The 57,671-nt window shown below is 38.1% G+C and carries 39 protein-coding genes, 2 tRNA genes and 1 pseudogene (1 of these 42 running past the window's edge); 13 read left to right on the top strand and 29 right to left on the bottom strand.

The features are described from left to right. The 11 genes from B5X53_RS11035 to B5X53_RS10985 form a co-directional block, all read right to left on the bottom strand. Positions 1 to 296 carry the 5' portion of a family 43 glycosylhydrolase gene (locus tag B5X53_RS11035; RefSeq protein WP_198550794.1) on the bottom strand. The gene continues 1,075 nt to the left of window position 1, outside the view, so the window shows 296 of its 1,371 coding nt (coding positions 1-296); the start codon lies at positions 294 to 296; the stop codon falls past the left edge of the window. Then, positions 297 to 1,859: a glycoside hydrolase family 43 protein gene (locus tag B5X53_RS11030; RefSeq protein WP_079713291.1), complete on the bottom strand. Its 1,563-nt coding sequence runs from the start codon at positions 1,857 to 1,859 to the stop codon at positions 297 to 299. Between the two features lie 9 nt (positions 1,860 to 1,868). After that, a complete protein-coding gene (locus B5X53_RS11025; protein WP_079713290.1) occupies positions 1,869 to 3,191 on the bottom strand; it encodes a glucuronyl esterase domain-containing protein in 1,323 nt (440 codons plus the stop codon). Positions 3,192 to 3,223: 32 nt separating this feature from the next. After that, the gene (locus B5X53_RS11020) at positions 3,224 to 5,158 is read right to left on the bottom strand and encodes a glycoside hydrolase family 97 protein (RefSeq protein ID WP_079713289.1); all 1,935 of its coding nucleotides are present in this window, start codon (positions 5,156 to 5,158) and stop codon (positions 3,224 to 3,226) included. 23 nt (positions 5,159 to 5,181) lie between these two features. Next, positions 5,182 to 6,336 (bottom strand): endo-1,4-beta-xylanase, encoded by a 1,155-nt coding sequence (locus tag B5X53_RS11015; protein ID WP_079713288.1) that lies wholly within the window; start codon positions 6,334 to 6,336, stop codon positions 5,182 to 5,184. A gap of 238 nt (positions 6,337 to 6,574) precedes the next feature. After that, entirely contained in the window at positions 6,575 to 8,713 is a 2,139-nt protein-coding gene (locus B5X53_RS11010) for an endo-1,4-beta-xylanase (protein WP_079713287.1), read from the bottom strand. A 20-nt stretch (positions 8,714 to 8,733) separates the two neighbouring features. After that, positions 8,734 to 9,765, bottom strand: coding sequence for a DUF5627 domain-containing protein (locus B5X53_RS11005; RefSeq protein WP_079713286.1), 1,032 nt, complete (start codon positions 9,763 to 9,765; stop codon positions 8,734 to 8,736). A 25-nt stretch (positions 9,766 to 9,790) separates the two neighbouring features. Beyond that, the gene (locus B5X53_RS11000; RefSeq protein ID WP_079713285.1) at positions 9,791 to 11,524 is read right to left on the bottom strand and encodes a RagB/SusD family nutrient uptake outer membrane protein; all 1,734 of its coding nucleotides are present in this window, start codon (positions 11,522 to 11,524) and stop codon (positions 9,791 to 9,793) included. A gap of 20 nt (positions 11,525 to 11,544) precedes the next feature. Next, positions 11,545 to 14,562: a SusC/RagA family TonB-linked outer membrane protein gene (locus B5X53_RS10995; protein ID WP_079713284.1), complete on the bottom strand. Its 3,018-nt coding sequence runs from the start codon at positions 14,560 to 14,562 to the stop codon at positions 11,545 to 11,547. Between the two features lie 31 nt (positions 14,563 to 14,593). Further along, entirely contained in the window at positions 14,594 to 16,483 is a 1,890-nt protein-coding gene (locus B5X53_RS10990) for a RagB/SusD family nutrient uptake outer membrane protein (protein ID WP_079713283.1), read from the bottom strand. 11 nt (positions 16,484 to 16,494) lie between these two features. After that, positions 16,495 to 19,671: a SusC/RagA family TonB-linked outer membrane protein gene (locus tag B5X53_RS10985; RefSeq protein WP_079713282.1), complete on the bottom strand. Its 3,177-nt coding sequence runs from the start codon at positions 19,669 to 19,671 to the stop codon at positions 16,495 to 16,497. Positions 19,672 to 20,720: 1,049 nt separating this feature from the next. Between B5X53_RS10985 and B5X53_RS10980 the strand changes: the two genes are divergently transcribed. From B5X53_RS10980 to B5X53_RS10970, 3 genes are all read left to right on the top strand, one after another. Continuing rightward, a complete protein-coding gene (locus B5X53_RS10980) occupies positions 20,721 to 20,909 on the top strand; it encodes a hypothetical protein (protein ID WP_079713281.1) in 189 nt (62 codons plus the stop codon). 257 nt (positions 20,910 to 21,166) lie between these two features. Beyond that, positions 21,167 to 21,337, top strand: a complete 171-nt coding sequence (locus B5X53_RS19635; RefSeq protein WP_143533259.1) for a DUF4113 domain-containing protein — start codon at positions 21,167 to 21,169, stop codon at positions 21,335 to 21,337. 129 nt (positions 21,338 to 21,466) lie between these two features. After that, on the top strand, positions 21,467 to 21,892 hold the full coding sequence (locus B5X53_RS10970; protein WP_079713279.1) for a hypothetical protein: 426 nt from the start codon (positions 21,467 to 21,469) through the stop codon (positions 21,890 to 21,892). Positions 21,893 to 22,324: 432 nt separating this feature from the next. On the opposite strand, the gene B5X53_RS10960 is transcribed toward B5X53_RS10970, so the two are convergent. After that, on the bottom strand, positions 22,325 to 22,879 hold the full coding sequence (locus tag B5X53_RS10960) for a porin family protein (protein WP_079713277.1): 555 nt from the start codon (positions 22,877 to 22,879) through the stop codon (positions 22,325 to 22,327). Positions 22,880 to 22,967: 88 nt separating this feature from the next. After that, complete coding sequence (locus B5X53_RS10955; RefSeq protein WP_079713276.1) at positions 22,968 to 24,104, bottom strand: helix-turn-helix domain-containing protein; 1,137 nt, start codon at positions 24,102 to 24,104, stop codon at positions 22,968 to 22,970. Between the two features lie 234 nt (positions 24,105 to 24,338). On the opposite strand from B5X53_RS10955, the gene B5X53_RS10950 reads away from it, so the two are divergent. Continuing rightward, a complete protein-coding gene (locus B5X53_RS10950) occupies positions 24,339 to 24,641 on the top strand; it encodes a hypothetical protein (RefSeq protein WP_079713275.1) in 303 nt (100 codons plus the stop codon). A 48-nt stretch (positions 24,642 to 24,689) separates the two neighbouring features. On the opposite strand, the gene B5X53_RS10945 is transcribed toward B5X53_RS10950, so the two are convergent. The 10 genes and pseudogenes from B5X53_RS10945 to B5X53_RS10905 all read right to left on the bottom strand — a co-directional run bounded on the left by B5X53_RS10945 (position 24,690) and on the right by B5X53_RS10905 (position 37,137). After that, positions 24,690 to 25,184: a hypothetical protein gene (locus B5X53_RS10945; protein ID WP_079713274.1), complete on the bottom strand. Its 495-nt coding sequence runs from the start codon at positions 25,182 to 25,184 to the stop codon at positions 24,690 to 24,692. Between the two features lie 9 nt (positions 25,185 to 25,193). Continuing rightward, positions 25,194 to 25,331 (bottom strand): hypothetical protein, encoded by a 138-nt coding sequence (locus tag B5X53_RS19035; protein ID WP_157822140.1) that lies wholly within the window; start codon positions 25,329 to 25,331, stop codon positions 25,194 to 25,196. Positions 25,332 to 25,604: 273 nt separating this feature from the next. Further along, a tRNA-Leu gene (locus B5X53_RS10940) sits at positions 25,605 to 25,689 on the bottom strand. 18 nt (positions 25,690 to 25,707) lie between these two features. Then, positions 25,708 to 25,780, bottom strand: a tRNA-Gly gene (locus B5X53_RS10935). Positions 25,781 to 26,030: 250 nt separating this feature from the next. After that, positions 26,031 to 28,622: a DNA mismatch repair protein MutS gene (gene mutS, locus B5X53_RS10930; protein WP_079713273.1), complete on the bottom strand. Its 2,592-nt coding sequence runs from the start codon at positions 28,620 to 28,622 to the stop codon at positions 26,031 to 26,033. A gap of 123 nt (positions 28,623 to 28,745) precedes the next feature. Next, positions 28,746 to 29,993, bottom strand: a complete 1,248-nt coding sequence (locus B5X53_RS10925) for an ATP-binding cassette domain-containing protein (RefSeq protein WP_079713272.1) — start codon at positions 29,991 to 29,993, stop codon at positions 28,746 to 28,748. Between the two features lie 12 nt (positions 29,994 to 30,005). Beyond that, positions 30,006 to 31,838, bottom strand: coding sequence for an ABC transporter ATP-binding protein (locus tag B5X53_RS10920; protein WP_079713271.1), 1,833 nt, complete (start codon positions 31,836 to 31,838; stop codon positions 30,006 to 30,008). Between the two features lie 101 nt (positions 31,839 to 31,939). Beyond that, a pseudogene (locus B5X53_RS19200) lies at positions 31,940 to 32,194 on the bottom strand (DUF4377 domain-containing protein). A gap of 182 nt (positions 32,195 to 32,376) precedes the next feature. Further along, positions 32,377 to 33,789: an amidohydrolase family protein gene (locus B5X53_RS10910; protein WP_079713270.1), complete on the bottom strand. Its 1,413-nt coding sequence runs from the start codon at positions 33,787 to 33,789 to the stop codon at positions 32,377 to 32,379. Between the two features lie 90 nt (positions 33,790 to 33,879). Next, the gene (locus tag B5X53_RS10905) at positions 33,880 to 37,137 is read right to left on the bottom strand and encodes a S41 family peptidase (protein ID WP_079713269.1); all 3,258 of its coding nucleotides are present in this window, start codon (positions 37,135 to 37,137) and stop codon (positions 33,880 to 33,882) included. Positions 37,138 to 37,315: 178 nt separating this feature from the next. Here B5X53_RS10905 and B5X53_RS10900 point away from each other — a divergent pair, with 178 nt between their 5' ends. Further along, positions 37,316 to 37,882 (top strand): RNA methyltransferase, encoded by a 567-nt coding sequence (locus tag B5X53_RS10900; protein WP_079713268.1) that lies wholly within the window; start codon positions 37,316 to 37,318, stop codon positions 37,880 to 37,882. A 113-nt stretch (positions 37,883 to 37,995) separates the two neighbouring features. Here the strand turns inward: B5X53_RS10900 and folK are convergent, their stop codons facing one another. Continuing rightward, positions 37,996 to 39,126, bottom strand: a complete 1,131-nt coding sequence (gene folK / locus B5X53_RS10895) for a 2-amino-4-hydroxy-6-hydroxymethyldihydropteridine diphosphokinase (protein ID WP_079713267.1) — start codon at positions 39,124 to 39,126, stop codon at positions 37,996 to 37,998. A gap of 106 nt (positions 39,127 to 39,232) precedes the next feature. Between folK and B5X53_RS10890 the strand changes: the two genes are divergently transcribed. Next, positions 39,233 to 39,931 carry a queuosine precursor transporter gene (locus tag B5X53_RS10890; RefSeq protein ID WP_079713266.1) on the top strand — a complete coding sequence of 233 codons (699 nt, stop codon included), beginning with the start codon at positions 39,233 to 39,235 and terminating at the stop codon, positions 39,929 to 39,931. A 45-nt stretch (positions 39,932 to 39,976) separates the two neighbouring features. Continuing rightward, positions 39,977 to 42,670 (top strand): AsmA family protein, encoded by a 2,694-nt coding sequence (locus tag B5X53_RS10885; protein ID WP_079713395.1) that lies wholly within the window; start codon positions 39,977 to 39,979, stop codon positions 42,668 to 42,670. A gap of 142 nt (positions 42,671 to 42,812) precedes the next feature. Here the strand turns inward: B5X53_RS10885 and B5X53_RS10880 are convergent, their stop codons facing one another. Next, positions 42,813 to 43,607, bottom strand: coding sequence for a DUF2797 domain-containing protein (locus B5X53_RS10880; RefSeq protein WP_079713265.1), 795 nt, complete (start codon positions 43,605 to 43,607; stop codon positions 42,813 to 42,815). A gap of 109 nt (positions 43,608 to 43,716) precedes the next feature. On the opposite strand from B5X53_RS10880, the gene B5X53_RS10875 reads away from it, so the two are divergent. After that, positions 43,717 to 45,231 (top strand): GH3 auxin-responsive promoter family protein, encoded by a 1,515-nt coding sequence (locus tag B5X53_RS10875; protein WP_079713264.1) that lies wholly within the window; start codon positions 43,717 to 43,719, stop codon positions 45,229 to 45,231. A gap of 131 nt (positions 45,232 to 45,362) precedes the next feature. Here the strand turns inward: B5X53_RS10875 and B5X53_RS10870 are convergent, their stop codons facing one another. After that, positions 45,363 to 47,201, bottom strand: coding sequence for a T9SS type B sorting domain-containing protein (locus B5X53_RS10870; RefSeq protein WP_079713263.1), 1,839 nt, complete (start codon positions 47,199 to 47,201; stop codon positions 45,363 to 45,365). A gap of 131 nt (positions 47,202 to 47,332) precedes the next feature. Between B5X53_RS10870 and folE the strand changes: the two genes are divergently transcribed. The 5 genes from folE to B5X53_RS10845 are packed head-to-tail and all read left to right on the top strand — an operon-like array spanning position 47,333 to position 51,162. Next, positions 47,333 to 48,010, top strand: coding sequence for a GTP cyclohydrolase I FolE (folE, locus tag B5X53_RS10865; protein WP_079713262.1), 678 nt, complete (start codon positions 47,333 to 47,335; stop codon positions 48,008 to 48,010). A 36-nt stretch (positions 48,011 to 48,046) separates the two neighbouring features. Continuing rightward, the gene (gene cysS / locus B5X53_RS10860; RefSeq protein ID WP_079713261.1) at positions 48,047 to 49,531 is read left to right on the top strand and encodes a cysteine--tRNA ligase; all 1,485 of its coding nucleotides are present in this window, start codon (positions 48,047 to 48,049) and stop codon (positions 49,529 to 49,531) included. A 22-nt stretch (positions 49,532 to 49,553) separates the two neighbouring features. Continuing rightward, on the top strand, positions 49,554 to 49,799 hold the full coding sequence (gene yidD / locus B5X53_RS10855) for a membrane protein insertion efficiency factor YidD (protein WP_070053280.1): 246 nt from the start codon (positions 49,554 to 49,556) through the stop codon (positions 49,797 to 49,799). Between the two features lie 50 nt (positions 49,800 to 49,849). Beyond that, positions 49,850 to 50,671: a prolipoprotein diacylglyceryl transferase gene (gene lgt / locus B5X53_RS10850; RefSeq protein WP_079713260.1), complete on the top strand. Its 822-nt coding sequence runs from the start codon at positions 49,850 to 49,852 to the stop codon at positions 50,669 to 50,671. Next, positions 50,668 to 51,162: a DUF192 domain-containing protein gene (locus tag B5X53_RS10845; protein WP_079713259.1), complete on the top strand. Its 495-nt coding sequence runs from the start codon at positions 50,668 to 50,670 to the stop codon at positions 51,160 to 51,162. The genes lgt and B5X53_RS10845 overlap by 4 nt, the downstream gene beginning before the upstream one ends. A gap of 1,160 nt (positions 51,163 to 52,322) precedes the next feature. Here the strand turns inward: B5X53_RS10845 and secDF are convergent. The 3 genes from secDF to B5X53_RS10820 form a co-directional block, all read right to left on the bottom strand. Next, positions 52,323 to 55,331: a protein translocase subunit SecDF gene (gene secDF, locus B5X53_RS10830; RefSeq protein ID WP_079713256.1), complete on the bottom strand. Its 3,009-nt coding sequence runs from the start codon at positions 55,329 to 55,331 to the stop codon at positions 52,323 to 52,325. Between the two features lie 164 nt (positions 55,332 to 55,495). Further along, complete coding sequence (gene mdh, locus B5X53_RS10825; protein WP_079713255.1) at positions 55,496 to 56,422, bottom strand: malate dehydrogenase; 927 nt, start codon at positions 56,420 to 56,422, stop codon at positions 55,496 to 55,498. A 91-nt stretch (positions 56,423 to 56,513) separates the two neighbouring features. Continuing rightward, positions 56,514 to 57,506 carry a DUF6588 family protein gene (locus B5X53_RS10820; RefSeq protein ID WP_159447903.1) on the bottom strand — a complete coding sequence of 331 codons (993 nt, stop codon included), beginning with the start codon at positions 57,504 to 57,506 and terminating at the stop codon, positions 56,514 to 56,516. Positions 57,507 to 57,671: the final 165 nt, after the last annotated feature.

The following is a 57,671-nucleotide window of genomic DNA, read 5'->3' as shown; positions in this document are numbered from 1 at the left end:
ACATCTTTCTGATCCAGAATTTTTCCGTGGTCTGTCCAGTGGGTAAGATTTTCTGAAGAAAAAACGTGGTAATCGGCCATATTGAACCATTCAGCACGGCCTTTCTCTTTTGGTGGCACAATATCGTGGGAAGGGAATACATAAAGTTTTCCGTTAAACACCCGGGCTGTAGGATCTGCTGTGAACTGGTCCATAATCAGCGGGTTTTGAGCAAAGGCATTTACCGTGAGAAAAAGGAGGAACAGGTTTACAGGTATCGTTTTCGACATTTTATAATATGAATTCTTGTTTTTCATTTATTTATCTTTTTGATCGTCAATTTTGAAGTAATCGAAATCTACATAACCGCCAGCTTCTTTTGTGGCGAAATTGAACAACGCAAACCTGTAGCCCATAAAGTGTGGTAGCGTGTAAGACATTTTAAGCTCGTTGCCTATAGCTTTCCAGTTTTCACCATCAAGGCTGAAATAGAATTCTGCAGTATCTTTTCGGTCCTTAAAATCCCCAACGGCTTTAAGGTAAAGTTCCTCCTGATTTAAAGGAATGCTTTCCACCTCATCGGGTGCTTCGGAAGCTCCATTGACCATGATAATGTGCTTCTTATTATTTACCATTTTAGCCCCTACAAATCCGAAATTCTTTTGAAGCAATCCAAGTCCCGCATAATCCCCTTCCTTCATTCCTGAAAGATCAATTTTGGTAATTCCTGAACTCTCGGGACCAATGGTTCTTTGAGTAAGCGTATTCCGGGTATCTAAAAATGAAGTATCCACTCTGTCCGTAGTCAGTCTTAGATAGCCTTCACGGTCTTTTACTGACCAATAATTATTCTGCGGATTGTGATTCCACTGCCATACCAATGGCAGATCTCTGTCGCCTGAATTTCTACTAAAATCATCTGAAGCCACAATTCCAGGAATCCATCCTTCATTTGCGGGTAGGTCCAGAGTCTCAGGCACCTTGCCATTCTCGCCCAAGACCGGCCAGCCATTTTCCCATTTTACAGGAACCAAATAAGGAATACGCCCTACCGCGCCATAATCCCTAAATAAATACGCATACCAATCCCCTTCCGGCGTATCGATTAAACCGCCTTGTGCTACCCCTTTATCCTGAAAAGCAAGCTTTCCTTCGTAAGGCCCGGTGATTTTATCGGCCCGGTGAATAATGACTGTTCTCATACCATCCCGTGGCCAGGCAATATTGAAAAGATAATACTTGCCTTTAACTTTAAATAACTGAGATCCTTCCGCAGGTAAAATATAATTGGACCCGATCGGTTCTGTAGCATTCTCTATTAAAACACGCTCTGTACCTTCTTTTACTCCAGACAGATCGTCTTTAAGCTCAACTATTTTCAGTTTTCCTCCACCCCAAATGAGGTAAGTTTTCCCATCGTCATCAAAAAATAAAGTGTTGTCGTGAAGAGAAGGTGAAAAAGAAATTTCTTCCCAGGGTCCTTTTTCAATATCTTTTGTTTTAAAGATGTGAGTTTTTCCTGTAGTGCTTGCAAAGGTCGAAACAATAAAAGTATCGTTATGATAACGGAGACTGCTCGCCCAGGATCCGGCACCATAGGCATTTTTTCCATTTTCTAAATTCAACGCATCGACATCCCCCAGATTATCGTAAGCATAATTCACTATTTCCCAATTCACCAGATCTTTAGATTTCATAATTGGAACACCAGGACTCATATGCATCGTGGTGCTACTCATATAGTAGGTATCATCCACTCTAATAATAGAAGCATCCGGAACATCGGCGTGGATTATGGGATTTTGAGCTCGCTCTTGTGCAACGCCTGGATTTTCAAGAAACAGACATAAAAGTATAATGAAGAGATAACCTTTTTTCATTTGTATTTTTTATTTAAAATAGCGTTTGGCAAAATCAATAAAATAAGGCCAGTTAGGCACTACGGTATGACCATCTTCGTGTATCCTGAAAACGAGTTTACCTTCAGATAAAAATTCCTCTACTTCAGGAAATTCAGTTTTTGACAAGCCTTTTTCTCCATAAATTTCATAGGCCGGACTTGCGTGAACTCCGGCTAAGTACATTCCTTTGGCGTCAATCCAATTTCCTTCAACTTTAGGATCTCCGCTACTTATAAAAACAGGACGTGGAGCTGCGAGCCCAACCAAATGATGTGCGTCTACAGGAAGATCTTTTGTTTCTAAAGGGCCGCTGTATTTTATAAAATTGGGAGTAAACCAGTGGTATTGGGAACTGGAAACCAGATTCTCCACTTGTTCTCCAAAATTCCTTCTCAATATTTTTGTTCCGCCTGCCCCGGCCGAGCCTATAAAACCTACTGCAAAGCGATCATCGTAGGCCATAGTAACCATTGCCGCCTTTCCATAGCGGGAAAGGCCTTCTATAGCTACATTATTTGTATTAATTTTTGAATGAGACTCAAAATAATCCAGGGCACGACCGGCTCCCCAAGCCCAGGCTTTCAAAGCTCCCCAGTCGTCTAACTTTCTGGGAGCGCCTTTATTGACCAAGCCAATAATTCCTTCCCGGAGTCCGGCACCATTATCGGCTTGATAGCTGGTGGGAATAAGGCTGGCATAGCCCCAGTTTTCTGCCAGTAATCGTTCCTGCCAGGGATTTTTCTCTTCAGGAGGATTGAAGCTTGCCGGAAAATTCCAGTCGAATTTCAAAATTACCGGGGCAGGCTTATCGCTATTCTTCGGAAGCGTCAGGGTCATCTGAATTTCGACCTCGATCTCGGGATAAGCAGAATTATCTACCACTCCTAAAAGTTCTTCAACCTGAACAGGATATTCGCCTATAACTGAATTTTTTTTGGAAATTATTTTCCAGTTTACAGCAGGAATATTTTCTGGGAATCGCCCATAAACTTCAGCATTAAAATCTTCTAAAATTTCCAGCCTGCGCTTTTCCCATTCTGAAACAGAACTAACTTTCGACCCATCTTTAAAAACCATAAGATCAGGTAAGTTATAGGCCAAAACTTTAGATTCATCTGAATTTGCCGCATTAGGATCATTTGGATTGCCCGAAGGACCCGGCCGTAAAGAATCTATCCCTAATTTCTTCAACATTAATTGATGATCCTGTGCACTCAACCGGTAAATACTGTCCCGCTCCTGCTGAGAAAACTGCGCAACCGATTGATCAACAATGCCAAAATAAATAATAAGGATTAATAGCTGTTTCATTCTTTAAAATTTATCAGAAGGAGGTGCTTATCTTAATTGGTAATTATAAAGCCGCCCTGAGGTTGAATTGTTACTTCAAATTTTCCCTTTTTTTGTTTGATTTCTTTCTTTTCAGATTGCCCCTTTCCAAAGTCATTTATAATACTGAATTTATTTCCTTCCAGTTCCGGAAGGGAAAAGCTCACCTTCTTAGCTTTTTTTGAGGCATTGATTCCGGCGATATACCACTGCTCCTTGTGTCGTCTTGCTATTATACTGTACTCTCCCGGATAGCCATCAATAAAAATAGTTTCATCCCAGGTAGTGGGGACGTTTTTCATAAAATCTACGGCAAATTCAGGGGCATCTTCGAGGTTATTCGGTGTTAATGCAAAGAATTGCACCGGCGTCTGAAATAAGACTGCGGTTGCCAGTTGAAAGGCATCAGAGGTTTTTCTAACATTTCCGCCGTCATTGTTTCTATTATATCTCTCGTTGAGAACGGTGCCTCCAAAATCCATACTTCCCACAGTATTTCTTATAAAAGGATGAATTGCAGCACTTCTGGCTTCTTGGTCGTTTGCATACTGACTAAACATTAGGTTTTCTGAAGCAAGAACCGCTTCAGTACTTATAAAATTAGGGTACATAATTTCCCAGCCTCTGGGTAAAGTAGCACCGTGAAAGATCATCATCAATCCGTGGTCATTGGCATCAGACATAATATCCTCGTAAAGCAGAATGGTCTCCTGCTTATCACCACCCATAAAATCAACCTTTAGGCCTTTTACACCATTCTTCTGCAACCACTTCATTTCCTGTTTGCGGGTAATTGCCCTATGCATTTTATGCCTTGGCGTCATAGGCGCGTCATTGGCTACGCCATTGGAATTATACCATAAAAAAACATCAACGTTTTTACTTTTGGCGTATTCAATTAACTCCTCCATCCTGTCGTACCCGATTTTCTGGTCCCAAAGCGCATCAATCAGGATGTATTCATATCCCATTTCCGCAGCAAAATCTATGTAGGTTATCTGGTCGTCATAATTCATACTTGCATCCTGCCACATAATCCAACTCCATACTCCACGCCCGAATTCATAATCCTGGGTCGCTTCATAAAGGGGCTCTTGCACATCAAAAGGAATGGTGGTTTCTACAATGGGTTTTAAATTTTCTCCAACGGTAATGGTTCTCCAGGGAGTACTAAAAGGAAGAGAAATGGCCGCACCTGTGCTTCCAAAATCGTTATTTTCGGTACTATCGGGAAAAGCGATCGTGTATTCCCCTTCAGCATTGGGGTCGCTGAGATGAGCACCCACATAAGTTCCATCCACTCCTGTTTCGGAGATCAGGATCCAACGATCTTCAGTTTTGAATAAACCTGGAAATGTATAGCCCATATTATGAGCTGAAGCTGCGGTAATATCCTGATCTAAATAATAACCCTCCTCATAACTGGGCTTGGTACGTTGAAAACCTACCATAGATTTGGACTGAGGCGTTAAGAAGCTTTTTGCGGTTTCCGGAAAATTGAATCCGGTAAATTCTTTCGTCACCACGTGGGCAATAGTGTCGCTGTATTTATGGAGATGGTATCTAAAAGCAATATCATTATTGCTTACCCTGAAAATTACATCCATTTTTCGCCCTTTTTGAGTGGTAAAAGTGGCGGTTAGCTCCTGTGCACTGTAATTTATTTCAGAATCTTTAAGTTTTGGGGATTCGTAATTCTTTTCTACAGAATTAGTCTTACTTCCTGCAAAGTTCAAAGCTTTGGAATAGTCTGAAATATTAGTTTTGAGTCCCAACCGGGATCTTTCCAGCACCACTTCGTTATTATAGAACACCGAATATGTAGGTTGTCCCGATTCCAGGTACACTTCCAGTTTTAAAGCCTCATCGGGACTTTTGACAGTTGATTCCTGTGCTACAACAAATGGAAAAATGCCCATCAGCCAGAAAAGTAAAAGAATGTTTTTCATTTCTAAATTCAAATTTTGTAGGGTTAATTTGCTGCAGCCAATTCTATAAGTTCTTTGACGACAGGTTTTGCATTATTTTCACGATCAAATAACAGCGGATAATCGGTTCTGCCTCTTACCGGCCAATTGTTCTTCCAGGAATTACCATCATTAACTCCCCAAAGCGCAACTCTTGATATCTTATCCTGATGTTTTAAGAAAAGTTCAAAATATTCTACATATCTCCTGGTGAATTGTTGCTCAACATTGGCTGGCAAACCATCAGGAAAGGGATTCATTTTATCTTCATATTCATAGGTATCTGAAAGTTCTGCCCCGGCATCGCCCCAGGGTGAAGGTAAAACACTCAGATCCAGTTCTGTGATCATTACCTTTCCCAGCTTTCCGAAATCTTCTATGCTTTTTTCAAATTCACTGATACTAGGGTTATTGAGCCCTATATGGCCCTGCATTCCTATCCCGTTGACAGTAATACCTTCATATTGGAGCTTCTCTACCATTCTAACTACCCCGGCACGTTTTCCAGGAATTGCCATAGAATAATCATTATAATAAAGCTCCGCGTCGGGGTCGGCTTCGTGGGCAAATTCAAAAGCCAGTTTTATGAAATCTTCTCCCAGAATCTCGAAAAATTTACTTTTTCGGTAACTCCCATCGTCTTCAATAGCCTCATTTACCACATCCCAGGAATGAATTCTGCCTTTATAACGGCCTACTACAGCGTGGATATGATCTTTCATTCTTTGAGTTAGTACTTCTTTGGAAACCGTATTTCCATCCTCATCTTTAAAAAACCAGTCGGGTGCCTGAGAATGCCATATTAAGGTATGCCCGTGAATGTGCATATTATTTTCTTCGCCGATCTTCACAAATTCGTCGGCAAGCTCAAAATTGAATTCCCCTTCATTGGGCTGAATTCTTGCACTTTTCATTATGTTCTCGGCAACAATGGAATTGAAATTTTCTGTGGCGACCTTAATTTCTTCAGGCTGCCTTCCCATAATTTGCCAGGCATTTAAAGTAGTTCCTATATGAAATTTACCTTCAAAAGCATCTTTTAAGCTGGTTTTAGATAGTTCGCTCTTATCAACTGCACTTTTATTAGAATTACAGCTGTAAACTGTAAAAAACACACTTAATAATAATATAAAAATAGAGAAATTCTTTCTTTTAAGCATAGCAGTCAATTTTATTATTCCAGGAAGAAGGTTTAAATAATTTACAATTTTGTTATAAAAAAGTTCTCCTAACGTTCAAAAAAGGCTAATTCATACCGGGAAAGCGTTGCTAATCCAACCGGTATCCAGACTTTTTGAGTTAGGAGAACTACTTCAGTAAAAATCACACATGATTAAATTTAAACGGATAGCAACGTAATTATTTAATCCTTATATTCATTTATTCTTTATCGCTGGCTTACAATTCTTCCAAAGCTTCGGCAAAACTTTTATAAGCCGGTTTTCTATTTAAATTTTCATCCCATAAACCTTGAAATTCCCCCGGTAACCAGGTTGCATCATCAGCACTATCAGATATTCCCCAAACGGTAATCCCGTATCTTTGCGCCTGAGGCACAAATTCTTTGTACGCTTCAACTACATAACTATACATATCGGCCTGCTGTTGTAAAACTTCATCCGTAGGCTCAGAGACATTTGTTCTTACGTCCAGTTCAGAAACCTTAATGAGTTTACCGGTTTCGGCAAGAAGCTGAAACATTTCAGCAATATTATTCCTATCGGAATCTACACTTATATGCATTTGAGTCCCGATACCATCTACAGTCGCACCCTGGCTATCTATGTATTCTACATATTCAATAAGTCCCCTGGTCTTGTCCAGGTTATATTCAAGGTTATAGTCATTTATAAATAAGAGATCTTCGGGGTCTCCGTACTGCCTGGCCAGTTTAAATGCTTTAACCGCATAGTCTTTACCTAGGTAATCCTGCCAGTAGAATTCGTCACTGGTAATATCAGAATCTGTCTCTCCACTTTTTAATTCGTATGGATTTCCATCATCCATAGGCTCGTTAACAACATCCCAGGCATCTACATAAGAAGCAGTACCTAACATTGCTGAAATCCAACGTTCTAATTCTTCCTCTATAATTGCCTGTTTTACTGCGGGCTCTCTTTCCAGAATGGTAGTAGAGCCACCGCCACCAGAAGCACTGGCGAGACTTACATTATCTATATAAACCGTGCCTGCAAATTCCCCATAACTAAATATAAGTCGGCCACGATCATCGGCAGTAGCGGTTGTAGCCATTTCTATACGTTGCCACTCCTGGGTTACACTAACCTGTCCAAAACCGTCTGAACTATAATCGGGGCTCTGTAACTCTGGTCGAATAATTCCTTCGGCATCACCTTTTACCCAAAAACTAAGGGTATAAACTTCACCATTATCTAAAGTTTCTGGAAATTCATAAACGGTTTGCACTTCCCAAAAACCACTAGTTACAGAAGGGTTAGTTACATAAAATGCTTTACCCTCGTTACCAAATCCAAGTCCATCTTCGGTAACTCCTCTTTCAGAATTATTTCCCCAGCCTCCCCAGCCGGTTCCACTTTCAAAATCACCATTTTCAATAAGATTACTTACTATTGGATCTCCCTCAGTATCATAAACATATAAATTATTAATATCTATATAATAAGTTACTCCGGGTTGATAACCTAAATCAAGATTTAAGCTGAACGAGTCTCCCGCGAAATCACTTACCCGAAATCTCACCTCTTTCCAGGAAAAATCGGTTTGAAATGTTTCTACAGCAGCACCCTCGCTATAATAATCAATAAGGGGCATATTATTATTTAAACCTTCAAATGAAACACGGCCTTCTCCAGGTGAATCTGATTTTATATAAAAGATAACTTCATATTCGTGACCTTCTACTACCGAAATTTCCGGGGTAGAAAACTGTAGGTCTCCGGGTTCGGCTGCAGTAGACGGTGCCGTCAGTTTTATTGCGTGGCTACCATCTCCCATGCCTTCATTTTCAGCAATTGTTATAGCGTTTTCAGGATAGAAGGAGAAACCAGAAAATGTACTATCAATTAATCCGGTTTTGTCCAGATCATTAGGAAAAGAAGGAGATTCAATTACAAGGGGTTCTAGCAACCCATTTAAGTAAGAGGCGTTTTGATTAGCGTGCCATGTAAGAGTATGGCCGTATATAGAAGTTCCTGCTTGATCTGCAGCGGCTATAAGTTCATTTACCTGGGCAAAGTTCATAGAACCATTGTTTTGAACAATTGCTCCATGCTTCATACCGTAACCTACAGTAAGCTCATCAAAATTTTTATTAATAAGCCTGTACATTACTCCCTTATTGATATAATCTGAAATAGAAACAGCTCCACCTAAAGTGAAATTAGCATTTGAAGTACTATCTATATAACTTTTAAGAGATGCATATGAATTAATTTCTTCCTGAGCCTCCAGGCCTTCAGGTTTTTCTACTTCAAATGCTAATGGATCTGGATCGGCACAAGAAAATACCAAAGCCAATAATCCACTATATACAAGAAAACGATTTAAATATTTCATAATCGATTTATTTTTTAATTTTATTCAAATACGGGAGAAAATGTTTCCATACGTACCCCACGATCTCTAAGTACAAGCGTATCTGTTGTACTCACATTAATTTCTTCAAGATTAACCTCGTAATCCAGGTAAAGGGCATCACGCTCTTTTCCGCCCCAACTGTTTTGTTCGCCATCTTTTACAAACTGGCCGCTACCGCTGGCAGTATATTCATTAGATGCAGCCCTTACTGTACAGTTACCGGAATCATCAAAGCTTAAAATTAAGGTGCAGTTTACAGCATAACCTTCGCTATTCTGAAAAACCAAATCTAACTCCACCTCATCTAAAGAGCGAGTTGTAAGTGTTACCACCTGATCGTCTACTACATATTCTTCTTCTCTTATTACGGTATCGTCAAGATTCTCGTTACCGGCAGTTCCTTCAATTACATCTACTCCACGACGTAAATAATTCCCGTGCCATGGATTCACATATTTTACTGCATAAAGAATGAAATCTTTAGGCAGAACATCCCAATCTTCTGCTATCGCTTTACGAGGATCTGGTGCAAGGGGTATTCCTCTAAGAATGGAATCTGCACTTACCACATTGGTCATTTGAAGCGGAATTACATAGTTTCTTCCAATAGCAAGACTATCGGCAAAAAATGCATCGCTTAGCTGAAACTCAACTCCACCGGTAAGTTCACCCTCCGGAATCCTGATTTCATTAGATTCAAGCGTATAATAATTCTCTGGCATTGCCTGAACAGGTTGGCCGCTGTCATCAAATACAAGACCTTCAGTTAAAGAATTATCTACCTCAAAATCTATAAAAACATCCTGATCATTATCGTAAGTTCCACCGGTTGTGGCCATTATTTTGGCTTTACCTTCATTATCCAGTGAGGTGTCAAAAATATCTTCTCCAAGTGTAATTGTTCTTACCGGGTATTGGTAAGCAAAATATACAGTTTGGTATTCATAGTCATCAAATTCCCATTTATCATTCTCGCACGACGTTAAGCCCGAAAGGATAATTAAAGCGATTAAATATATTTTATTTTTCATTTTCTGTTCTTTATAATTAAACTAACTACCAGCCCTGGTTTTGAATAATTGCATCATATTTTAAAACCTCGCTAAAAGGAATTGGACCATAACGCATATATTCTTCATACACCCTGTTTTCAACCGTAATCGTTTCATGATTTCCGTCCAGAATACTAACTCCTCTTGCCGGAACGGTAAAATCATCACCCCAGCGACGTATATCCCAAAACCGGAAACCTTCAAAACTCAGTTCCAACCTGCGTTCATTTCGTATTAATTCGCGCATTGAATTTTGGTCTGAGCCAATTGATTCTAAATATGCATCGGGCTGAGTTATACCAGCGCGTTCCCGTAGTCCTGCAATAATATCATAAGCTGAAAATCCAAAAGTTCCCGTTCCTTCTGGGCCCCAGGCTTCGTTAGCAGCTTCGGCATAAATAAGGTATAATTCAGTATACCTCATTCTAGCGGTATAATGCTGTTGGGTATTGCTGGTAACAGGATCTAAATTCACATCCTGTCTCAGTAATTTCTTTAAATAGTAACCTGTCCTGGTAGAAGTTTCTACGGCATTTAAGGCATCATTGGTACTACCATCGGCTGCGGTTACAATATTTGAATTATTTGGTCCCGCAGTACTTTGATTAACCACTACATAATGGTCTAATCTTGGATCCCGGTTTTCATAAGGATTATCAGGATCAAACCCACTAGCCGGATCGGTAATTGGAAAACCATTAGCCATTGGAAATGAATTTACCAGATTTTGAGTTGGATTTAGCTCTCCATCTCCAAACAGCGTTGGCGGAAAATGTTGTTGCTCTAAATCACTGGTTTCTACTACATCGGTTCTCCAAATAATTTCGGGCGGATTATCACCACCTCCAATTCCACTTATTTGAGAATCATTTTTATACCAGGTATGTCCATCTGATGCAATACCACTTGCTCCGCCATTTTCTGCCAATACCTCACCGGCATAATTGGCTACATCAGCCCAGGTAGTAGTATTTCCATCGGCATAGGCAGGACTCGCAGCAAGTAAGGCCGCTTGGGCTCTAACGGTTTTAGCAATTCTACCTGTCATTCTTTGTTTGGCATATTCTCCAAAAACCCTGTTATAATCTCCTAAATCTGAATAACCCTCCGGCAAATCAGAAAGTGTTTCATAATCTAAAGGAAGTAAAGCTTCAGCCTGTTCAACATCAGCATATAATTGTTGCATACACTCTTCAAAAGTTGCTCTTGGCTGATTAAAATCTGAAGCCGTACCTTCAGGCTCCAATAATATTGGAACTCCTAAAAGCTCTCCATTAGCCCATCCCGCATGTTGGCGCAAGAGATAATACATATATAATGCTCTAAGACCGTACGCTTCACCTTTAAGCCTGTCGTTAAACATAGAGCTTATTTCTTCGTCTTCTGACCAGGTAACTTTATCGGTCTCGGCAAGGAATATATTGATATACTGAATAGCCGCCCGTGCATTTTGCCACTGGTCAAAAGGATTATTTTGTGCCGTCCATTGGCCGGTAGCAATTTCGCGGTATGCATTGTTATTTACGTTACTAACGGCATCATCTGTTGCTACCTCACTAAAAGAATAACCATTATTTGGCAACCTGGTGTAAGCGTTAAGTAAAATCCCCTGAGCATATTCGGCCTCGGCATACATATCTTCCAGACCTCTATTATTCTCTATGGCAGGTTCTATAAGATCGTCACAACTTGTAATTGCAAAGACCATAAATAAAAGAAGTAGTAATTTACTTTTCATTTCCTTTTATATTTAAATTTTTAAAATATTGCTTTTACGCCCAGGTTATAAAATCTATTCTGGGGCGTACTTCCTACACTTAACTCTAAAATCTCACGTTCTGGGGATACGGTTAATAAATTTGCCCCATTTACATACACCCCTAATTCCTGTACAAACGATTGAGCAAATAATTCTTTAGGAAAATTATAAGATATTTGAACTTTTGCCAGGTCAAACCGATCTGTACTGTAAAGCCAGAAATCTGAAGATCTAAAGTTATTATTACTATTGGTTGTAGTTAATCTAGGATAGGTTGCAGTTTCACTAGTTTCAGGCGTCCAACGATCACGAGCTATAATTGAATATTTATCTTCCCCATCCATCCAGAAATAAGAACTGTTTTTCATTGCGTGGGCTCCAAATCTTCCAACTCCAAGAGCGAAAAAGGTGAAATCTCTCCATTCAGCTGTGAAATTCACTCCTAAAGTTAGTGGGGAGCCAGACCAGCCAGCTTTACCAAGGTAAACCTCATCCTGGTTATCTATTACACCATCACCATTCTGGTCTATATATTTAATATCTCCCGGGGCCACCTGTCCAAAACTTTGTGAAGGCGCATTCTCAATTTCTTCAGCACTTGCAAAAAGTCCGTCGCTTTCAAGTCCCCAAATAGCATCTATAGGATTTCCTTCCCTGGTTTGATATTGATCTTCATACATTTCAGCCCGCTTCGTTGCTTTGGTATCATAATAAGTACCAACTACTCCAAGTGTAGTTTTCAATTCTCCAAATTGCTGATTCCAATCTGCTCTAAAATCAAAACCAACACGTTGATCTTCATTATAGTTCACATAAGGAATAAAAGAAGAATTTGGCCATTCGGTTTCGAAATAATTAGGATATAATACAGAAGCCTGTACTACACCGCCTGTGATTCTATTAGCAAAAACAGATCCCTGAACCTGGAAAAGATTATCAAATAATGAAGCTTCTACTCCTAAATTTATTTCTTCTCTTTTAGAAAAGGTTAAATCATCGTTCTGACCTCTCCTTGAATCTGTAGAGCGACTTAAAGCCCCATCTCTCCAATTAAACCAGGCGCCATCGGTTTGAGTATATATACTTTCATAAAGATAATACTCCTGAATATCTATATCGGTATGTAAAATACCTGCGGAAGCTGTAAGTTTTAACTCATCAAAAACCGTTGAATTCTGAAGAAAATTCTCTTCGCTTAAACGCCATCCTAATGTGAAGGTTGGAGAAAAAGCCTGGCGGTTTCCTTCCGGTAATTTTGCTGAATGTACCATCGCTCCACTAAAATTCACAAAATATTTATCTAAATAATCATAACCCAGGTATAAGCCTAAATTGGCATTACTGGTTCGGTGATATTCTTCTGAAATAGATTGCTGAAATCCATTGGCGATAAGCATCGCTGAAACGTTATGATCTTCCTCTATTTTGGTGTCATAATTAAATTGTCCTGAAAAGGAAATTGTTTGTCTATACCAGCTATCGCTAATATTTTGCACCCCAGACCTTGCATCCTGCCCGTACTGAGTTAAACCTGCAATTAAATCTTCCCCATCATAATTTGTCCAACTAGGCTCATATACTGCATACTCATTATTATAAGATTGGTTGTAAGAAGTAGAATAATCTACTCCAAAGTTTGAATGAAAAGATAATCCTTCTACAAGATTTCCTAAATCTGCTCCAATACCTGTATTAAACTGAAATTGTCTACTGGTAAAATTATTATTTCCACCAGCGTAAATTGCTGCAAAAGGATTGGTTTGGTCAAGCTGGGTACCACCTAAAAGATATTGTCCATCTATAAGGTTACTACTATTGTTTACAAATTGCAGAGAATTCTCGTCGCTTTCCTCTATCATACTTGTTGGAATTAACGGCGAAAATCGGTTTGGTCTCAAATTGGCAGCACCTGACCAGTAATCTGTATTCACACCCCAACCGTTATAATAAACAGCTGATGCATTTACCGTAGCATATAAAGTTTCGGTTATATCAATATCTACGTTACCGCGAATATTAAATCTCTGAGTTCTGTTATTTTCAGCTTCACCGAAATTTAGTAGTGAGCCTGCTGAATAAAATCCCAGGTTGGTGTAATATTGAGCGGTTTCATTTCCACCGGAAATTTGCGCAGTAGCATCGTACCTGTTGTAAGTTTCCTGCAAATAATCGGATGAATAATAGTTTACATCAGGGTACCTGTATGGATTATCACCGGCAGCATGATGATAGATAGTTTCATCATCAAAACGCTGACTTAAACCATCGTTTGCCCTTGCTTCATTATAAAGGGTCATATATTCTGCAGAACCAAGATATTTTGGATAGCTTTTTGGAACAATCATTCCTGCATTTACCCTTACATCTATTTCCTGCTTCTGTATTTTTCCTCTTTTAGTAGTAATTTGAACAACACCTTTAGCGGCACGGCTTCCATAGAGCGCCACTGCTGAAACTCCTTTCAAGAAACTAATTTGGTCAATTTCTGTAGGCATTATACTTCCTGCCTCTCTTGGCACTCCATCAATAAGCACTAAATACTCGTCCATTCCCCAAATGTTTCCGTGGAAACCGTTGGCAAATCCTTCCATATTCTCCAGCGTACCTGTATTATAATTCTTCTCCATTAATTCATCCAGGTCCACAAAAGAAACTCCACTTATTAGATTTCTCTTTTCCACTTTACGAAATGCAACATTTACATCTTCATAACCTTCTGCAGGCTCCAGGCTTATATTATCTAAAAATGGGGTAACAATTACGGATGTAGGTTTATATTCCAAAGCTTCTACAGCTAAACTGGAATACAAGCCTGTTGAGAGCGAAAAACTCCCAATAGAATCTGTAACCACGGTGTTACCAGCCTCTGTCGTTACGGTAGCACCCACTAACGGCTTTCCTTCTTTACCTCTAACGATGGCTTCAACATCAATATCTTCAGATGTTTGTGCGACCCCTATAAAAGGCATCAAGGCAATTAGTGCACAAAAAACTACTTTAAATTTTATAATATTCATTCTCTATATGTTTAAATTGAACACAATGTGGTTACCAGCCAGGATTCTGACTAAATTCCAAATACATATTAACGTCCACATTTTTTAAAGGGAGCCAGTAATGTTTACTACTAAAGTTTCTTTCCAGAATAACTTCTTCCCTTAAATTTAGAACCCGGTTTTGTGATGGATCATCGGTATTAAGTTCTCCCGCCCTATCAAATTCTACAGATTTCTTTAAAGTATATGGGCTCTCGGTTAACAACAACCAACGTCTTAGATCATTAAACCTGTGCCTTTCAAAAGCCAACTCTACTGCACGCTCCCTCCGCACTTCACTCATAAAAGTGTCCAGGGATCCTAAAAATTCATCTGCAACGTGACCAACACCGGCTCTGTCCCTTACAAAATTAATAGCGTCTACCGCTGTTTTACTATAGCCGGAAACCTGGCCTGTAGCCGACCCATAAGCCTGGGCAGCAGCTTCAGCATACATTAGATATACATCTGAAAGTCGCATCCACGGTAAATGGATATTTAGGTTGTTCCCATACCCATAACCTTCATCATATTTATTCGCAGTCATTGGGATAAACTTGTAAAGCATATATCCTGTTCTACTACCAGTTCTTATATTTCTATAACTTCCGCCGGTAAATAGATTGGCGTAACGGTTAAACTCTTCATCAGCTGGCATAGAACCCTGCACGGTGCGAACTCCGTCATAAACGATATCATTATAAAATCTGGGATCACGGTCTTTCCACGGATATTCTGGATCGTATCCAGATTCTGGATCAGGCTGTGTAATATCATCGATTGGCAATCCGTTGGCCATCCCGTAGAAATCTACATAATTAGCCGTAGGAAGGAATTTTACATCCCCATCGGTTAAAATTGGCGAAGGTTGATATTGTTTTGCTGTACCATAGGTAGACCCATGCGCTCCAAAATAGGGGCCTCTAAAAATTGCCTCGGTACTACCCGGAATCTGCCAGTTTTGACCTGTTGTATAAAAGTTTAAATGATAATCTGAAAATGGTACTAAGGAATAATCTGCTTCGCCAGATTCGGTAAGATTAAGTAATTCTGCAAAAGCTTCCGCAGCTTTTTGGGCATAAGAAGTATTGTATACAGCATTCCCAGTAGACTCCTGATTCATTAAGGGGCTAGCCGCCCATAAATAATTCTTACCTAAATAACCAAGCGCCATTATTTTATTGATACGCAATTGGTTTTTTCCCAATGTTGCGCTTCCGGCATCAGTTTCGTCCCAATCTGTAGGTAATAAATCGGCAGCGGCACGAAAATCCTGTGCGGCCAGATCTGCAGCTTCGTGATAACTTAAACGTGGTAATTGAAGTTGTTCATCACTTGGTAAAACTTCATTAATATAAGGTAAGCCTCCAAAATATTGAATAAATTGAAAGTGAAACCATCCTCTAAAGAATAATAATTGTCCTCTTATTAAGTCCTTTTCTTCTTGGGTGGCATCGGTGAGCCTGTCCATATTAGCAAGGCCTAAATTGGCTTTTCTAATTCCATACCAACCTAATTGCCAAAGAGATTTGGTCATCCTGTCATCATCTGTACTGGTATTATTTCTATCCATCCAGCCGGCTTGCCAGCCATCAAATTCTGCCTGCCAACCCCAGAAGTTTCCATTTTCAATTTTATTTATAAAGTGAAAATCCCTGGCTGTAGATTCAATTTCATCATCTCCCCAATTCCAGGAATTGGTCCAGTATGCATTGGTAAAATCTGGGATACAATGATATAATTCTTCAGTAAATCCTTGAAAGTTGGTGAAATTTTTAAAAGCTTCATCTTCAGAAACTATAGATTCATCTTCCCTGTCTAAGTAGTCTTCACAAGATGATATGAAAACTAAAGCAACGATTGCCAGACTAAACTTTATAATGTTTTTTATATAATTTTTCATAACAAACTATTTTAAAAAGTAATATTTAACCCTAAGTTGTATCTACTTACGGTTGGATAAGCTCCCTGGGATGCCCACCCCGTTCCGGCAAAATTCGATTCCCTGTCATCTGGCATATCAGACCATAAGAAGAGGTTGTTTCCATTTAAGAAAACCCTTAGGTTTTTTACTCCCAATCTATCTACTAGACTAGAGCCGGCATCGAAAGTATAAGCTATTTCGGCATTTTTTAGTCTTAAGTAAGAACCATCAAACATATACCTGTTGGCAGCATTATATTCACTTGGCGTAGTAAGCCATCTTGGCACCGGTGAATCTGCATTAAAGTTATCTTTAGACCAGTAACTTCCTTCTTCATAAACCACGTGATTCTGGCTCGCTAAACTTCCCAAAACCACCTGGCGTGTTACGTTGTTTACTCCGTAAAACTGTACGTAGCTACTAAAGCCTTTCCAGTCAAATCCAAAAGTAGCGTTATAGGTATTTTGAGGATTTCCGGTAAAGCCAAATGGAATATTATCGTAAGCATCTATTACTCCATCTCCATTAAAATCTATAATATGATAGTTACCCGGTAGTTTCTGGTTATCGTTAGCATTGTGAATGGTACTCGCGTAAAGATCGTCCCAGGTATTATAATAACCAGGAGTAACGTGTGAATATGCCTGCCCAATTTGTAAACCTGCGTTTTGTTGATAGGCTGGTAACAAGGATGGATCATCGGCATCTATAACTTCATTTTTTGAATGAGTCATATTGAAATTTGACCATAATCTCAAGCCATTTTCAAACCTGTAGCTTAAATCAATATCAAATTCATAACCTTCATTTCTCACGTGGCCCAGGTTAGCCACGGGCGCTTCGGTACCAAAATAAGAAGGTATCGCTCTATCCCCTCCATTAATTAAAATATCGGTTCTTTCATCTATAAAATAGTCGAAGCTACCTTCAATAAAACCGTCAAAGAATCCAAAATCGACTCCTATATTCGTCTTCTTAACCTTCTCCCAGGAAACATCCGGATTTCCTACAGATTCTTCTGAATACCAGGTATACGGACTTTGCTCGGCCGCCTCTCCGGTAACCCCCATTCTTGACTGGCCCTCATAGCCCCACTGCGTCATATAGAGAAATCTTCCGGCTACATTATCGTCTCCAATCTCACCGTAATTAGCTCTTAGTTTAAGCATATCTAAGAATGAAGCAGAATCAAGGAAATTTTCCCGTGATAAAATCCATCCTATACCTCCTGAGGAAAAGAAAGCAAATCGGTTTTCAGGACTAAATTTTTCAGAACCGTTATAAGCACCATTATATTCAAAAGTGTACTTATTATCTAAGGTATAAGTAGTTCTAAAAACCCAATCTTCCCTATATCGTGGTATCTGACTTCCGGTTGCATTTTCATTTCTATTCATAAGTCCCATTACAGAAACATCGTGACGGCCGTCAAAATTCTTGGCATAGCGAAGTTGTAACTGGTAGAATAGTTTTCTATGAGATGACCAATTCTGAACAGCTCCTGGGCTTGTAGACCATTTTACACCTTCCTGAAAATCAAAACGGCTATTAGGATCGTACGCCTGCTGGTAAAGCTCAGTGCCTGTTTCAGGGTCTATCCATTTTTCCTGTGTATCATTGTATAAGTCGTTAATTCCACGGTCAGCTTCAACAAAAGTGTTATCTAATGCGATGGTACCGTTAAAATTAAGACCATCCAAAATCATATCAAGATCCTGATCTAAGGTGAAATTTGTAGTTAAGCGAGTAGTAGTCATATACTGAATTCCGCTTATTCCCAGAACTCTCACCGAATTGGTAGCTGCACCTTCATTTGGCGCATAATATCCCCAGGCTCCATCTGAATATCTAGGAAGAAATACATCTGGTGCAGTACTATAAGCTGCCACCCACATGCTATATTCATCTCCTGTAGCTCCCCACGGACTTTTCTTCACACCGTGCGAGCCGGCCAGGTTCACCTGGAATAAAGTTGAAGGAGTAATTTGAAAATCAAGATTACCTCTTACGTTTAACCTGTTAAATCCATAACCGGGCTCATAGCCCCTGTTATTATCATATTGCTTCATTAAATCTCCCTCCCTAAGGAAATCTGCTGTAGTGAAATACTTTACAAAATCGGTACCCCCACTTACATTTACGTTTGCGTTATATGACATCGTGTAATCTCGAAAAAGCGTGTTTGCCCAATCTACATTTGGATATCGCTCTCTTTCTGCCTGGTTTGCCGGATTTCTATATTTGTCAATAATATCTAATGGCATATAATCATTCCACGCGCTTGGGTTTAAACCAAGTTCATTTTCAATTGCATCATTACGAACTCTTAAAGCATCATAAGCATCGTATTTACCAGGCAATTTAGATGGCCTTTTCATTGTAGTGTTTACTCTTGCCCTTATTACGGCTTCACCTTTTTCACCTCTTTTGGTAGTTACAAGAATAACCCCGTTAGCACCCCTAACACCGTAAACCGCGGTTGCAGAAGCATCTTTTAAAACTGAAATGGATTCTACCGAGCTAATTGCTACACTAGACATTGGTCGCTCTACTCCGTCTACCAAAATAAGCGGGGAAGAGTCGTTCCAGGTACTTTGCCCACGAATTAGAATCCTGGGATCCTCTTCTCCAGGCATACCCGTACTGGCACTGGTAATAACCCCGGGTACATTTCCTGTTAAGGCTGCACCAATATTTGTTACCCCACCTGCTCTTTCCAGAACATCACCGCTAACTTCTGCGATGGAGGCCACAACAGTCTCTCTTTTTTGTTCTCCGTAACCAACAATTACAACTTCTTCTAATGCATCCTGGTCGGGATCCATGATCACATTAATTTCCGATTGATCATTAACTTTTCTTTCAATGGTTTTATAACCTATAAAGCTGAAAACCAAAGTAGCATCAGCTGGAGCCTCTATGGTATAATTCCCCTCCATATCGGTAACCGCACCACGATTAGGAACTTCCTTAACGAGGATATTCACCCCCGGTATTCCAAGGTTATCTTCAGATGAACTAACCGTACCCCTAATTGTTTGTTGTTCACTTCCATTTTTTGGTTTATTATCATTAGCATAAACCGAAGAAAAAAACAGAAGTTGAATCAATAGCCCAAAAACCATTGATCTAGTTAGGTAAGGAAGATTTAGTAAATTTATTTTCATATTAAAAATGTTTTAAACTCTATTAAAATGATCTAAAATCATTCTAACTGGCTTGCTATTCATATTCGATAACGTTTTAGTATTTAGGAATAAAAAAGTGATACTCCCGGGCCCATTCCTGTAGAATAAAACCTCATTTCGAAAATGGTTACTTTGAAGCATCGTTTCCGCTAGATAATAATTTGTCATTCTTATTATAAATTCGTTTAAAGGGTTATTATTTTTTTAAAATGAACAAATACTGCTTTTTAATATTTAAGATAGTTTTAAGAAGTATTGTTTTGTATTGTTAACCTGGAATTAAAAATCAGCTTGTTTTAAGGTTTTGATAATTTCAAAAAGTCTTAAATGTGAATTATTCCTTAAAAAATCTGAATCAAATATATCTGTTAATTCAGCTTATCAATAATTGTGGTGTTACAATTACTTTACGTTATGTTACATGGAGGTAAAAGAATGGTAAAATCAATGTGAATTGGGTTAAAATAGGACATATTTCCAACTGAATTATCGACCATAAAGCCTATAAAACCTACAACTCCCGTGAATCAGGAATTTTGATAAAAGATTTCAAGCTTTGAAATGTTAATTTTACACTTAAATAGGTGTTTAAACCTTAAATGGATATTGTTAGCATAATAATTTGTTTAAAATCTATGCTTTTACTTTTCATTTTAAACGGAATATTTCTATTTCCTAACTAGAAAATCATCTGTTCCATCGAAGATATCTGCTTTGTCAAATGAAAATTCTAAGAAGTTGTGGTAAATCTGAAGAAAACATCCAGTACAGAAATTATAATTTGCATTCAGATACCTACCACACCCCCCACCAAGGCTCTGGTTAAAATAGCCAATAAGGTCGTAAAAAACTTTGCTGATCGGACCGGTAGTGTGTACGCTATTGATGCGGAAGAAAAAAAATAACTACGGTGGACTAAATTGGGGATGTAAGGGGAGTTGGCCGCCAACACGCAAAACGATTACCTGATATTAACGTAAAGAACGCATGAGACTTTTTCAGTTGTCCAATGACTATACCCTGAAAAAATGAGCGTGGTAGGCTTAAGACTAAAGCGGGCCCTGTCTGGTGAGAGTGCACTGGGTTTCGAGGAGGTGAAGAATAAAAAGAATATAGCGGTTACACGAAGCTTCGAGAAAATGTATAGTGAGTTATATGATCTTAGGGAAAGGATAGCTACTTATGCAGCAAAAGCCGCGACCAAACTTCGTAAGTAGAATTCAAACTGCAGCCTGTTTTTTGCATTTCTATTAACCAATCCGTTTAAGACCGATTTTAAACAGTATCGAGCAAATATAATGGTGAAACTTTCATCACCAACAAATTTACTATAGTGTTAACCAAGGCTGCATTATACGGTTCGAAACAGATTTTTAAACCCGGCTGCCAATACAAAATTATTATAGGAATTACCTCCGCCTCTGAATGGCAGCTTTCCCTGTTTTCTGAGAAGAATACCAGGCATCATAAATTTATGAAAACAATAGATCGCCTAAACAGAATCGAAAACGGAAAAATAAAATTTACGGGAATGGATCCTGGCCAAACCTGGAAAATGAAGCAAGAACGCCTTCACATCGTTATACCAATAGGATTGATAAGATTATTCGGGTTAAGTGTTCTTAAAAGAAAGCATCGGTTTTAATCAAAAAGTTCCTAAATTTTCTAGCAAATTCTAAGGGTTTTTCCTTATCTCCTTAAACGATATTTTTTTAGATATTTGAATATCCCCCTTGTACTACTTATTTTTTAATCTGCTTCAATTTTTTGAAGTATGAAATTATTCAGGATTATTCTTTTATTATTTTTTATCCATTTATTCTTAGGTTGCGATCCCTCCATTATTAACCCGGATAGTTACGGTAAAAAATGGAAAAATACTTTTTTATGGTTCAATCCTGATAATCTCGAGACTATTTACGTTTCAAAAAATGGTGATCCGGATTCCGCTGTTGAATCAAAAAACAATACTGATTATACGCTTTCCTGGTCCACCACTGGAGATACTTATGATCTAAGCTTTTCTTCTAAAAACCACCCGATACATTTCGCTTTTTTTGATGGTTATCCAGTTGAATCAATTAATGAAGAAATACCCTGGTTAAAAGATGATGGAAAATTTCATCTATCTAGTGAAAGACTTCTTCCACCTGCGAATGGTCTATACCGAATAATGCTATCTGAAGATCTAACTAAATAAATATATCCATGCATCATTACGGAAATAGTCGAGTTCAAACTCTAAGGTCATTAGGTATCCTTATTCTTTGCCTGGTAAGCATTATTCTTTATCTGTATATCAAATTCTATTGAAAGAAATGTCAAATTGAATACTTTGTGATTGTCTGTACCTATTCTGTACCTACTGTGAAAAGGAAAGACTCCACATTTCTGTGGAGCCTTGTCTTTGCTAGTAGGGGGAAGTATTAAATTATCTAATCAGTGCATCGGATATTTTATAAAGCTGCAACAAGAATTTGACTTCTTTTTTAAGTTGAAATTTCACAAACTTATATTACATTTCCGTAATTCTGATCTCTACCAAATTAAAAAACAGGTAATAGGTAAATTAGTACACATTAAACTACTAAAACTGACTAATATTTTTCCTAGCGTATTAAATTATAAAGTATTAGAAAAAGAAATAACCAACAGATAATTGAAATACTCCGTTTTTATTCTTACTAGAAGAATTATCTAAATTATTAATATCAGTTAATCCCAGATTATATCTTGCACCAAAATTAAGCCCGTTGTCAAATTTATAGCCTAGACCAAAATTAACACCAAAATCAAAACTATTAAACGAATCTTTTACATCTGTCTCCTCATTTTTAGCAGATAATAAAAAACCTATTTGCGGTCCGGCTTCAACACTCAATCCTTTTGTTATATAATATTTCCCCATTAAAGGAAGGTTTAGATAACTTAGGGCAATTGTGTTTTCATTGAAACTATATCCCTGACCAGAATACATTAATTCAGGTTGAAAAGAAAATTTATCAGAAACTGGAATTTCTGATAATACACCGAAATTAAGTGATGTTACGACATCAATACCTTCCGTATTATCTCCGCTGACAGATGCAAAGTTTAAACCTCCTTTAGCACCAAATTCAATTTCCTGGGCTTTAACATTTGTGAATCCTAAAACTGTAACAACAGCTAGTAATAAAATTTTTTTCATAAAATGTGATTTGAATTATTTAAATGCAAAATTCACTTAAGAAAAATTAGAAAAGGTTTCAAAAGCTTAAAAATGTATAAATTGGCACTTATTTTCTGGTGCTCTTATATTCATTTGGTGTCTGACCAGTAACTTTTTTAAAGGCTTTATAAAAAGTAGTTTTTGAAGTAAACCCAGATTCTAATCCCATTGCTAAGAAATTATAGTTTTCATATTCAGAATTTGAAATCATTTCCTTGACAGCTTCAACTCGATACTGATTGATGTAATAGGCGAAATTGTCTCCAGTTATCGTGTTTATAATTTGTGAAACATACCCAGCACTTATGCCTAGTTTTTGAGCAACTTTTTCTCTGTTTAATGTAGTATCAGTATAAATGTGATGATCTTTGCAAAGTATTTCCAGTTTTTGAAAATAGAGATTATCTGCCGTGATAGATTCCCTATATTCTGCTGGTTCACTATTTCCTTCAAATTGTGGATTGGTATACGAAAGAGCTAAATCTTTATTCAGAAAATTATAGATAGCATCTTTGTTTTTGGCTAGTTTGTATTTGTAAATACCTATATAGGCTGTCCAATGGACTATGAGGGTGGCAGATATAGCCAGGACGTTCATAATAGAAGATATGTCATATTGAAGAAATAAGCCAGCTAGGCAGGTAGTAAGCCAAGCAAATAACAATGTAGAAACAATTGTCAATAAAGTTATTATCCATTTTTTTTCATGTGAATTTTCTAAATATCTTATCATAAAATAAGAGTGAAGCGACAGGAATGGGATGAATATAACGGCTAAAGTAAGATGGATCAAACCAAGTATGTCGATTAGATCAAGGCCTAACTGAGGAATAGTATAAATTCCTGCAACACGATCAAGATCGTATGTAATATTAAGGATAGCAGAATAGGCAAATGGAATAAAATACAAATATCTTTTTTGTTTACTTTTCACAGTATCATCAGTCCGGTTTATAATAAACAGGAACAGGAAAGCAGGTATCAGAAATACCCACTCGACATGCTCAATAAAGCGCAGAAAAGGATAGGAAGTAGAAGCTTCTTCGATCTCAAAAACATGGTTCAATAAAATAATTGAAAGTGTAAATATCAAGCATGCCAGATATTTATTTGAATTACTATTGAATAAAGAAGACTTTAAAATTATTAAGCCTAAGACTATTCCTTGAAAAATCGCAATATTTAAAATTGTTGTATAAATCAATTTTTAATATAAAAGTTGTTTTTGAAATTTGTGCTAAAATATCACTTTTTAAAATATGGCTTATTTCACTGGAATTTACGTAACGAATTTATATTTACACTGATGACTTCCTGAATGGATTAAGAAATGATTAACTAAAATAATGCCATTAATGGCCAACAATCTAAATATGCCAAGTGCACTCGCGAAGGTTATGCAGCGAGGCAAAAGGGAACTGAAGAAGCTTTAGAAAAAGTGATTAACACTCTTAAATCTTCAGGGTTAAAAGTTATTGAAACCGGTAAGAAAAAAGGCTACATCAATATACCTAATGTTCCATCATTTGAAGGTAAAGTTTTTGAATGGGGATACGCTAATGACCATTCGGCTTATAATTACACCACTTATGAGCTTAGGAGTGATTCCAAAAGAAGCGTTGGTTCTAATGGATCCAATGAAAAAAATAGCACGGGTATTTTAGTTGCCGGTGGTGTACTGGTTGCTCTACCTTTTTTACTTCCAATGATTAAAAGCGGAGCTGTTTCCAAAGTAGCTTAAATCAAATAATAAGATAGCCGTTGCAAAACAGTTGCAACGGCTATCTTATTAACGAATGTAATATTCGCTAAATTTTCTTTCAAGCAATTTTGGATCTATTTTATTTTTCCTGTTTATTATAAAATAGGTACTATTATAATCGTCTCTTTCGTGAATAAAAGCTTTTGGAGAAAAATACCTTTCTGAAAGGGTTTTATAAATTTTATAGCGACGAGTGTGCTGGGGTTCTTCGCCTTTAGAACTCTCTCCAATAAAACCAAAAGAAGCTAATGCATCTTCTTTTAATATAATTGCAGCGAGATTTATACAAGTGCTAAAAATCCTAAAACCGTCGCCATCTTCAAGCTGTATTTTATAACGGTCTTTTAAATTTTTGTGAATTCTACAATAAAATTTTGCAAAATAGACATGATTTTTATACTCCTCTACTTCAATAAAATAAACCCGGTCCAGCCGGGTTTTAAATCTATAAATATGCCTTTTTTCCAAAAGACCATCTTCAATATATTCTCTGTAAAAAAAAACTAATTGGTAAGGCTTCAAACAACTATTTTAGGTAAAAAGATAATCATAGGCCTTACTTCTGGAATTTTCAATTTCCTTTGCCGAAACCCGTTTTAACTTTAGGGGTCTAGCCTTTCCTTTATCGTTGGAAGAAGGCTTTTTGTCAAATTGCACCTTCGTTTTCATTGTTATTAATTTAGCGTTAGATAGTACAAATATAGTAAATTGTATGATTTAAATTGCACACAACTCTATATAAAACCACATAACTCACCATTGATTATCATATAAAGAGCCCTTGCATTTGCCGTTGCAACGGCTCCTTTATCGCATAGCTGTACAATGCTAAATATTATGTCAGAATGGAATATAGCTCAAAATAACGGAGAAACTACGGAGAAAACAACCTCTTTTAAAAAAGTAAAGCCTTGAAAATCAAATGACTAACAAGGCTTTAAGTACTCGGGACGGGACTTGAACCCGTACGGACACATTGTCCATTGGATTTTAAGTCCAACGTGTCTACCAATTCCACCACCCGAGCGTGGTAATATTATGTATGAGCGAAAAACGGGATTCGAACCCGCGACCTCCACCTTGGCAAGGTGGCGCTCTACCAACTGAGCTATTTTCGCGTGTTTAAAAGAACTTCCACAACTTAACGTGGCTGCAATAGCGTATTGCGGATGCAAATTTAATATAAATCTTATAATGTCAAAGGCTTTTTCTAAAAAATAAAGAAAATCTGGAATAAAAATTATTTACCTTTAAACCCAGGCCAAATTATGAGATTATAACTAACTGTTTACCAAATAGAAATAACTAAAAAACAACAGATTTCTTCGTCTGAGTATCGTCTTTCTCGCAATGACAAGGAAAGAACAACTACGCCTTTGCTTTAGCTTTTTCCTTTCCCACCAAGGTTCTTTTAATCTCGTTAAGTTTCATCAAGGCTTCTACAGGGGTCAGGGTATCTATATCTATATGTAACAATTCCTCTTTTAACTCCTGTAAAATCGGGTCGTCCAGATTAAAGAAACTAAGCTGCATTTCTTCTTCGGCCGATTTCTTTAAAACCTCGCCCGAATCTTGCATTTTATGCGATTTTTCAAGTTTTTTCAGAATCTTATTTGCACGATGCAAAACCTGTTGTGGCATTCCAGCCATTTTGGCTACGTGGATTCCAAAACTGTGCTCGCTTCCACCGGGAACCAACTTCCGAAGAAATAATACGTTATCTTTCAATTCTTTTACCGAAACATTAAAATTCTTAATCCGCTCAAACGTATCGCACATCTCGTTAAGTTCGTGATAATGGGTAGCGAAAAGTGTTTTAGGTTTAGCGGGATGTTCATGCAAATATTCACTTATGGCCCAGGCAATGGAAATTCCATCGTAAGTGCTGGTTCCCCTTCCAATTTCATCTAAAAGCACCAAACTCCTATCGGAGATATTATTCAGGATGCTTGCGGTTTCGTTCATTTCTACCATAAAAGTCGACTCGCCCATAGAAATATTATCGCTCGCACCAACCCGGGTAAAAATCTTGTCAACCAAACCAATATTTGCGGCTTTTGCAGGCACAAAACTTCCCATTTGAGCCATTAAAACAATAAGCGCGGTTTGCCTTAAAATAGCCGACTTACCACTCATATTTGGCCCGGTAATCATAATGACCTGTTGGCTCTCCCTATCTAGTGTAACATTATTGGTCACATAAGATTCCCCTATTGGTAATTGTTTCTCAATAACCGGGTGGCGGCCTTCTGTTATATTAAGATTGTGGTGTTCTTCAATTTCAGGTTGGCAATAATTTTCGGCTTTGGCTTGTTCTGCAAAGGAACATAAACAATCTAACTGCGCGATAAGTTGCGCATTCTGTTGTACCGGCTGAATATAATCATTCATCCAGATCACCAGCTTCCCAAATAGCTGCTGCTCCAGGTGTAAGATCTTCTCTTCGGCACCTAAAATTTTCGCTTCATATTCCTTTAATTCTTCCGTAATATACCGCTCGGCGTTTACCAAAGTCTGTTTTCTAATCCAGCTTTCAGGCACCTTATCTTTATGCGTATTACGTACTTCAATATAATAGCCGTACACATTATTACTGCCAATTTTCAAGGAAGAAATCCCAGTATTATGGGTCTCCCGTTTCAGCATATTATCGAGGTAATCTTTCCCGGAAAAAGCTATTTTTCTGAGATCATCAAGTTCTTCCGAAAAACCTTCGGCTATACAATTTCCTTTTAAAATATTTACCGGCGCATCTTGGTGCAGACTTTCGGTGATTTTACCTCGCAAAACTTCACAAGAATGTAAATTATCACCAATTACCTTAATGGCTTCATTTTTACTTTTCAGCGCGAGTTCTTTAATAGGAATAATAGCTTGCAGTGAATGATTTAATTGAATAACCTCCCGCGGAGTCACTTTTCCAGTAGCAACTTTAGAAATAAGCCGTTCCAGGTCGCTTATTTTTTTGATGTTCTGCTGAATTTCAGCTAAAACTGAAGAGTTCTTTAATAGAAATCCAACAACTTCGTGGCGCTTCTTAACTTTATCGGAGTTTTTTAAAGGCAACGCCAGCCAGCGTTTTAAAAGTCTTCCACCCATTGGCGAGATGGTTTTGTCTATCACATTCAGTAAAGTTACTGCATTGGCTGAGTTAGAATGATATAATTCCAGGTTCCTAATGGTAAAGCGGTCCATCCAAACATATTCCTCTTCCGCAATTCTATTTATCGCGGTAATATGTTGCAATTTACGATGTTGGGTTTCAGCCAGGTAATGCAAAATCGCACCCGAAGCGATAATTCCTTCTTCCAAATCCTCCACCCCAAAGCCCTTTAGAGATTTGGTTTGAAAATGTTCGTTTAAGGTTTCGTAAGCAAAATCCTGTTTAAAAACCCAGTCTTCCTGGAAAAAAGTATGAAAATCTTCTCCGAAAATTTGAGTGAAATCTTTCTTATTTTTCTTCGGAATCAAGACCTCACTCGGACTAAAATTCTGAAGCAACTTATCTATATACTCTGAATTACCCAGGGCGGTAAGAAATTCGCCGGTAGAAACATCTAAAAACGAAATCCCAAAGGTTTTCTTTCCGAAATGGATAGCGCACAAAAAATTATTCGATTTACTCTGAAGCACCTCATCGCTTAGCGCAACACCGGGAGTTACCAGTTCGGTCACGCCACGCTTTACGATGGTTTTGGTCATTTTAGGGTCTTCCAGCTGATCGCAAATGGCAACCCGCTCCCCTGCTTTTACCAATTTTGGCAAATAAGTATTTAAGGAATGATGTGGAAACCCAGCCAGTTCGGTGCGCTCGCTCCCATTATTTCTATTGGTGCAAATAATGTTTAGAATTCTGGCAGTTTTCACCGCATCTTCTCCAAAAGTTTCATAAAAATCTCCCACGCGAAACAAGAGCAAAGCATCTGGATACTTTACCTTAATGGCATTGTATTGCTTCATTAACGGAGTAACCTTTGGGGATTTTTTGGCTGCCAAAATTTTAATTTTTATTTCCCGCTAAAGTACAGAATCCAATATTTTAAAGGAAAATTATCTCTGGAAGTTATTCAATTTTTTCCACAATTATTCTAAGAGAATTTCCCCTTTCGATCCATTTTTTGAAGGAATTAAGCGGTAAATTGCTTCTGGTTGCAGGCCTTTTTCTTTTCTATGGGAAACAAAAACCACCGCAGTATCGCTTTCTTTGGCGAAAAGATTAATAAGCGAAGTAATTTTCAGTGCGCTTTTATCATCCAGCGAGGTGGTTGGTTCGTCTAAAATAAGCAAAGGTGGATGCTTGATCATTGCCCTGCCAATCAGGATCATTCTTTTTTGAAACTCCGGTAATTCTGTAAAAATTTTATTTGATTTATCTTCTAAATTCAGGGTTTTTAGCCATTCTTTGGCTAACCTGATATCCTTATCACCGGATTTCTGATACAAACCTACACTATCCATCAAACCTGAAATTAACATTTCCAACACCGTATTTCTTCGGTTGAAAAGTTCTGTAAGCGCTGGCGAAAAATAACCGATTTTCTTTTTAATCTCCCAAACGCTTTCGCCGCTGCCTTTTTTATTGGCGAATAAGTATAAATCTACGCCGTAAGCTTTGGGATTATCGCCGTAAACCATAGACAGCAAAGTGGTTTTCCCCGAACCATTGGGCCCGGTTAATTGCCAGAAATCACCTTTTTTAATTTTCCAGCTGATTTTGTTTAAAATCGGTTGATCTTCGTAAGAAACCGAAATGTTTTTCATTTCCACTAAAACTTCCGGAATTCCTTTAAAATTCCGAGGGGCCGGCGGAATAGTTTTTATTGCTGAAATACTGGTTATTGTATGATTTTTCAGAAATTCTGAAACTTCAATAGTTTTTACAATTTTTTCGTTTTCGACATTCAAAATTAAATCTACAAAAGGCATTAAATCCTCTTTTCGATTAAAGATTTGAATGATCACAGTAGTTTCTGAAATATTTCGCAAAGTAGTTTTTAAATCAGCTACCGAAGCTTTATCAAGACTATCATAAGGATTGTCCAAAACCAGAAAATCAGGTTTTTGCTTAAGCAAATACTCCAAAAAAGCTTTTCTTTTTTCTCCACTTGAAAAAGTTCGTAAGGCACGATTTTCATTCGGAATTAAGACTGAATCTCCGTGTTTATAATCTTCTTCTATCAATTGATTTAAAACCGTTTCAGAAAAAAGTAAGCCTTTCTTTCCGCTGAATTCTTTTAATTCCGAGCAATTTTCTCCTTTTAAAAGGTTTTGTATCCATTTTCCTTTTACTGAAAGGTCATTACCAAAAATTGCGTAGTGTTTTAAATTCATACTGAAGATTTCTTATTGATAACCCTGCGCCTGCAAATTGAACAATTCTGCATAAAGCTTATCATTTTTCATCAATTCCTGGTGGGTTCCAATTTCCAGGACAGCGCCATCTTTTAAAACCATAATCCTACCGGCTATTCTTACCGTACTGAAACGGTGCGAAATAATTACCGCAGTTTTTCCTTCGGTTAACTTAATAAACCGGTCGAAAGCTTCGGTTTCGGCCCGGGCATCCAAAGCAGATGTGGGTTCATCTAAAATTAGAACTTCGGCATCTTTCATATATGCTCGGGCAATCGCGATCTTTTGCCATTGCCCGCCTGAAAGGTCTTTTCCCTGTTTAAAACGTTTTCCCAATTGCTGATCGTAACCACGTGGCATTTCAGAAATAACTTCATTTGCCAGACTTTTTTGTGCAGCGCTGTCAATTCGATTTTGATTCTTGATTTCTTCAATTTCACCCATTGCAATATTTTCCCGAAGCGTTAATTCAAACTTTACAAAATCCTGAAATATCACTCCAAAATATTGCTGATATTGCGTTTGAATGTATTCTTTCACCGGGATATCATCGAGTAGAATCTCACCTTCCGTAGGTTCATAAAATCGTAGCAATAATTTAATAAGTGTGGTTTTCCCAGCCCCATTTTCTCCCACAAAAGCCAGTTTTTCTCCTGCTTTTAATTCAAAATTGATATTTCGCACCACCCAGGTTTCAGATTTAGGATATTTAAAACCTACGTTTTTAAATTCAAATCCTTTTCTGATTTTCTTTGGAAGCGGTAGTTTTTCATCCGAAGTTTCATCGGAATATTTAAGGTCCAGAAATTCAAAATAATCCTGAAGATAAAGCGCACTTTCGGTAATTGCGGTAAATCTGGTAAAAAAGCCTTGCAATTTAGACCGAAGTCTGTTAAAAGAACCGGATAGGAAAGTAAGGTCGCCGAGTGTAAAAATTCCGGCCACGGTTCTGAAAACGATTAATAGATAAGCAGCGTAATAAGCTCCTGTACCAATCACGTTAAATACTGAACCCCAACCGGCACGCTGTTTTGCCAGTTTTTTACTCATCAAATAATAAGTGTCGGAAAGGATTTTAAAACGGTTCGCCAGGTAATCTGAAAGTCCGAAAAGCTTTACCTCTTTTGCGGTCACATCACTGGCACCGACGTAGCGCAAATAATCCAGTTCCCGGCGTTCTTGCGTCCAGCTTCTGGCCAGGGAATAACTGGTTCCGCTGAATTTAATTTCATTAATAATTGTTGGAACTACCGAAACGACAAGCAAAATAATCAGCCAGGGTTCAAACGCCACCACTCCGGCCAAAAGGGTGAAAATAACAATCAGATCTTCGGCCTGGGTGAGAATGTTAGACATAAGACCAACCCTACCCGTGGTTTGCTGCCGAGCGCGTTCCAGCTTGTCGTAAAATTCGGAATCTTCTAATTGATCCAAATTTAATTCTGAAGTTTTCTTAATAATTCGCACCGAAGTATCTATGCTATATTGATCGCCCAATAAACCATCAGTTAAACTAATCGCTCGGCTCATTAAATCTGATAAAATTGCCAGGCCAAATTCGGCTGCAACCAATAACCATAACCTGTCCAGGTCTTTTTCTTCGGTATCAATTTGTAAAACTACCTCATCAATAATCAATTTTCCTACGATTAGGATAATTACCGGTAAAACAGCGTTAACGGTCCTTGCCAATACATTTGCGTAAAACAGCAAAGGATTTACTTTCCTGATTTCCTTAAAAAAACGAGGTACAAATTTTAGGGAAGCAAAACTCCCTCGTAAAGTAACTTTATTGGCTTCTAATGACTTTTTGGATCTTGGCAAGAATATTTTTTCTTTGCAAGTTAGCTAAGATTTGAAAAAGATTGTAATAATAAAAAAGAAGAAACCCTGACTAGCAAAGTAAAAATTTAAAGGACTTCAATCTAAGCCTTCTCCTTAGACATTACTCTTTCCAACCGATAAGAAATTGAAGAACCATCCATAGGCGGATTTTTTATTTTCTTCTTTTTTACTTTTAAATGATAAATCTAGCCCGGTTCATAATCAAAACCTTCTATACTGTCTTTGTAAAAGAAAAGGCTACACTCATCTGTACCTATCTGTTCTCCTTCCTGCACCAGCAAGCAGTTCCCTTCACTTTCTCCCAAACATTCTTCGGTATAGCGATTCACCACCATATCTATCACTCTTATATGTCTTCACTAAAGCTAATACTAAGCAAAAACACCATTTCTATAAGTCCATTCTGCATCATAACAATTCATTTCTACCCTTTTAAAGTTAAGTGGTTCTATAATTTACGAACTGGGGATTTCTCTTATTATATTCCAATTTAAGATGGGGAAGAAATACAAACTGACTAATCCAAAGCCTTAGTCCTTTTAATCTCCTGGAGCATATCCCTTAAATCTTCGCGATTAAAAACTTTTCCGCTTTTTACTACCGTAGTGATTGTGTTTAGGTGCTGTAAGTTCTCAAAAGGATTCTTTTCAAGCAGTAAGAGATCTGCAATTTTTCCTTCTTCAACACTACCATATTTATCCTCAAGATCAAGAAACTTGGGCCCATTAATCATAGAACTTTTTAATACCTGTGCATTACTTAATCCGGCTTCAGCTAAAGCATTTAATTCGCCGTGTAAAGATTCGCCCGGATAAACATACGAATTGAACGCCCCACAATCTGAACCTGCTAAAATTTTTACTCCGGAATTTTGCATAGGCTCTATCATCCTATTACTTATTTCTTCCATCTTCTCACGCATTTCACTTCCCGAAGCTTTTGCTCGCTTCGCCCCTTCTATTCTACCCTGATAGGTTTTTTGAATTCCCGGGCCAATATAATTTAGCAAAGAATCCTGCTGATGATCTACTTCCAAAATTTCAGCAAGGGTTTTGCCAATATAAAGTGTGGGTGTTACGAATACATTTTCTTTACTCATTTTTGCGAAAACCTTATCTCCTAATCCCGCGTCATAAGTATCAATTAGCGGTTCTATCATTCCATAGCCAAGGTTGAGTTTTGTAAGACTATCGGCCACAGGGGAACCGGCTTTTAATGGATAATACATATGTTCGGCACCATCAAGTCCAAGCGATACCGCTTTCATAAAATCGGCACTCATCGGCATATGACCGGTAGTCTTTAATCCGCGTTTTTCAGCTGCTTCTATAATTCCGTAATAATTTTCTGCGGAAAGATTTCCGTCATACATTTTCACATAATCTACATCCAGTTTTTCAAGGGAATCAAGCGCAGTCACAATATCACTTGAATCTGAAACTTTTATTGATCCGGGCCAGGCGGGTTGATCACCATCCAATTTGGGACCGGAACTAAAAATTGTAGGACCATCTAATTCTTCTTTAGCAATTTGATCTTTCCACTTTAGCACACTGGGAGTTATATCACCGCCGGCATCTCTTACGGTAGTAATACCGTAAGCTAAAAACAACGGCAATAAATCTTTATTCTCTTGGATCAAAGTATCGCCTCCCCTAAAATGAACATGATTATCCCAAAGTCCCGGCATTACAAATTTCCCTTCGGCATCAAAAAACCAGTCGGCAACAATCTGCTCTTTTTCGATATTTTTTCGCACATCCACAATTTCTCCTTCAGAAATAAATATGGCCTGGTTTTCAATTATACTTTCGCTTTCTACATCCACAATTCTGGCATTGTAAATTACCAGGTCGTAATTTTTAATGTCTTTGCTTTGACAGGAGGAAAGGCTGATCATCACTAAAAGAAAGCAGAAAAATTTATTCATATTAATCAGATTTTAACGACCATTGTTAAGACTAATTTGTCGTTTAAATTATAGGTGAAAAATTATAAAACAGCTTTAATGTAAGATCTCTTAATTACCTTTTTTTGGATATACTGGAGAAGCAACTTCTCCCGGTGGATTTTCCTCCAGTTGTTTTAAAACGATCTCAATGGCTTTTTCCAATTGCGGATCCTTGCCCTCAATCACTTCTTCCGGCCATTGTTCTACCTCAACATCGGGCGCTACTCCTTCATTTTCCACCTTAAAGCCTTCTTCAGTATAAAAAGCTACGTTTGGTGCGGTAACAGAACCTCCGTCTAAAAATTCCGGATAACCCAGGACTCCTACCAGGCCGCCCCAGGTAGTTTTTCCCACGATAGTACCAAGATCGAATTTTCTAAACATCCATGGAAGGTAATCGCCACCTGAACCAGCGGTTTCATCTGTGATCATCACTTTTGGTCCCTGGATGGAAGCGCTTGGAGATTTAAGATCTTTTCCATAGCGGAACCTCCAGTGTGCCTGCTCTGGTTTTTTAAGTATATCTATCACATAATCGGCCAACTGGCCTCCTCCATTGAAGCGTTCATCAACAATGATAGCCTGTTTATTTGCTTGCGGAAAGAAATAACGTTTAAAATATTCATGTCCCGCAGTGGCGGTATTAGGCACATAAACATAAGCTACCTTACCATCGGTCGCTTCATGTACTTTTTCAATATTTCCTTCAACCCAATCCCGATTTCTCAGAGCCCCTTCATTTTCTATCGGGGTTACTTTCACTTTTCGCGAGTTCTTCATATTGGAATTAGGACCCACGGTAAGCATCACTATTTTGCCTGCAGTGTTTTCAAAGAATTTATAAATATTATCCTCAGCCTTTAATTCTTTTCCATTTACCTCCAGGATATAATCGCCCTCCTGCACATCAACACCCGGCTCGGTAAGCGGAGATCTCAGATTAGGGTTCCAGTTAAGTCCGCCATATATCTTTTTAAACCGGTACCTGTTATTTTCAATACTATAATCAGCTCCAAGAAGTCCACCTTTTACAGATTCTTTAGAATGGAGTCTATCCCCTCTACTTGAAAACCGGTGATGTCCCACACCAAGCTCGCTAAACATCCATTCCATCACCCGGTAGAGATCGCCTCGGGAAGTTACATCTCCTATAAAAGGTTTATATTTTTCTTTCATTTCATCCCAATCCACTCCGTGCATTCCAGGGTCGTAAAAATAATCTCTGTTAACCCTCCAGGCTTCATTAAATATATTTGGCCATTCTGCGATAGGATCAATTTTCACCTGGATGTCTTCGGTATTAAGAGGGTGCTTTTCCTCGATCTTTTCTATTTCAGCTATTCCCCATTTATCTTCCGCCTTATAAAGTATCATCTTAGCATTTGCCGAAATCTCATAAGCCGTGGCCGGCATTATTTCCTTATTCTCCCTTTCCTTAAGATCATACATATTGAGAGTTCCCTTGTCTTGTTCGTGGGGAGGAAAGGAAAGATAATACAGGTTTCCTTCTTTTGGTGAGCTTAAAGAGGCATATTTCCCGGCAGGCACCGGCACATCAACAATTCTGCTTTCTATCCCAGAAAAATCAATTTTAAGATCAGGCGCTTTGATTTCCTTGTCTTCTTCTTCAGCTTTTTTCTTTTTCTCCTCTTCCTTCTCTGCCTGCTCTATCTTCTCCACATCGTTTTCTCTTGCAAATGGAGATTCAACATCTTTTTGTAAAGTAACCAGGTAAATAGAACTGGTCATTTCCATATCCTGGTTAGATTGGTCAAACCAGTTCACAACGGGACCCGCATCTGTAGAAGCAAGCATGTACAGGTATTTACCGCTAGGATCAAACACGGGGCTGGAAACGCTGGAAAATCCATCTGAAATAGGATAGGACTCGTTTTCAGAAAGCGAATATACATAGGCCTGTTCAAAACTTGTTTCCGTTACTACCGTGTAACTTATCCAACTGGAATCGTGAGACCAACTGCCAAACAGGTCCCGGAAAACCCCGGGCATGTAGCGTTTGTCTTGAGCAACTTTTGTAACCCGGCCAGAATCTGTATTGAGTACATAAAGATTACGGCCGTTATCTACAAAACTAATTTTCTTACTATCCGGAGACCACTTTGGATAGGCATAAAAACCGGTACCATCCAGTTCAAATTTCTGCGGTTGCTTTTCGTCACTTTGATCGTGGACGTGAAGCGCATATTCTCCACTTTCATCACTAAAATAGGCTATGAATTTCCCATTTGGGGACCACACAGGATCTTGTTCATGAATACCCGGTGTTGCGGTCACATTCACAACATCCCCTTTATCACCTGGTAAAGTTACTATTTCCCCTCTAAAATCCATTACTACTCTTGCCCCTGTTGGAGAGATCGAAGCACTGCGTATATACTCATCACCTTTTACAAAACGTGGCCGTAACTCAAGCAGATCTGTCGCGATGCCTATTTGAAGTCTGCTGGCGTTATTATTGGTTGGATTAAAGGTATGCAGATAGCCTGCCTGTTCAAATATGATTTCATTATCCCCCGCAGAAAGATCTAATACCGGAAAATCTTCATAATTGGTATGTTGGGCAACCTCTGCAGAATTCATATCATAACTATATAAATTGAATTCCCCATTCCTGTCACTTCTAAAGTAAATTTTATCTCCCAACCATTGGGGTCTGGTATCGTTGCTACCACTTTCAGGCTTTGGAATTTCAGTTACAGAATGATCGTTGGTATCATAGATCCAGATTCGGGAAGCCGTCCCACCCCGATAGTATTTCCACTGGTTAAAAACTTCGTATAAGGGAGTATAAGCAATGTATCTTCCATCATCGGAATAATCAGCCCAAAAGGCATTTGGAATATCCAGTTGCTTAACCTGGCCACCACTCACGGATACTTCAAAAAGTTCCATATACCTATTAGTAAAAACACTGCGTTGGGAAGCAAAAAGAACGGCAGAACCATCTGGTGTAAAACCTCGAACTTGGTCGCTCCCGGGGTGCCAGCTAAGCCGCTCAGGTACTCCACCATCAGCGGAAACAACATATACATCGGTATTCCCATCATATTCAGCGTTAAAAGCTATTAAACTTCCGTCAGGAGAAAACACGGGATTAGATTCAATTCCGTCATCTACCGTAAGGCGTTTTGGAAAGGAACCGTCCTTATTAGCTACCCAAAGATCTTCGGCATAAATAAAAGCGATTTGAGAATCGCTTATTGCCGGTTTTGAAAGTAAACGGGTATCTTTCTTGTTAATATCCTGGGCTGAAAGTGTAAAAGACACTAACAAAAAGATAAGCAGGGAGGGAGCTTTGTATATCATTATCGAAGATTATATTTTCATTTACTAATATAAAACTAATATGTAAATAACCTACAGCACCCTAATGTTCATAAAAGGGTTTTCTGGCTACCAAACCGTTCTTCTCTTCCTCCCAACTGCAAGCATGTTTTCAAACTTAAATTATCATATCCCTTGCATTCTTACTAATTTTGCCACTATGAAAAACCGAAAATTAAAAAACAGTGAGCTAGAACGTAAGTCAATTGAAGAATTTAAGGAAGCTGAAAAAACACCTATTATAGTGGTTCTGGACAATATTAGGAGTCTGAATAATATTGGTTCGGTTTTTCGCAGTGCCGATGCATTTCTAATTGAAAAAATTTACCTCTGCGGAATTACAGCCCAGCCACCTCATAAAGATATTCAAAAAACAGCTTTGGGCGCCACAGAAACCGTAGCCTGGGAATATGTTGAAAATACATTGGATGTGGTTGAAAAACTACAAAAAGAACAAACAAAAGTCTTCACTATAGAGCAGGCAGAAGGTTCGGTAATGCTGAATGATTTTAAAGCCCAGGTAGGAGAAAAAATTGCCGTGGTTTTTGGCAACGAAGTAAAAGGCGTTCAACAAAAGGTGGTTTCGGCCAGTGATGGCATTATCGAAATCCCACAATTAGGGACTAAACATTCTCTGAATATTTCAGTAAGTGTGGGAGTTGTTCTCTGGGATTTATTTTCAAAAATTTCCCAAAATAACAGAGAGCAATCTTATATGAGCCATTAAATTTTGCTCTAAAGTTTTCTCAAACTTTCTCCTATCATTTATTTAAGTTAAAAGATACCTACAAGGTTTTGCAACCTTGCAGGAAAATTATTTCCTGTTGGGTTAGGGGAATTTTAATGGGCTTTAATCTCCTCCAAGATTGCCAGATAATCGGCGCGGTTGTTTACAAAGTCTTTACCTGAAATATCTATAATCTGAACCCTCATACTGGTTTGAGTCTTGATGAAATTCAAATAGCTTTTATTGATTTCCACTAAATAATCGGGCTGAATATTTTGCTCGTAATCACGTCCGCGGGCTTTGATGTTTTCCAGCAACCTTTCGGTATTTTGGTAGAGATAAATATATAGATCCGGCTTTACCAGTTCTTTATACATTAAATGAAAAAGCTTGTGGTATAAAGCATATTCATCTTCATGCAAGGTGATTTTCGCAAAAATAAGCGATTTAAATACATCGTAATCTGAGATTACAAAATCCTTAAAAAGATCATATTGCGCTAAATCATCTGAAAGTTGTTGGTAGCGATCGGCCAGGAAAGACATTTCTAACGGGAAAGCATAACGCTCTTTATTTTCGTAGAATTTGGGCAAAAAAGGATTGTCTTTAAACCTTTCTAAAATAAGTTTCGCATTAAAATCTTCGGAAACCATCGTTGAAAAACTGGTTTTCCCGGCTCCGATGTTTCCTTCTACCGCGATATAATTCAGTTTATTAAAATTGAACGCTTTTTGCGGAATTTCGAGCTTTTCAGGGATAGCTTTTATTTGCGAATCGTCCTCAACCTGCTTCAGCAATTTTTCAATAGAAATTTTAAAAACGGGATGAATTTCTTTTGCCGCGATATCAACCAGAGGAAGCAACACGAATTTTCGGTTTTGCATTTCGGGATGCGGCACTACCAAATCTTCGGTTTTCAAAGTTTCATTCCCAAAAAGTAAAATATCCAGATCCAGGCTTCGGTTTTGGTAATTCTTTGCATCAGAGCGAACACGGCCGGCTCTGGTTTCAATTTTTAATAATTTCCGAAGAACATTTTCCGCAGAAAATCTTGTAGAAACCGCCACACAGGCATTTAAAAAAGCATGGCCGCTAAAACCCCAGGCAGGGGTTTCATAAACCAGCGAAACCTGTTGTATCTCGCCAATTTCTAAATAAATTTTATGCAATGCGTCTTGCAGAAGCTCAAAGCGGTTGCCCACATTGCTTCCCAGTGCGATATATGCTATTTTTGGGGAATTCAAACTGAATGGAGAAAAATTATTAAAGCTTATCCTGTAAATTTCACAGCAAATTAAGTAAAACAAAATCACATACCCTTAATTTTGGGGGAAGACTTAAAAAATAAATTTGGCGAAACTATTACTGAAAGAGAAACTCACGGCGCAGCGAATCTATTTAATCCTGGCAGGGCTTTTTATTGCCTCTTTAGTAGTTTCTAATTTAATCTTTCAGAAATTTTTTAGTTGGGATTTCTTCGGAATATACACTTTTGAGATTTCTGTAGGAATTTTACCCTATCCGGTTACGTTTTTAATCACCGATATTATAAGTGAAATCTACGGAAAGCAAAAAGCCAACCAGGTTGTGACCACGGGTATTTTTGCCTCGTTCTTTTCTTTATTGATTATCTACACCGCAGATGCAGTGCCCGCCACCGAGTGGTCACCCATTGGGAACGCTTTGTTTACCAAAGTTTTTGGTGCTACTACCATTGCCGTTTTTGCTTCTATGGTCGCCTACCTATTGGCGCAATATATTGATATTCAGTTATTCCATTTTTGGAAAAGGTTGACCAAAGGAAAACATTTATGGCTGCGGAATAACTTTTCTACATTTTTATCACAGTTTGTAGATACGTTTTCGGTCTTGTTTTTGCTCTGTAGTTTTAATAAAATTGAATGGGATTTATTTGGCGGACTATTACTTAGCGGATTTCTGTTTAAAGTAATCGTTGCCGCCTTAGATACGCCCCTGCTCTATGCTTCGGTCTATGCATTTAGAAAACGCTTTAATTTGAAGCAGGGCGAAGAATTAAAATACGATTAGTTTAAAAAAACCAGGTTTCCTGGTTTAAATTAAATAATGCAGAAAATGAAGAAAATATTTAAAATAATTGGTATTGTATTGCTGGTAATTGTTGTAATACTTGTGGCCGCCCCGTTTTTGTTTGAATCACAGATCAAGGATTATGTGCGTAAAACCGCTAATGAAAGCGTAAATGCTGAAGTAGAATTTCGAGATATCAGTCTTAGCTTTTTCAGAAGTTTTCCGCAGGCTACGGTGGTAATTGAAGATTTTAGCGTTATAAACAATGAGCCTTTTAAAGGCGACACGCTTGCGCTTGGGGAAGAATTACAGCTGGAAATGTCTATTAAAGAATTATTTAAAGGTGCAGATGAGCCTAAAGTTCTGGACGATATTAAGATCAATAATACTTTTCTAAATATTAGAGTTGATTCCCTGGGAAATGCCAATTACGATATCGCGGTTGAAGATACTACTACTGTAGCTTCCGACTCGGCTTCTACCGGCTTTAGTTTCGATTTAAAGCATTATGAGATTAATAATTCACGGGTAAAATATATAGATGAAGGTCAGAAACTTTTACTTGATGTAGAGGAATTAAACCACCAGGGAACCGGTGATTTTTCTTTAGCTGAAAGCGAACTGGATACTGAATCTACCGCGCTGGTTTCTTTAGATTACGATGGTGTAAATTACCTAAACCGAAACAACGTTTCGCTTGATGCAGTAATCCAAATGGATTTAGAGAATATGCGCTATACTTTCTTAGAAAACGAAGCTATGGTAAATCAGTTACCACTTACTTTTGAAGGATTTGTACAGGTAAATGAAGACAATAACGAGATAGATCTAAGTTTTAAAACTCCTTCTTCAGATTTTAAAAACTTCCTGGCTGTAATTCCTGAAACTTACGCGAAAAATATTGAAAACGTTGAAACCAATGGAGATTTTATCGTAAACGGAAAAATCCAGGGAATTGTAGATGATAATTATATTCCTAAAATGGATATTAAAGTAAGTTCAAATAACGCCTCCTTTAAATATCCCGATCTTCCAAAAAGTGTAGAAGACATTAATATAGATCTTCAGATTTTAAATGAAACCGGAATTTTAGAAGACACCTATCTTACTTTTGATAATGTTACCTTCAGAATAGACCAGGATAGATTTGCCACCAATGGAAGCGTAAAAAACCTGATGGGTAATATGCTGGTAGATATGGCACTTAACGGCACCCTGAATCTTGCCAACCTCGAACAGGCTTATCCGTTAGAACTAGAGCAAGACCTCAACGGGATTCTCACTGCCGATGTCACCACTCAATTTGATATGAATTCTATTGAAAACGAACAATATCAAAATGTAAAAAGTAGCGGTACGGCCAGCATTAAAAATTTCAGTTATAAGTCGCCAGAAATTCCTAACGAGGTAAAAATCGCTAATGCTACAATGAATTTTAATCAGGGTAACGTTCGCGTTCCGGAATTAAAGCTTACTACTGGTCAAACCGATCTTACCGCCTCCGGTAACATTGAAAACCTGATGGGCTTTTTATTTACCGAACAGAATTTAAAAGGAAATTTTAATGTAAATTCTAATGTTTTCGCCGTTAACGATTTTATGATCGCTCAAGCCGAAACTGAATCTGAAAACGAAACCAATTCAGAAGAAACTCCGGGAGAAATTCCTAATCCTGGTACCAACGAAGCGGTAAAAATTCCTTCATTTTTAGATACTGAACTTGCGTTTAATGTAAACACGGTGATCTATGATAACCTGGAACTTAAAAACGCTAAGGGTACTATTATTCTACGCGATGAAACCGCTACGTTAAAAAATATTACCACCAATATTTTTGGCGGAAATATCGCGCTGGCAGGAAATGTTTCTACTAAAGGAGCAACACCAACTTTTGATATGGACCTGGCGCTAAATGCGCTAAACATCGCAGAATCTTTTAATGGATTAGAGATGCTCCAGGGCCTCGCACCGGTAGCCCAGGCTTTACAGGGTAAATTACAGACCAGCCTTAAGTTAAACGGAAATTTAAATAACGATCTTACTCCGCAGCTATCCACCCTTGCCGGTAATGCGCTTGCAGAAATTCTTACGGCAGAAGTAAATCCTGAGAAACTAGCTTTGCTTTCTCGTTTAGACGAGCAATTGGAATTTATAAATTTAAAAGATATTGATCTGGATAAACTTAAAACCCGTCTAACATTTAATGACGGGATGGTGCAAATTGAACCTTTCAATTTTGATGTAAAAGGCGTAAATGTTGAAGTTTCCGGCGGACACGGATTTGATATGAATATGAATTATAACCTGAGCCTGGATGTGCCTGCAAGAATGCTGGGTAGCCAGGTGGGCAATGCACTTAGCAGATTAAGCGGGGACGAACTGCAAAATATGATGTTAGCACTTCCTATTGGCTTAAAAGGAACTTTTCAAAGTCCGCAGATAAATATCAATATGGAGCAGGCGGTTAGCAATCTTACCCAGAAAATTGTAGCCAAACAAAAAGAAAACCTACAGGAACGCGGTCAGGATGCGATTAGAGATATTATTAATAAGCAAACCGGCAGAAACCAACAGCAGGAAACCGATACTACCGTGGTAGAAGATTCTACGCAAACCGAAACTCCAAAAACTGATCAGACTCCGAAAAGTCAGGAAGAAGAAGTTAAGGATGCGGCGAGAAATATTTTAGGTGGAATTCTGAAAAACAGAACTCAGAAAAAAGATACGACCGGCAATTAAAAATTAAACCCTCACAGATTCCTGAAGTTACTGGAAATCTGTGAGGGTTTTTATTTATTATCAGGAGCAACTTATAAGCATGCTAAATGGCCGGAACGGACGGGCAGGTTCAGCATGACGTTCTTTCAAAAGATTTAATCAATTATTTCACGCCTAATTCCACTACAAAACCTTCGTGGGCCCGGACGTTAAAAACGGTACCGTCTTCAAAAATTAAATATTGTCCTTTAATTCCTTTTAAAACCCCTTCGTAGAATGGGTTTTTGCTTAAATTCAGGGTTTTTATTTTCTTTGGAAATTCCAGAACGGGAAATTCAATTTCTAATTCTTTTCTATCGCCCAGATAATATTCTTTGGCTTCTTCAGGAATAAAATCTTTGAGTTTATCCCGCTCTTCAGCAAGATTCAGATCCAAAACTTCATTGGTCAACATTTTCCGCCAATTGGTTTTATCTGAAACATGACTTTTCAAAGCCACTTCAGTTATTCCGGCGAGATATCTATTGGGAACTTCTACAATTTCAATTGCTTCGTGAGCTCCCTGATCTATCCAACGCGTAGGAATTTGCGTCTTTCGGGTTACACCCACCTTTACATTACTGGAATTTGCCAGGTAAACTACATGAGGTTGTAATTGCGCTTCTTTTTCAAAATCCAGGTCACGATCTTCTTCATCTAAATGTGCTTTACTAAGTTCGGGACTCATAATCCAATCTCCGGCCTGCGGAATGGAAGTAAAACAATCGTAACAATATCCCTGACGGAAAATTTTCTTCTGCAATCCACAATTCAAACACTGAAATCGAAGAAAATTAAGGCTTATTTTCTTCCCAAGAATCTGGTTCATATTAATAAAATCATCCTCAAAAATGAGGTAATATTGCACCTTATCGGTGATCTCGGTTCTCATTTTTCTAAAGACCCCTTCGTATCTCATCTTTTTTTCCCTATTTTTAACCGAAGTTGATTTGTAAGCTTCGCAGTTTAAATTAATTTTAGCCAGCCAACCAGCTGAAGCATTGTCAGCGATAAAGATATAAAGAATAATGCCAATTCCATTAGTAAACTCCATTGCTTCGTGGTTCCTCAAGAAGCGAATTCATCAAATGGAGTTGTTTATAAAATACCCTCATGAAGTTCAGCATGAACTACTCAGGCACCTGCTTTCCAAAGCAAAAAACACTGAAATGGGCAGGAAATATGGCTTTTCAGAAATTAAAACCCATAGTGAATTCGCCCGTAGGGTTCCCATTCAGCAATATGAAGATTACCAGGCTTGTATAGAACGCAGCCGGCAGGGAGAAGCCAATATTTTTTGGCCCACGCCTATAAAATGGTTTGCCAAATCAAGTGGCACCACCAGTGCAAAGAGTAAGTTTATTCCGGTTAGCGAAGACTCCCTGGAACATTGTCATTACAACGCGGGGAAAGACCTGCTCTGTATGTATTTAAACAACAATCCGCAATCACAGTTATTCACGGGGAAAAGCCTAAGATTAGGCGGCAGTAAAGAAATTTACAAAAATAACGGCACAGCTTACGGCGATTTATCTGCCATTCTAATTGCCAATATGCCTTTTTGGGCAGAATTTAGTAGCACGCCCAGCAACGAAGTTTCGCTGATGAACGATTGGGAAGTGAAAATGCAGGCAATTGTAAACGAAACTATTAAAGAAAACGTCACCAGTCTTGCCGGTGTACCCAGTTGGATGCTGGTTTTGTTAAATAATATTTTAGAAAAAACCGGCAACGAAAACCTGTTTGAGGTTTGGCCGCATTTAGAAGTCTATTTTCACGGTGGAGTGAGTTTTGACCCGTACGCCCCTCAATATCAGAAGATTTTACCAAAAGAAGATTTTAGGTTTTACGAGATCTATAATGCTTCAGAAGGATTTTTTGCCTGCCAGGACCAGAACGATTCCAAGGAGCTTTTACTAATGTTGGATTACGGGGTTTACTACGAGTTTATTCCTATGGATATCTACGGAAGTGCAGCCGAAAAAGCAATTCCCCTGTCTGAAGTTGAAACCGGTAAAAATTATGCCGTGGTAATTACTACCAACGCCGGTTTATGGCGCTATAAAATAGGTGACACCGTTAAGTTTACTTCTATAAGCCCATACCGAATAAAAGTTACGGGAAGAACCAAGCACCATATTAATGTTTTTGGGGAAGAATTAATTATTGAAAATGCTGAAGCAGCCTTAAAAAAGACTTCTTTGGTGACCAATTGCGAAATTGTAGATTATACCGCTGCACCTATTTTTATGGAAGGAAAAGAAAAAGGCGCCCACGAGTGGATTATTGAATTTAAAAATCCGCCCAGGGATTTTGAGAAATTTAAAAATGAACTTGATTTGGCCCTGCAACAGGTAAATAGCGACTATGAAGCCAAACGTTATAATAATATGACGCTGAATATGCCTAAAATTCACCAGGCACGCGAAAAATTATTCTACGATTGGTTAAAGAAAAATGATAAACTGGGTGGACAGCATAAAATCCCGAGACTTTCTAATTCCAGGAGTTATGTTGAGGAATTGTTGGGGATGAATCAGTAGAATCACTTTTTATTAGTAAAATTTTATTTTCATAAAGCTGAACCTGGTTCAGCTTCTAAGCTCCCAAATAATCAACATCTTAGAACCTAAACCAAGTTCAGGATGACTTTAGAAAACTTTCAAACAGCCATTTATCTTTTCAAAGTGAAATTAGCGCCATAATGGTCGTTGGTACCGTCTTGCATTTCAAATTCAACTCTAAACCAATAATCGTCTGCGGGTAAAGTTCTGCCATTGTAGGCACCGTCCCAGCCTTCACCGCCGGGAGTTAATTCTTTAATCAGTTTCCCATAGCGATCAAAAACATACAGTTTTGTTATCTGAATTTCAGTAGTATTTTCAATATTCCAGGTATCGTTATAACCGTCAGAATTCGGAGTAAAAAAACGCGGATAACCAACCAGGTAAAATTGCTCAGAAGTTGTAATTCCGCAGCCATTAATTTCACGTGCACTAATGGTATGATTTCCCGGATCTAAATTCCTAAAGACTGGGCTTTCCTGCCACCCACCATTATCGGCTCGATATTCATAGGTGGTTTCATCTCCTACTCCAGCAATTGCTTCTGCGCTAATTATATAACCGCCTGTAAAATCACTGCCTTCAATTTCCACTTCAACACTTTCAGGACGGGAATAGATCAATAAGATAGTGTTAAATTCTATAGTACAGCCAGATCTGTTATCGGTCACAATAAGGCTTACGTTATTAAAATCTGGGGTTTCAGTAAAATTCAATACGGCTTCGCTACCAATTGTATTTCCTTCAGCTATCCATTCGTAATCATAATCGGCTCCTAAATCTTCGCCAATCCCCTGTTGAGCAAGTACAGTTCCGTCTAAATCTACACAAACAACGCTTTCCCCGGGTAAGAAATTTTCGGGCACGAAAGTGAGGTCTACATTAAAACGAACTTCATTTGAAAGACAGCCACTTTCCACCCCTTGTACCTGCGCAAGAATTTCCCTTGCTTCTTCCATCGGGAATGCGGTGGGATTAGAAATAGGATTTTCATCTTCAAGATCCTGGGTAGATTCATAAAAATTTACCCTATAATCTTCTTCGGAAGTATTTCCGGTAAGAATTTCAGCTGAAGCATCGCTTAAATCTATAGTAGTTTGATTGGGATCACAGATGTAAAGATCTTCCGGAACAGTCGCTACGGGTGCATTGTAAAATGTTATTTCAATTTCATCTTCATCCGCCTGGGCGGTAATATTTTCGTAAACTATTACCTTGTAACGACCAGAATCATTGACCGTTAAAGTGGGATTTTCTTCATTGGCAATTATATCAAAATCGTTTGTATTTTCATCAAATCTATACCATTCGTAGCGCTCTACCCCATCTGTAGTAGCGTCTAAAGTTGTTTCTTCTTCCCCGCATAAAAACCTGTCTGGTCCCAGCACTTCGTCTAAAATCCCACAATCTGTAGAACCGGAATTAGCCTGATCTGAATTTGTCTGGCGTAAACTTATAAACCCGGGCAACTCTTCATAATTTGTAATTAAAACCACATAAACCTGGCCTGCTTCCGCATTTGGGATATACATTTGTTCTACGGTATCGGGCTCGTAGCTACAGTCAACAATATTTAATTCGCTTAATGAATCGTTTGTACAATAATCTTCGGTACGGTCAAAAGGCCCCCAAACAATAAAATCTACATCGTATTGAGAACCGCCACCATCTTCATTTTGAAATTGGGAAATATCAAACCGAAGATTTCCGGTTTCTTCTACCTGTAAATAAAACCAGGCAGGATAAGGCTGCGACAACAAGCAACCATAATCTGGTCCCGGCTCTCCGTTAACAATATTGCTATTGTTTGCATTAGAATTAGGAAACACAAGCTCCTCGTCCCCGGCGCAAAAAGGATCTAAACTCTCACAAGAACTACCCTGGCCAAAAACGCTAAAACTCCCGTAAAGAAGAAAAATACAAAAAAGAAGTAGGATTTCTTGTTTCATAATAAGCACTAGAAGTTACAAAATAACAAATATCTAATTAAACCCCGGCTTTTATGATTACATAAAAACCTATTAAATATGTATCTTTGCAAGCCAAACAATCGGTTTACGACTATTATTGTAAAAACGGTATGAAAATAGACAAAATTTTGAATGAAATTGATGAGCAGGGAGATGCCCACGTGGGCAGTAGTGCACAAACCCCTATTCGTGAAGATGCTTTTGAATTGAGCGATATTGAAAAAGTAGCGCTCATCAATAAAGATGTAAAACATATTATGGAAACTTTAGGCCTTGATCTTACTGATGACAGCCTTAAAGGAACTCCGCAGCGGGTGGCGAAAATGTTTGTAAATGAAATTTTTGCAGGATTAAATCCTGACAAAAAACCCATTGCATCTACTTTTGAAAACAAGTATAAATATGGTGAAATGCTGGTAGAAAAGAACATTACCGTTTATTCTACCTGTGAGCACCATTTACTCCCTATAGTTGGGAAAGCCCACGTGGCCTATATTTCTAAAGGTCGCGTTATCGGACTTTCAAAAATGAACCGTATTGTAGATTATTTCGCGAAAAGACCACAGGTGCAGGAGCGCATGACGATGCAAATTGTTCAGGAATTACAAAAAGCACTGGGCACTCCCGATGTTGCTTGTGTAGTTGACGCTAAACACCTTTGCGTGAACAGCCGTGGAATTAGAGATATAGACAGTAGCACCGTAACCAGTGAATTTGGCGGAGCTTTCAAGGAACAATCTGTAAAAAGGGAATTTCTTGACTATATAAAACTGGATACTTCTTTCTAAAACTTTTATTTTTTAATAATCAACAACAAACTATCTATGGCGCTTTACCAGGAACAACGCTTAAAAATGTACAATTCTATGAGCGGGGAAAAGGAAATCTTTGAACCCATAAATGAAGGAAATGTTGGAATGTATGTTTGTGGCCCCACTGTTTATAGTAATGTTCATTTAGGTAATTGCCGGACTTTTATTTCTTTCGATTTAATTTTTAGATACCTGAAACACCTGGGATACAAAGTTAGATACGTTAGAAATATCACCGATGCCGGTCATTTGGAAAATGATGCTGACAGCGGGGAAGATAGAATTGCTAAAAAAGCGCGTTTAGAACAAATTGAACCTATGGAGGTAGTGCAACGCTACACCATAGATTTTCATAATATTCTGCAGAAATTCAACAATTTACCGCCAAGTATAGAGCCTACGGCTACCGGTCATATTGTTGAGCAAATTGAAATAGTGAAAACCATCCTTGAAAAAGGTTTCGCTTACGAGGTAAATGGTTCAGTTTATTTTGATGTGAAGAAATTCAATGAAACCAATCATTACGGTAAATTAAGCGGTAGGGATATTGACAATATGATTGCCAATACCCGTGAACTTGCAGCGCAAAGCGATAAAAAGAATCCGCAGGATTTTGCGCTTTGGAAAAAAGCCGAACCACAGCATATTATGCGTTGGCCATCACCCTGGAGTGACGGTTTTCCCGGCTGGCATTTAGAGTGTACTGTAATGAGCACCAAATACCTGGGAGAAGAATTTGATATTCACGGCGGCGGAATGGACTTAAAATTCCCTCACCACGAATGTGAAATTGCACAAGGAGAAGCAGCTACGGGGAAAAATCCGGTTAATTACTGGTTGCACGCTAATATGCTTACTTTAAATGGAAAGAAAATGGCTAAAAGCACCGGGAATAATATCCTTCCGGAAGAAATTTTCTCCGGAAACAATGACATTTTAGATAAGCCGTTTTCGCCAAATGTAACAAGGTTTTTTATGCTTCAAGCGAATTACCGAAGCATTCTGGATTTTTCAGATGAAGCTTTAAAAGCAAGCGAAAAAGGATTTAACCGATTAATGGATGCTTTCCACGCCATAGATGAACTTCCGGTTTCAGAAAAATCCAGCGTAGATGTTAAAGCCTGGAAACAGTCTTGCTATGATGCGATGAATGATGATTTTAACAGCCCAATCTTAATTGCAAAACTTTTTGATGCGGTTAAAATGATTAACAACATCAAGGAAGAAGCTGCTAAAATCACTGCTGAAGATAAAGATGAATTGCAAAAAACAATGTCGGCTTTTATGTTTGATGTATTGGGACTTTTAGATAAGGTTTCAGAAAATAATGATACTTCAGATAAGCTTTCTTCAACTATAGAATTGCTTATAAAACTTCGTGCTGAAGCTAGGAACAATAAAGATTTTGCTTTAAGTGATCAAATTAGGGATCAATTACAGGAAATGGGTATTCAGCTTAAAGACGGGAAAGAAGGCACTACCTTCTCAATTAAATAACTATAAAACAGGATAAACGAAGATGCTTAAAAAATGGCTGGCATATCCGTTTATCCTGTTGGTGAAATTTTATCGAAACTTTATTTCTCCCTTAACCCCTGCAACTTGCAGGTATACGCCAACCTGTTCACAATACAGTTTAACCGCTTTGCAACGCTTTGGAGTTTTTAAAGGCGGTTGGTTAAGTTTAAAACGTATTTTTAGCTGCAATCCCTGGGGAGGAAAAGGCTATGACCCGGTTCCCGAAAAAACAGAAACCAAAATATAGGGCAACTACTTGCAAATATGTATCTTTACCCTACTAATCAATTTTAATTTATGCTTTTTAACGCGATCACCTGGAGCCCTTCAGAAGGTTTAGACTTAGGTTTTTTCACCCTTCACTATTACAGTTTAATGTTTTTGATAGCCTTCGGACTTGGCTGGTATATCATGAAAAGCATTTTTGTAAAAGAAAAAATCGCGATAGAGAAACTGGATTCGCTTTTTATTTACACGGTTTTAGCCACATTGATCGGTGCGAGATTAGGTCACGTTATTTTTTATGATTGGGATTATTTTCAAAATCATTTACTGGAAATATTCTTACCGGTTCGTTTTGAACCAGAATTTGAATTTACCGGCTTTAGAGGGTTAGCCAGTCACGGTGCCGCTATTGGGATTATTATCGCAATGTACCTTTACCGTAAACGCGTTTTAGACAAACCCGTCCTTTGGGTTTTAGACCGAATTGTAATTCCCGTAGCAAGTGGGGCGATCTTTGTAAGAATAGGAAATTTTATGAATTCTGAAATTATAGGAAAACCCACCAACTCAGATTATGGAGTGATTTTCGCAAATTTGGGGGAAACATTTCCACGACACCCTGCACAATTATATGAATCTTTCTGTTATTTATTAATCTTTGTCCTGTTATGGTATTTATACTGGAAAACCGAAAAACGCCATAAAGTAGGCTATCTTTTCGGCTTGTTCCTGGTTTTACTTTGGACAGTAAGATTCTTTGTAGAATTTGTAAAAGAACCACAGGTAGAAGAGCGAACCACATGGTTATTAAACACAGGGCAATGGCTTAGTATTCCGTTTATAATAGCCGGATTGTACTTTATGTATCGTCCTACCAAACCCAGAACCGTATGATACGTAAATCCATAATTTTATCGGCTCTTGTAGCGGTCTCATTCTTATCTTCCTGTAAAGACGATAATACTACCGAAGCACCCATTGAAACCGAAGAAATAACTTTCACTAAGGAAGGGGAAGCAACTTTGCTGAAACCTAACGGAGATACGATAAAGCAAATTGACATTGAAATTGCCGATAATACCTACGAAAGGGAAACGGGTTTAATGTATCGTGAAAGTATGGAAGACGAACAGGGAATGCTTTTTATTTATGAAAATGAAGCGCCCAGGGCTTTTTATATGAAAAACACTTATATAGCCTTAGATATTATTTATTTTGCTTCAGATAGTACCGCAGTGAGTTTTCAAAAAAATGCCCAACCCCAGGACGAAACTTCTCTACCCTCTGAAGAACCTGCTCAATTTGTCCTTGAATTAAACGCAGGCCTTGCCAACGACTGGAATATTGAAGTTGGGGATAAAATAGATTTCCAGCGGATAGATTAGGGCTTGAATTTACATACATCCTTGCAAATAGCCATTGCTGGATAGTGTTTATTCTACAAACTCTCGGTCCAATTCCTCAAGTGAATTATTTAAATACGTTAACTGATTATCTAAGCTCGCCATATAAACTCTTGCTGGAATATTATTTTCTATTAGACCACGTTTATCCCTCCGTAAGTTTTAAAAGAATGTGGTCGGTAAGTTCTAAAACATCATCAAAATAAATATGTGAATCAGTATTTTATCTTTTTTTCAATTCGAATTTAAGAGATTCGGTTTTATCAGTGACATCTTTAACCCCTATCGAGGCAAGAATGATAATTATTGATTATTCCCCTATTTATAAGCTGCATTGATCCGTCTGTACCTTTAATTATGTTTGCTAGCTTCATTTGTTTGAATTTACTTTTAATATCTTTTATTTTGGTTGAAATATGTTCCGCAATGAAATCCAATATTGCGTGAGTGAAGGTCGGTTGTTTATCAATAAAATCTTTCAAATTCACCTTGACTGATTTAAATTTAGGATTGTAACCTGCATAAGTAAATTGGTATTTTGAATTTCCTCCTTTATTTAAATAATAAAATTCCTTTCCAAAATTTCTGTCGGCGGGATGTCTGCAATATCATCTCTAACTATTCTAATTTGATTGTCCAGTTCAAATAATTCAAATAGTTGATTGACCTTTTTAATTTTGTTGTCAGTCAAAGTTCTGCAAAGATGGAATAGACCATCTTGCTGACAATAAATCGCTTGAAGAACTCCCTAAATATAAAGGCTTGTCCTTTGGGTAATATTTTCGTCTGGGATGCTTATACACTCGTCAATTGCTTCTTGACAATCTTCAATAACATCGAGAAAAGTGAAAGTTCTCTCGTAATCATTCCCCTGATTCAAAAAACTATTTTTAAAAATTTTAATGTGAATCTTTCTATTTAATTCAATGCATTTTCGTTGAATAGTCACAGTTTCTTCAAAATGCTCTAATACTTGTTGTACCACCCAAATATTCAAGTTTAACCCAAAAACAAGCAGTATACGCTGATGTTTCCAAAATAAAACCATTAGGACCTGGGCTTTCTAAAACCTGATATCAACTAAAATAAAAAAGCGCTCCAATTTGGAGCGCTTTTTACTTTATATACTTCCTGAAGAATTCTTAAACAGTAGTTGCTTCAGAATCTTCTTCAATTTTCTTTTTTTCTTCAAGCTTAGATCTATCGGTTACACTGTCAAACATAACAGGAGTTGCGATAAATAAAGAGGAATAAGTACCTACAATTACACCAATAATCAAGGCAAACATAAAGCCTCTAATGCTTTCACCTCCAAAGATGAAGATGGCAAGTAATACAATTAAGGTGGTAAGCGAGGTATTCAACGTACGGCTAATAGTACTATCTAAAGCGCTATTTACCGTTCTGCCTAATGGCCAGCTGGTATGCTCGTTCACAAATTCCCTAATCCTATCAAACACTACCACGGTATCGTTCAAGGAGTAACCAATTACGGTAAGAATTGCGGCGATAAAGGCCTGGTTAATTTCCATACTAAATGGCATCACTTTATAAAGTAGTGAGAAAATACCAAGGACTATAATAACATCATGCGCTACTGCGGCAACGGCACCAATACTAAACTGCCATTTTCTAAATCGCAGTAAGATGTAAAGGAAAATAACCACGAGCGATCCTAAAATTGCCCAGAAAGAGTCATTCTTAATATCATCGGCAATGGTTGGGCCTACTTTCATAGACTGCATAATCCCGATTTCTTTTTCGGCACCGCCAGTAGTAAACTCATCGAAAGTAAGATCGGCAGGAAGATAAGATTGTAAAGCATCAAACATAGATTGTTGAATCTCGTTATCTACTGCTGTACTTTCTTCATCAACTTTATATTTTGTAGTGATCTTCAACTGGTTGTTTGGCCCGAAAGTTTTTGCTTCGGCACTTCCAAATTCAGCGATAAGATCCTGTTCAACATCGGTAGGATTCACATCCTGATCAAAACGAACGGTATAGGTTCTACCTCCAAGAAAATCAACTCCCTGGTTTAGTCCCTGTACTAATAAAGAACCAACACTAAGAATAATTAAAATCCCGGAAATCACATAAGCTACCTTACGTTTTCCAAGCCAATCTACTTTTACGTTTCTAAAAAGATTCTTGGTTGCACCTGTAGAGAACTCAAGAGATTTTCCATTTTTCCCATAACCATCAATAAATAACCTGGTGATGAAAATTGCGGTAAATAACGAAGTTGCGATACCTATTAATAAGGTAGTGGCAAAACCTTTAATTGGACCTGTACCTAAGATCAATAAGATAAAACCAGTTAAACCGGTAGTAATATTCGCATCTAAAATTGAAGAAAGTGCGTTGTTGAAACCATCTTTAATCGCATCTTTCTGCATTTTTCCTTTGGCAAGTTCTTCACGAATCCTTTCAAAAATAAGTACGTTTGCATCTACCGAGATACCAATGGTTAATACAATACCGGCAATACCAGGTAAAGTTAACACAGCACCTAAACCGGCAAGAATTCCGAAGATAAATAAGATGTTTACTGCAAGGGCAACATCGGCAAAAAGACCGGCCTTACCATAGTAAAAAATCATCCATATCAATACGAAAATAAGGGCGATCCCGAAAGACCAGATCCCGCTGTCTATAGCTTCCTGACCTAAACTTGGTCCTACAATTTCACTCTGAATAATATCTGCAGAAGCCGGAAGTTTACCAGCTCTAAGCACGTTGGCCAAATCCTGACCTTCAGTAATGCTAAAGTCTCCACTAATTTCACTTCTTCCACCTGAAATAGGCCCGGTTGAAACACCCGGAGCAGAATAAACAGTATTATCTAAAACAATCGCAATATTGCTCTGTTGAGTAGAAGCCTCTCCGGTCATTTCTTCCCACATCTTAGCTCCTCTTCCGTCCATTTGCATAGACACAGCAACACGGCCCATTTGGTCGTAAGTTTGTTGCGCATCTGTAATTACATCACCACTAAGAGGTGGCTCCATATTACGGTTACCTTTTAATGCATAAAGACCAACTACACCTTCTTCGTCTTCCGGGATTCCCCAGGCAAATTTAGCGTAACGTTGATCTGCAGGAAGAACAGATCTTACCTGAGACATTTCAAGGTAATTATTAACTTTAGCAGTATCCTGAACAGAAAAATATGCAATTACAGGACCTCCCTGGAAGCCCGGACTTTGCACTAATTCAAATAAAGGATTATTGCCTGTAGCTACTTCTGTAGTATCATCTTCGCTTTCAGCAAGAAGTTCATCTATATCGCTATCGCTTTCTGTTGCTGTAGTATCAGTTTGAGTTTCGGCTTCTACTTCATCTTCATTTACAACATCCTTAAGAACGTTATTAGCCTGAGATAAAAAGTTACCTAATTCTGTGTTTTTGTAAACGTGCCAGAATTCAAGCTGCGCTGTACTTTGCAGTAAACCTTGTACACGATTAATATCTTTTGCACCCGGTAATTCAACAAGAATTCTTCCTGAATTTCCTAAGCGCTGAATATTTGGTTGGGTCACCCCAAACTTATCAATACGCTTTCTCAATACTTCAAAAGCTGAAGTAATAGATTCATCAACCTTTCTTCTAATAACGGTTTCAACGTCGTCATTAGACATATCAAAATTGATCTCGTCACTTAAGGTTTTATTAGCAAAGATATCTGGAGATGCAAGTCTGGCATCGGGGATATCATTAAAAGCTTCAAAGAAAAGATCAATATAATCATCCTGGCTATCTGTTGCAGCTTCATCAGCTTCAGCAATGGCCTGGTTAAAAGCAGGATCATCGGTATTATTAGCTAATCCGGCAAGAATATCTTTAACCGAAATTTGAAGGATTACGTTAATCCCTCCTTTAAGGTCAAGCCCTTTATTTAGCTCTTTGTCTTTCGCGTCAGTATAAGTGATACCGGCAATTACCTCGTTATTCGCTACCGAATCAAGATACCTTTCTTCTTCAGCATCTCTCAACGCCGAGTAATCTTCTACATTTTCGCTAATTCTTTGCCTGGCAAAATCTTCAGCTTCACTTTCTACATTATTGGTAATAAAAGTAAAAGACAACTGATATATACATACCAGCCCAAATAAAATTGCAAAAACCTTAATCAGTCCTTTGTTCTGCATTATTCCTTAAGTTATAATTAATTAGGTCGATTTTAAAAACGGACAAATATAGGGTTTCATAAATGAAATCCCAACAATTTTTTTTTGAATAATTTAACTTTTAAACATAAAAAAGACCGCAGAATTTGCGGCCTTTTTTGATAAATTTTAAGATTTGAAGCTGCTTAAAGTTCTAACAATGCATTAGTCTTCTTCACACCTTCAGCACTTTCCTTAATTTTATTAGCCTCTGCATCATTTAATTCTATTTCAACGATTTTTTCAAGTCCGTCTTTTCCAAGAATTGCAGGCACACCTATACAAATATCACTTAGTCCATATTCTCCATCCAGCATAGCTGAACATGGGAACATCTTTTTCTGATCACAGGCAATTGCCTGAACTAAAGCCGAAACTGCAGCTCCCGGCGCATACCAGGCACTGGTACCTAATAATTTGGTAAGGGTTGCCCCACCAACTTTAGTATCTTCTGAAACCTGGTTTAAGCGATCTTCAGATAAAAATGCTGAAACAGGAACCGAATTTCTTGTTGCCAATCTTGTTAAAGGCACCATCCCGGTATCACTGTGGCCTCCAATTACCATCCCATCAACATCAGATGGTGGGCATTCTAAAGCTTCGCTTAGTCTATATTTAAAACGGGCGCTATCTAAAGCTCCACCCATCCCAATAATCTTATTTTTTGGAAGTCCGGTAGTTTTATGTACAAGGTAAGTCATAGTATCCATAGGATTACTTACCACAATTAAGGTTACGTTTGGAGAATGTTTAATAAGGTTTGAAGAAACTTCTTTTACAATCCCAGCGTTTATTCCTATTAATTCCTCACGCGTCATTCCCGGTTTACGCGGAATTCCACTGGTAATTACTGCCACATCACTGCCTGCAGTTTTAGAATAATCGTTTGTAGTTCCTGTAATTTTAGTATCAAAACCGTTTAACGTTGCGGTTTGCATTAAATCCATTGCTTTACCTTCGGCTACTCCTTCTTTAATATCGAGTAAAACCACTTCTGAAGCAAAATCTTTAATAGCAACATATTCTGCACAACTGGCGCCCACGGCACCTGCTCCTACTATAGTAACTTTCATCTTATATTATATTTAAATCGATTAATATTTGATCTCAAAAATACGAATATTGATATAGTATTACTATAAGATATGGTTAAAACTATGGGGGTTATATTCTAAAATGCAAGCCGGCATTAAGATGGAAAAACTTACCTGCGGTTGCCATGGTACTAATTTTAAAACGGTCGAAATAAAAATTGAAACCTAAATCGGCTTTAAATTGCGCCTGACTTTGATCTAGACCACCAAGAGCGCTATTAATTTGTCCCAATACAGGTCCACTGCCTCCCATGGCGTAATGAAAATTAGAATTAGTGGCTCCTAAAGCTCCAAAAACTTCAAAACTATCGCCGTACAATTTAGATCCCATAACTGATGCCATCCATAAATTAGCATTGACATCTATAAGATTAAGATTAGCCACATTTGGAATATCAATTGCAGGGAATTCGTATTCTACATTAAATTTATTATAAGCAATAATAGCTGCAGCCTGAAAATCCTCTTCCTGATTAAAGCGGAAGTATTGCGAGAAATTATGTTTTATAGCCGCACCATAGGTAGTAAAAGCCACTCCATCCACGGTTAACTGTGGGAGAAACCTTGCAGCGAATTCAGTTTCATGAGGTAAACCGACACTTGCCTGAACAAATGGGTATGCCACCATACTTTTATTCACCCCTTCCAATGCTTGAAATTCAAAGGATTGTCCCAAAACATTTCCTTCAAAATAAACATCGGTTTCCCCACCAAACGCGGTAGGAATAACTGCATTACTTTCATCCCCACGAAGACTCAATATTGCAGACCCATCCTCATGTACATTTTGAAGTTCATTATTGGAAATAGTAAAAGTTTGTCGGTTAGAAGGCACAAATAAAGCGTTTCCATGAAAAGAAACTTCGACCTTCCACGGTTTTATCGCCGTAGCAGAAGTAAACCAGCCGGCTCCGGCTTGATAAGATGCACCTTCGGCCGCAGGAGTAGCAAATTCGTCTGCTATAAATAGCATTTCATTAACGAACCGATTTACATCTTCCTGGGCAAAGGAATTAACGGAAAACAATAAAAATAGAATGAGGTATTTAGCTTTAAATTTCAAAATAAGTAGGTGTTAAGTTATGGGGTAAAAATAGCAAAAAAAGTATTCGAATAATAATGTTAGTATAATGATCGGGTAGAAAGGTAAGGATTATTTCCCTACCTGTCCTCCCACACCACCCAGCATACGGTTCCGTACTGGGCGGTTCCCTAATTTACGTTCTAA

The sequence above is a fragment of the Salegentibacter salinarum genome (assembly GCF_900168115.1).
GTDB lineage: Bacteria > Bacteroidota > Bacteroidia > Flavobacteriales > Flavobacteriaceae > Salegentibacter > Salegentibacter salinarum.
This window is presented reverse-complemented; position numbering and strand designations above follow the sequence as displayed.

What these genes read in the sequence shown, in the direction of transcription:
- B5X53_RS10970 (WP_079713279.1), top strand. Translation starts at nt 21,467, where the DNA reads ATGAAATTATTCAGGATTATTCTTTTATTATTTTTTATCCATTTATTC.
- mutS (WP_079713273.1), bottom strand. Translation starts at nt 28,622, where the DNA reads ATGAAGCAATACAATGCCATTAAGGTAAAGTATCCAGATGCTTTGCTC.
- B5X53_RS19635 (WP_143533259.1), top strand. Translation starts at nt 21,167, where the DNA reads ATGAAAACAATAGATCGCCTAAACAGAATCGAAAACGGAAAAATAAAA.
- B5X53_RS10900 (WP_079713268.1), top strand. Translation starts at nt 37,316, where the DNA reads ATGAAAAACCGAAAATTAAAAAACAGTGAGCTAGAACGTAAGTCAATT.
- B5X53_RS10995 (WP_079713284.1), bottom strand. Translation starts at nt 14,562, where the DNA reads ATGAATATTATAAAATTTAAAGTAGTTTTTTGTGCACTAATTGCCTTG.
- B5X53_RS19035 (WP_157822140.1), bottom strand. Translation starts at nt 25,331, where the DNA reads ATGAAAACGAAGGTGCAATTTGACAAAAAGCCTTCTTCCAACGATAAA.
- B5X53_RS11020 (WP_079713289.1), bottom strand. Translation starts at nt 5,158, where the DNA reads ATGAAAAACATTCTTTTACTTTTCTGGCTGATGGGCATTTTTCCATTT.
- B5X53_RS10985 (WP_079713282.1), bottom strand. Translation starts at nt 19,671, where the DNA reads ATGAAAATAAATTTACTAAATCTTCCTTACCTAACTAGATCAATGGTT.
- B5X53_RS10905 (WP_079713269.1), bottom strand. Translation starts at nt 37,137, where the DNA reads ATGATATACAAAGCTCCCTCCCTGCTTATCTTTTTGTTAGTGTCTTTT.
- B5X53_RS11005 (WP_079713286.1), bottom strand. Translation starts at nt 9,765, where the DNA reads ATGAAAAATAAAATATATTTAATCGCTTTAATTATCCTTTCGGGCTTA.
- yidD (WP_070053280.1), top strand. Translation starts at nt 49,554, where the DNA reads ATGCTTAAAAAATGGCTGGCATATCCGTTTATCCTGTTGGTGAAATTT.
- mdh (WP_079713255.1), bottom strand. Translation starts at nt 56,422, where the DNA reads ATGAAAGTTACTATAGTAGGAGCAGGTGCCGTGGGCGCCAGTTGTGCA.
- folE (WP_079713262.1), top strand. Translation starts at nt 47,333, where the DNA reads ATGAAAATAGACAAAATTTTGAATGAAATTGATGAGCAGGGAGATGCC.
- B5X53_RS10870 (WP_079713263.1), bottom strand. Translation starts at nt 47,201, where the DNA reads ATGAAACAAGAAATCCTACTTCTTTTTTGTATTTTTCTTCTTTACGGG.
- B5X53_RS10980 (WP_079713281.1), top strand. Translation starts at nt 20,721, where the DNA reads ATGAGCGTGGTAGGCTTAAGACTAAAGCGGGCCCTGTCTGGTGAGAGT.
- B5X53_RS11025 (WP_079713290.1), bottom strand. Translation starts at nt 3,191, where the DNA reads ATGAAACAGCTATTAATCCTTATTATTTATTTTGGCATTGTTGATCAA.
- B5X53_RS11030 (WP_079713291.1), bottom strand. Translation starts at nt 1,859, where the DNA reads ATGAAAAAAGGTTATCTCTTCATTATACTTTTATGTCTGTTTCTTGAA.
- B5X53_RS10875 (WP_079713264.1), top strand. Translation starts at nt 43,717, where the DNA reads ATGCCAATTCCATTAGTAAACTCCATTGCTTCGTGGTTCCTCAAGAAG.
- B5X53_RS10845 (WP_079713259.1), top strand. Translation starts at nt 50,668, where the DNA reads ATGATACGTAAATCCATAATTTTATCGGCTCTTGTAGCGGTCTCATTC.
- secDF (WP_079713256.1), bottom strand. Translation starts at nt 55,331, where the DNA reads ATGCAGAACAAAGGACTGATTAAGGTTTTTGCAATTTTATTTGGGCTG.
- B5X53_RS11000 (WP_079713285.1), bottom strand. Translation starts at nt 11,524, where the DNA reads ATGAAAAGTAAATTACTACTTCTTTTATTTATGGTCTTTGCAATTACA.
- B5X53_RS10925 (WP_079713272.1), bottom strand. Translation starts at nt 29,993, where the DNA reads ATGAATTTAAAACACTACGCAATTTTTGGTAATGACCTTTCAGTAAAA.
- B5X53_RS10880 (WP_079713265.1), bottom strand. Translation starts at nt 43,607, where the DNA reads ATGAGATACGAAGGGGTCTTTAGAAAAATGAGAACCGAGATCACCGAT.
- lgt (WP_079713260.1), top strand. Translation starts at nt 49,850, where the DNA reads ATGCTTTTTAACGCGATCACCTGGAGCCCTTCAGAAGGTTTAGACTTA.
- B5X53_RS11015 (WP_079713288.1), bottom strand. Translation starts at nt 6,336, where the DNA reads ATGCTTAAAAGAAAGAATTTCTCTATTTTTATATTATTATTAAGTGTG.
- B5X53_RS10910 (WP_079713270.1), bottom strand. Translation starts at nt 33,789, where the DNA reads ATGAATAAATTTTTCTGCTTTCTTTTAGTGATGATCAGCCTTTCCTCC.
- B5X53_RS10990 (WP_079713283.1), bottom strand. Translation starts at nt 16,483, where the DNA reads ATGAAAAATTATATAAAAAACATTATAAAGTTTAGTCTGGCAATCGTT.
- cysS (WP_079713261.1), top strand. Translation starts at nt 48,047, where the DNA reads ATGGCGCTTTACCAGGAACAACGCTTAAAAATGTACAATTCTATGAGC.
- B5X53_RS11010 (WP_079713287.1), bottom strand. Translation starts at nt 8,713, where the DNA reads ATGAAATATTTAAATCGTTTTCTTGTATATAGTGGATTATTGGCTTTG.
- B5X53_RS10960 (WP_079713277.1), bottom strand. Translation starts at nt 22,879, where the DNA reads ATGAAAAAAATTTTATTACTAGCTGTTGTTACAGTTTTAGGATTCACA.
- B5X53_RS10885 (WP_079713395.1), top strand. Translation starts at nt 39,977, where the DNA reads ATGAAGAAAATATTTAAAATAATTGGTATTGTATTGCTGGTAATTGTT.